Origin of the sequence: Nocardia sp. BMG51109 (genome assembly GCF_000526215.1) — a bacterium.
Taxonomy (GTDB): domain Bacteria; phylum Actinomycetota; class Actinomycetes; order Mycobacteriales; family Mycobacteriaceae; genus Nocardia.
This window is the reverse complement of the sequence record NZ_JAFQ01000004.1, coordinates 1-54,238: the sequence shown is the minus strand read 5'-3', so window position 1 is coordinate 54,238 and position 54,238 is coordinate 1. Positions and strand designations below refer to the sequence as shown.

Sequence of the window (54,238 nt, the reverse complement as noted above, 5' to 3'; positions counted from 1 at the left end):
GTCCTCCGGCTCGAGGAGCTGGATGTCCAGATCGATGCCGATCTTGTCGCTGAGCATAGCCGTGGGCACGGCCGTGGCGACGTCGAAGTCGCTGCGCTTCAGCGTTCCGGAGGCGGCGAAGCCGGCGCGGCGCTTCCCGTCGCCCGGATTCTCCTGCACGCCGCCCCACTCGACGTCGAGGGTGACCGGCCGGGTCACGCCGCCGAGCGTGACCTCGCCGGTGACCTCGAAGTCCTCGGCCACCCGCACCGGCTCGACGACCTTGAAGTGCAGGGTCGGCCGCTTCTCGACATCCAGCAGATCGGCGCTGCGGACGTGCGCGTCGCGGTCCTCGTTGCCGGTGTCGAAGGAGTCGAGGTAGATGGTGGCCTCGATCGTGGCAGAACCCGACTCGTCCACGACGAATCCGGTCTCGAACGAGTTGAACCGGCCGCGGACCTTGGAGATGCCGAGGTGTCGGACGGTGAAGCCGACCGAGGAGTGGGCGGTGTCCAGGGCCCAGGAACCGGTCTTCAATGCGGTCTCTGCGGAAGTTGTCATGCCACCATGATTTCCGGACCGTGGTCCGTTTGTCCACACCGCCGCTATCCTGGGACTGTCAGGGCGCGGATAAGAGTCCCGGGATCGGACAGGATGGTGACGTGGCACGGTCGGAATTCGCGGAGTTCCTCATCGCCCGGCGGTCGCAGCTGCAGCCGGAGGAGGTCGGGCTGCCCGCCGGTCGCCGCCGCCGTACGCCCGGACTGCGCCGCGAGGAGGTCGCCGCGCTGGCGGGGGTGAGCGCCGACTATCTGGCCCGGCTCGAACAGGGCCGCGACACCAATCCGTCCCCGGCGGTGCTGGGCGCGCTGTCCGACGCGCTGCGGCTGAACGAGGTGGAGCGCCACCACTTCGGGAAGCTCGCGCTCGGGATGGAGCACGGCGGGTGCCCGTCGCCCGGCCAGGCCCACGAGCAGGTCTCCGACACCGTGCGGGCGGTACTGGATGCCCTGCATCCCACCCCGGCACTGGTGCTGGGTCGCTGGCTGAACATTCTCGCCTGGAACGCCGCCTGGCTGGACTTCGCCGAGCCGCTGGGCCTGCTCGACGAGGGTGTCGACGGCAATCTGGCGCGCTTCGTCTTCGGCCGCCCGGAGGCGGTACGGCACTGGCACGATTGGCCGGTAGTCGCCGACATGATGGTCTCGGCGCTGCGCGCGGCCCGGTCGGCCTGGCCCGATGAGCCGGGCCTGAACGCGACTATCGCCGCGCTGCAACAGGTCCCGGAATTCGCCTGCCGCTGGCGAGAACATCGCGTCGGCGAATTCCGCACGGGCACGGTACATCTCGACCATCCTCAACGTGGCGAGATCGAGGTGGAGATCGAAACCCTCAGCCCCGGAGCCGATCAGACCGTTCAGGTGTGGCTGGTCGACCGCCGCCGGGTGCGCGCCCCGGGCCTGCGGCTGGTCGATGTGACGGAGTTCGCCGCCGACCGGGAATCGGTGTAGCGGCCCGGCCGCGGCAAGCCGGACCGGCCGCACCCCCTCGAGTGCTTGCCGGTGGGCGAGTCGGCGCGGCGCGCCGTTCGGCGCACACGATGACGCCCCTCCGACACTCGGATTTCTCGCGCGGCAACCACCGAGACAACGATCACGCGATAATCGGCCGTGACGTTTCCCGTGCACCGGTGTCGATCGAGAGAGCGGCGGAGGAGGTGCTGTGTGACCAGGACGGCTACGGCAGCCGAGGCGGCGCTGGACGACGCGACCCTGGCCGGTCGGGCGCGTGACGGCGATGTCCGGGCCTACGAACAGCTCGTACTGCGCTATCAGGGGCCGATGTTCCGGCTGGCCGCGAAGATGCTGGCCGATCGGGCCGAGGCCGAGGACGTCACGCAGGAGGTCTTCCTGACGGCCTGGCGCAGGATGGGGCAGTTGCAGGACGATTCGGCGTTCGCCGGGTGGCTGTACCGGGCGACCACCAACCGCTGCCTGAACGTGATCAGGTCGCGGCAGCTGCCCGCCGACGTCGATCCGGACACCACCGCGTCCCGGACCGACACCCATCCCGAGCACGCGGCGCAGGTCAACGGCCAGTTGGCGGCCCTCACCGCGGCACTGCAACGACTGACGCCCGAACAGCGTGCCTGCTGGCTGCTGCGGGAGGTGCACGGCCGGTCCTACGAGGAGATCGGTGAGATCGTCGGCACCAACACGACAGCGGTCCGCGGGCGGATCGCACGGGCCCGAGCGCAACTGGCGGAGGTGATGAAGCCATGGCGGTGAGGCCGACCACGGACAGCGACTATCTGCTCCCGTGTGGCCGCGGCCTGGAACGGGTGTGGGAGCGGCTGGACGCGATCGATGCCGGACTGGCCGACGACCACGAACGAACCTGCCCGCACTGCGCGGCGGCCCGGGAGAGCCTGCTCACGCTGCGCGGCGCGACGCGGGAACTCATCGACGAGCCGGATCCGCCGCCACCGGATCTGTTCGGCCGCATCATGTCCGCGGTGCGCACCGAGGTGCGCCGCGGCCGGACCCTGGAGCTGCCCACCCCGCATCCGGGGTCGATCGAGGTCAGCGAGCAGGCGGTGGCGGTGGTGCTGCGGTACGCGGCCGACACCGTCGAGGGTGTGCGGGCCCGCGGCTGCCACGTCCGCGCGGCCGGGCCCGGCCCGGACGGCGAGACCGTCATCGAGGTGGAGATGACGATCGCGGTGCGGGTCGGCGGCCGCGGCGTCGAACGGTCGGTGCCGCTGGTGCGCGAGCGGGTGCGGACCGCGGCGTCGGCGCGGATCGGTCTGGTCCTGGACCGGCTCGACATCGTGGTCGTCGACGTCTACGAGGAGGACCGGTGAGTACCCCGGCCACCGAGGTCGTCGTCGCCGACGCGGTGATCGCCGGTGTCGCCGCCCGCGCCGCGGCCGCGGTGTCCGGCGTGCTGCGCCTGGAACCCGGCGTGCTCGGCCTGGTCGGGCAGCTCGCCCGCTCGGGGAAGCAGCTGTGGACCGGGGTGGAATCGGCGCCGTCGGGCGGCGTGCGGATCCGCCGGGCCGGTGCCTGGCTGAAAATCCATGTGGACCTGACGGTTTCGGCCGGCAGCACGGTCGCCGTGGTCGGCCGGTCCGTGCAGGAACAGGTCACCCGCGTGGTGGCCGAACAGACCGGGGTCACCGCGGACGAGGTGTCGGTGACCGTTCTCGATATCGAACCGGAGTGGCCGTGACCTCCGAGGGGGCAGTGATCGATGACATCGTCGACGCGATCGAGGCGGTGGACGGGCTGCGGCCGGCGACACCGCCGGCGCTGCCGAATGCGACCTGGCTGCCATTGCGCGGGAGCCGGTCGGCCGTGGATATCACCCCGTCGGTCGTGGAGATTCGGGTGGTGGCCGTCGCGCTGCCGCTGCCGCCGCTGGTGGACAAGCTCGCCGGCGCGGTCCGGGAATTGCTGGAACCCACGCAGTGGGCGCGGGCGACGGTACGCGTGGTCGTCGCCGATCTCGACGCCGGATCGTTCGGCAACACAACAGTTACCTAGATCACGCCGGGTGACCGTGACGATTCGTCCGGCACCGTGTCGAACTCATGAAGAACCGTTATCCGCTGTACCGCAAGGGAATCGGGAGGCACAATGACGAGCACGGCAACCGAGAAGTCGGGCGAGAACACCAGGGCAGAGACCGGTAGGGCCGCGAACCCCGAGGTCGGGAGGGCGAAGGCCGACGGCGCGGGCCGCTCCGGCGCGCTGGTGACCGATCAGGGCACCACCACCATCGCCGATGCGGTGGTGCAGAAGATCGCCGGCCTGGCCGCGCGTGAGGTGCGCGGCGTGCACGAGCTGGGCGCGGGCGCGGCGCGCGCGTTCGGCGCCTTGCGCGATCGCATTCCCGGCGCGTCCTCCAGTGTGGGACAAGGTGTTTCGGTCGAGGTCGGGGAGCGGCAGGCCGCGGTGGACCTGGATCTCGTCGTCGAATACGGCGTCGCCATCGCCGAATTGGCGCGGGCGGTGCGCCGCAATGTCATCACCGCGATCGAGCAGATGACCGGGCTCGAGGTCGTCGAGGTCAACATCAATGTCAACGACGTCTACATCGAGGGTGACGACGACGAGCCGCAGCCCAGCCGCGACCGGGTGCAGTGATATGAACGCCACCACGATCGGCCTCATCACGGGCCTGGCCCTGGGATTCGCCGCGGCCTTCGGCGGGTTCGGCGCCTTCTTCGTCGTGCTGATCTTCGGCGGGCTGGGCCTGCTGGTCGGGCGGTGGCTCGACGGCGACGTCGATCTCGCCGGTCTGGTGCGCTCGGCGCAGGAACGGAGCCGTCGATGACCACGACCACCGCGGCTCCGCCCGACCTCGACACCCGCGGCGTGACCGTGGTGAGCGAGCGCGCGGTGCGGCGGATCGCGGCCCGCGCCGCCCGCGAGGTGGACGGTGTGGCGCCGGAGGTGGAGGTGTCGGCGCGGGTCACCGGGAACTCGGCCGTGCTGCGCGTGCGGCTACCGGTCCGCTACCCGCGGCCGGTCGCCCGGATCGCCGACGCCTGCCGTGCGCATCTGATCCGGCGCACCGGGGAACTGTCGGGGCTGTCGGTGCCGCGGGTGGATATCGAGGTGTCGGCGCTGCCGACCGGCGCTGCGGACGGACGGGTCCGGTGAAGCGCCGTCCGCGCCGCGTGATCCCGGCCGTCGTGGTGGCGCTCGTGCTGGTCGCGGCGTGTGTGGTCGTCGCCGTCTCGGTGGTTCAGAAGCTCAGCGGCACAAGGGAACTCGTATCCTATGACGATGTGGCCGGTCGGCTGCACGACACCACGTGGGGCAGTGGCTGGGTACTCGGCGGCGGCATCGCGGTGATGGTGATCGGGGTGCTGCTGCTCGCGGTGGCGCTCATGCCCGGCCGTCCGGTCGTGCTGCCGCTGGAGTCGGAGGACGGGGTGCACGCCGGTATCACGCGCCGTAGCCTGCGTGCCGCCGTGCGGGACGCGGCCGATTCGGTGCCCGGTCTGGAATCGGCACGGGTTCGCTTGGGAAGTAAGAAGATTCGTGTCAAGGGGCGAACTCACGAGGCAGCGGCGGAAGCCGCCGGTTCGGTCCGCGCGGCGATCGATGAACGCCTGGATCTGGTGGCTCCCCGGGTGCGCCACACGGTGACCACCCGGGTGCGCCCCACCGACGCGGGAGGAACCCGATGAGCACGGTCAACCGTCCGGCGCGCCTGAACCGGACGCTGCTGGCACTGATCGGCGCGGTGCTGATCGCCGCGGGCGCCTATGCCGTCGTCGCGTGGCTCGGCCGGCTCCGGTGGGCCGATCCGGACGCTCCGCTGGTCCCGGGCACCGCGGCGCCGCCGCGGTGGGTGCTGATCGCGGCTGTCGCCGCCGCGGTGGTGATCGGCCTGGCCGCGCTGCGCTGGCTCGCCGCGCAGGCCACCCGCCTGCCGAGCCGGGTGCAGTGGGAGATCGGGGCGCACGACGCCGCGGGCGTGACCGTTCTGGATTCCCGCACCGCGGCCGATCCGCTGATCAGCGATGTCGAGTCCTATCCGCAGGTGCGCTCGGCCGCGGCCCGGCTCTCGGGCCCGTCCGACGCGCCCGAACTGCATCTGCTGGTGACCGCCGACCCGGACGCCGACCTGACGGCCCTGCGCCGCCGCATTCTCGGACATGCGGTGACCCGGCTGCGGGAGGCGCTGGAGGTGGATGTCATCCCGGTGACGCTGGAGTGGCGACTGGCCGACCGTGGGCGGGCCGCGCGGACACAGTGATTTCCTCCTTTCCGGACTGATCAGGGCGGTCCGGCAGCGGTCGTGCCCGGGGTGCGGCCGGAGACGGGCGCGGTGTGCGATGTCGCCCGACGCTGCGGCTCGTCCCGGCAGGCCCCACAGGAACAGGTCGGCCTTGCGCTGCGGCGTAACCGTGCTCCAGGTGGACGGCCGGGCGCCACCGCAGGCCGAACCGGGATATCGCCGGTGCGCCGCCCGCTGCGTCCGAGCGCAGGTTGTGCGAAATGACTCCGGTGCTCGGCCGTAGGTTCCACCGGTGAGCAGCTCCGGTTCGGCTCGTCCGCTGGAGTCACGTATCTGTCTCCGGCGACTGCCGTCATCTGGCAATCATCTGGACAATAATCGAAATCAACGGAAGCCCTCTTCTTCTTGGCGTCATCTCACTTCTATATATGCAGGTAGATCGGATTGTTCCGGTGATCTGTCCACGGAAAGAGACCGCTCGGCGCGTACTCCGGGCTCTGAGTGGGGGACCGGTTAGTGTTGCGCTATCACCTGGTAAACGATCTGATCCACACCCGAACCGGGAGGTAGCCATGACGAGTACGGTGACCGCGCTCGAACCCGTCGCCGCGCCGCCCGTGCCCGCGGTGGCGATCGACGCCGCGGCTGTGCGGCAGGTGGTGATCGATGCCGCCCGGGAGGTCACCGGGGTGGCACGCGGTGTGGAGGCGCAGGCCAGGCTGTCGCGGGGCGCCGCGGTGTTGTCGGTGCGGGTGCCGATTCGATATCCGATGCCCATTTGGCAGGTCACCACCGTGTGCCGCGAGCATGTGCTGCGGCGGATGCGCGAGCGGGTCGGAATGCCGGTGCGGCGGCTGGACATCGACGTGGCGGACCTGCTGGCGGAGGCGCGGTGAGGCGGCGGCCGTCCCGGGCAGCGCCGGCGGGGCTGGTGGCGCTGGCCGTGCTCGCGGTGTGCGTGGTCGTCGTGTTGTCGTTGGTCCAACGGCTCACCGGCGCAAAGGAACTCGTTTCCTACGACGCCGTGGCGAACCGGCTGTCCGAGATGGACTGGGGAGACGCGCGGGTGACCGGATTCGGTGTCGCGGCGATCCTGGCGGGCCTCGTCCTGCTGGGGCTGGCCGTGCTGCCGGGGCGCCCGGTGGTGGTACCGCTCGCCGCGACCGACGAGATATCCGCCGGCGTGGTTCGCCGCACCTTGCGGGATGCGCTCCGCGCTGCGGCGACGTCCGTGCCCGGCGTGCACTCGGCGCGAATCAGGTTACGCCGCAAGACGGTTCGACTCACGATTCGCGCCGATCGGACGCATTCGGCGGAGCTGACGGAAACCGTCCGCGCGGCAGCCGACAACCGGCTCGCGCGGATCGGCCCGCATCCGTCGCCGCGGGTCTCGACCCGCCTGCGCCACACCGGGAGCGTGCGGTGATGGCAGGTATGCGAGCGGTGGTACCCGGCGAGTGCGCGGTGCTGACCGGCGAGTGTGCGGTGACGCGCGGGGTGCGGGCGATGGTGCCGCCCAGCGAGTGCGCGGTGACAGCCGGCGAGCGTCTGGTGGTGCCCGGAGAGCAAGCAGTACTCGGCAAGCACGCGGTAACGGTCGGCGACTGTCCCGTGGTGCCCGGTGAGCAGGCCGTGCTTAGGGAGCGCGCGGTACTTGGGGAGCGTGCGGTGACGGTCGGCGAGTCTCCCGTGGTGTCCGGCGCGCAAGCGATGCCTGGGCGGTGTGAGGCGGTGCCCGGTGAGCGAGAAGTGTCCGGTGAGCAGGCAGTACCCGGGGAATGTGAGGCGGTGCCCAGGGCGCGAGAGGCGCCCGGTGAGCGAGCGGTGCCGAGGGAGCGTGCGGTGGTGCCCGGAGGGCGTGCGGTGACGGCGCGGAGTGCGCGATGACCGCAGGGGAGTTCGCGCTGATCGCCGAGACCGAAAACCGTTCGGAGGATGGCGATCCTCAACGGCCTGTGTCGACCGTCGATGGGAGGTACGACCGGCCGAGCATTCGCCGCAGGCCGCCCGCCGGGGTGAATCGGACCGTGCTCGGGCTGGTCGGGGTGCTGGTTCTGGCGCTGGGCGGCCTCGCGCTGGCGGCTCATTTCGGACGGGTGAGCTGGCTGAACCCGAGTTCGCCGGTATTGCCGCACCGCAACCAGCCGCCCGCGTGGCAGTTGTGGGCGATCGTGGTGGCGGCGGGGGCGGTGGGGCTCGCTTGCCTGCGCTGGGCCACGGCGCAGCTGACCCGGATGCCGCCCGCGGTCCGATGGCGGGCCCGCACACCGGATTCCGCCGACCGCACCGAGCTGGACGCGGCAACCGTCGCCGGTCCGGTGGAAGCGGATCTGCGCGGCTACGACGGTGTCCGCTCGGCCGCCGCGCGGCTGTCCGGCCCCGGACGGAATCCGCAGCTGCATCTCGTGGTGATCGCCGACCCCGACACCGATCTCGTCGCGCTGCGCGACCGCATCCGCGAGCACGCCGTGCCCCGGCTGTGCCAGGCACTGGAGGTCGACACCATTCCGGTCACCATGGAAGTGCGTCTCGCCGAGCGGTGACGGCCCGTTCAGCCGCTCGGCTGAGGACGCAGTGGCTTGCCGCGTCGGCGGTCTCGGTGCGGATCGGGTGAGGGCCCCGTTCGGTCGCTCGGTTGGGGACGGCAGTGGCTTGCCGCGTCGGCGGTCTCGGTGCGGATCGGGTGACGGGTCCGTTCAGCCGACCGGCCCGAGGACGCGCTCGACGTACGGATTGGTGAAGCGGCCCTTCGGGTCCAAGCGCCGGCGCACCTCCTGGAACCGGTCCCATTCGGGATACCGCTCGCGCAGTGTCCGCGCGGTCTGGAAGTGCCGCTTGCCCCAGTGCGGCCGCCCGTCGTACCGCTCGAAAACCGCTTCGCAGGCACGGAAATACGGTTCGTAGTCCATGCCGTGGTACTGGTGCACGGCGATGTAGCAGGTGTCGCGGCCGCCGGCAGGGGACAGGAACGCGTCGTCCGGCGCCACCCAGCGCACCTCGATCGGCATCGGGGTGTCGAAGCGCCGGGACACCTCCTTGATCTCCCCGATCGCCGCCACCGAATGTTCGCGCGGGATCGCATATTCCATCTCGGTGAACCGAAACAGCCTGGGGGAGGAGAACACTCGGTACGAGCGGTCCACCTGGCGGCGGTAGCTGCCGCCGTAGGCCGCGGCCCGCTGAATCCACGGAATCAGTTGTGGCCGACGGCGGCACAGCCGGGCCAGGCCGTCGAAGGCGTGATTGGACACCAGGATGTCGGCGAACCAGTCGACGGCCCGGCCGCGCGGCCGCTCCGGCAACTCGACCCGATTGTTGCGCTTGGTCATCGCCAGCGAGCTGTGGGCGAACATATAGAACTCGAAATGCTCGCTGCCGTCGATGTATTCGTCCAGATCGGCGAGCACGTCGGCCACCGGCACCGGCCGCTCGACGCCCTCCAGGACGAACGACGGCACCAGTTCGAGCGTCACTGCGGTGACCACGCCGAGCGCGCCGACATTCACCCGGGCGGCGCGCCAGCCGTCCGGATCGGTCGGCTCGTCCAGCTCCACGCGGCTGCCGTCGGCGAGCATCAGCTCCACCGAATGCAGTGTGGCGGAGATGTTCCGGAACGTCGCGCCGGTGCCGTGCGTGGCGGTCGCGGTGGCGCCCGCGATGGTCTGCGCGTCGATGTCGCCCAGGTTCGGGAACGCCAGGCCCAGCGGATGCAGCGCGGTGCTCAGCGCGTTCAGCGTGGCTCCGGCCTCCACCCGGACCAGCCCGGCCGCGCGATCGACGTGCAGGATGCGATTCAGCTTCGACAGGTTCAGCAGGATGCCGTCGGTCAGGACGGCGTCGGTGAAGGAGTGGCCCGAACCGGCCACGCGCACCGTCCGGCCGGTGGATTCGGCATGCCCGAGCAGCTCGGCCACGTCCTCGGGGGAGCCGGGTGCGGCGATCGCGGCCGGCGCACACTGCTGATCCCCAGCCCAGTTCACCCACGAGTTGGTCACACGTCCAACTTTACGATACGGAGTGTGACGCGCGCTACCGATCGCGTGTTTTCGTCGGGTACCGGCTTCGACGGGCTACTTGCGGCGGCAGGCGAACGTGCCGGCCTTGGCCTGGTCCACTTCGTCGTCGGTCAGCGGCGGCACCGGGAGCGGTTGGCGCGGCAGCGCGTCGGCGCGCACGCCGTCCAGGGCGATGGCCAGGTAGCGCCGCCAGACCTGGTCGTTCACCGGCTTGGCGAACGCGGCGATCGACTCGACCATGTTGATGATCGCGAAGAAGTCCGACGACTCGACGCCGGGGCGCAGCACCCCCGCGGAGTGGGCGCGCTCGACCAGTCGCCCGATCGACGGCTTGATCCGGTCGCGCACGGAGGCGAACCGCTCCATCGCGTCGGGCAGCTCGAGCATCACCTCGCTGAATCCGCGGTTCCGTGCGAAATGCTCACAGGCCCACTCGAACAGCGTCACCAGCCCGGCCCAGGGGTCCGGATCGCGATTGGCCCGCTCGGTGGCCTCGGCCATGGCCGCGACCGTCTGCTCGAAGACCTCGAGGATGAGCTCCTGCTTATTGGAGAACCGCCGGTACACCGTGCCCACGCCGACGCCCGCCGCCTCGGCGACGTCGTCCAGGGTCACCTCCAGCCCGCGCTCGGCGAAGAGTCTGCTCGCGGCCTCGACGATCCGCTGCTGATTGCGTGCGGCGTCGGCGCGCAGACGCCGAGGTGGGGAGATGGTGGTGGTGCGATTCACACAGCCATGCTAGCAAGCATCGGGATTAAGCGGAGGCGTTATCTCCGTTATGGTGGTAGCTTTCAGTTAAGCGGAGGAAGTGCCTCCGCATTCACTCACCACCATTCAGTCACCAAGGGGACCTATGACTACCGCGATCGAGCTGGAGAAGGATACGGCGGCGTCGCCGCCGACTGCGGGCCGGCGCGGCTCGCATGCTGTGCGCTGGTGGGTGCTCGCCGTACTCGGCGTGGCCCAGCTGATGGTCGTGCTCGACGCGACCGTCGTGAATATCGCGCTACCGGAAGCGCAGCGCGATCTCGGCTTCTCCAACGGTGACCGGCAATGGGTCGTCACCGGTTATGCGCTGGCCTTCGGCAGCCTGCTGCTGCTCGGCGGACGGCTGAGCGATCTGTTCGGGCGGCGCAACACCTTCATCGTCGGCCTGGTCGGCTTCGCGGTCGCCTCCGCGGTCGGCGGCGCCGCGAGCGGATTCGAGATGCTGGTGGCCGCGCGGGTGGCCCAGGGTGTGTTCGGCGCACTGCTGGCACCGGCCGCGCTGTCGCTGCTGACGGTGACCTTCACCCAACCGGCGGAGCGGGCCAGGGCATTCGGCATCTTCGGCGCCGTCGCGGGCACGGGTGGCGCGCTGGGCCTGCTGCTCGGCGGCGCGCTCACCGAATGGGCGTCGTGGCGCTGGGTGATGTACGTGAACCTGATCTTCGCGGCGGTCGCGCTCGTCGGTGCGGTGCTGTTGCTGGCCAAGCATGTGACCGCCGAGCGGCCGAAGCTGGACCTGCCCGGTACCGCCGTGGTCACCGTCGCGCTGTTCGGCATCGTGTACGGTTTCTCGCACGCCGAATCGCACGGCTGGTCCAACGGTGTCACGCTGCTGTTCCTGCTGGGCGGCGCCGCGCTGCTGGGTGTGTTCGTGTGGCTGGAGACGCGGGTCGCGCGCCCGCTGCTGCCGCTGCGCATCGTGCTCGACCGCACCCGCGGCGCGTCCTACATGACCGTGTTCGTGATGGGCATCGGCATGTTCGCGATCTTCCTGTTCCTCACCTACTACCTGCAGCTGACCCTCGGATACTCGCCCATCAAGACCGGTCTGGCGTTCCTGCCGTTGGTGGTCGGCATGGTGGCCTCGTCGACGACGGTGCCGTCGCTGCTGCTGCCGCGGATCGGGCCGAAGGTCACGGTGACCGCGGGGTTCCTGATCGCCGCGGTCGGGATGGCGTGGCTGACACAGATCGGCCTGGACACCGGGTACGCGACCCACGTCCTGCCGGCGCTGATCCTGATGGGCCTCGGCCTGGGCGGGTCGATGTCGACCGCGTTCCAGGGGTCGACCGCCGGTGTGGACCACGAGGACGCCGGGGTGGCCTCGGCGATGGTCAACACCAGCCAGCAGGTCGGCGGCTCGATCGGCACCGCGCTGCTGAGCACCATCGCCTCGTCGGCGGCCGCGGACTACCTGTCCACCCGGCAGCCGGATCCGGGTTCGGTCGCGCAGTCGATGATCGAGAGCTACACCACCAGCTTCTGGTGGGCGACGGCCCTCTTCGTGGTCGGTGCGGTGCTCGCCGCGGTGATCATGCCCAACACCGCTCCCGCGGCCGCCGAGGGGGAGCCGGTGGTCGTGCACTGAGCGCTGTTATCGCATAACCGCATCGCCACGTTATCGCCACGTTGTGCCCCGGCCGGGTGATCCCGGCCGGGGCACAACGCTGTTGGTTAACAGATGGCAATCGCCTCGGAGACGTTCGCGATGGCAACCGGATCGCCGCACCGGACGGTGCGTTCTGCCGCAAAGACGACACGGTCGTAGAAGTGACATGCCGCGGAGGGCCTGGGGTACCGGCGCGAATCCCGGTCGGGTTCGAGCAGGCGCGGGCGACCGTCGTTCCGGGGCGCCCGCCGTCGCTCGTCGGAAACATCTCCCGGTGGCCGCCCGGGCACCCGTACGCCGATCGCTGCATGATCGCTGGCGGTTAGCATGGCTCGACAGGCATCGGCTCGGGCAGGAGGTTGACCAGGTGGGTTCGCGAGCCGGCGCCCGGGCGGATGCGGGCCTCGGAGGGGTACCCGGACATGTCGAGTGCCCTTCCCTGCGGCGGTGCGAGTCTTTGCCTGCCACAAGCGAATCCGATACGCTGAACAACTCTTGCGGCGAACGTCGTCGAGGGCTCGGTGCGCGTCCGGACAGTGGCGCGCGGAACCGGCGGGTCGGTGCCGAGTCGGCGATGGCGGCCGCGTGGCAGCGGTGTGCTGGGTGGTTTCGCCACCCGTCGACCGGCACCGGCGAGGTTCGTCGACTGCTCGAATCGCCGGGCGCCGGCGTGGCGGCGTTCGCGGATCCGCGGGGGGTGGTGGTTGCGCTGGGTGAGGTCGTGCTCGGGGTGGCGCGACGGGTTGGAGAACGAGACGGCACGACGATTGGGGGCAGGCGATGAGCGAGGCACCGAACGATCCGGACGTCCGGATCGTCACCGAGGCCGACGCGTGGCAGCCCGATCCGCGCTGGCGGTCGGCGGCCCGGCTGACCGTGCTGCTCGGCGAGGACGACCACTGGAAGCATCGACCCCGCTATCACGAGATCGTGCGGCGCGCCCGGGATGCCGGGCTGGCCGGCGCCAGCGTGTGGCGCGGTGTCGAGGGCTACGGCGTCTCCTCGCGCATCCACACCGCCCGGATGCTCGATCTGGCCGAGAACCTGCCCGTCATGGTGATGATCGTGGACGACGCCGACCGGCTGCGCCGCTTCGTCGCCGCCAACTCCGAACTGTTCGAGACCGGGACTGCCGCCCTGTCGCCCGTGCAGGTCTGGGAACCCGGGGCCGGCCGATGACGCAGGTGACGGATGTATGCGAGAAATTTGCCGGCCGCGCGGCGGCTCGGCCGATGTCGGTGCCGTTCGGTACGGTATTCCCCCTGAGCAGGCAGTGGGTTCTGGGCAGGCAGTGGATTCCGAGCAGGCAGTGGGTGCGGCCGTGATCACGATGACGAGCCGGACGGCCCCGATACGGAAAGGAGGCCCGACCGTGGCGCATGATCGAGCCGGACGCCCGGCGCGGGCCACCGATCTGGTCGATCTTCCGCACCTCGTGACGGCCTACTACAGCCGCATCCCCGATCCGAACGATCCCGCGCAGGTCGTGCAGTTCGGTACCTCCGGCCATCGCGGGTCCAGCCTGGACTGCGCGTTCAACGAGGCCCATATCCTGGCCATCACGCAGGCCATCGTGGAGTACCGCGCCACCCGCGGCATCACCGGCCCGGTGTATCTGGCCCGCGATACCCACGCCCTGTCGGAGCCGGCCTGGAGCACGGCGCTCGAGGTGCTGGCCGCCAACGAGGTGACGGCGATCGTCGACGCCCGCGGCCGCTACACGCCCACCCCGGCCCTCAGCCACGCGGTGCTGCGCCACAATCGGGGCGGCGCCCGGCATCAGGCCGACGGCATCGTCGTCACCCCGTCGCACAATCCGCCGCGCGACGGCGGCTTCAAATACAACCCGCCGCACGGCGGCCCGGCCGATACGGTCGCGACGGACGCGATCGCCGACCGCGCCAACGAGCTGCTGCGCGGCGGCCTGGCCGGAGTCAAGCGCACCACTCTGCAGCACGCGTTCGCCACCAGCGTCGAACGGTACGACTACCTCGACCACTACATCGCCGACCTGCCGAGCGTGCTGAACCTGGACGCGGTGCGCGGCGCGGGCATCCGCCTGGGCGCCGACCCGATGGGCGGGGCCAGCGTCGACTACTGGGAGGAGATCGGGCAGCGCTACGACCTCGAACTCGAGGTCGTCAACCCGTTCGTCGATCCCACTTGGCGGTTCATGACCCTGGACAGCGACGGCCAGATCCGGATGGACCCGTCCTCCCGCTACGCGATGGCCTCGCTGGTGGCGATCCGGGACGACTACGACATCTCCACCGGCAACGACGCCGACGCCGACCGGCACGGCGTGGTCACGCCCGATGCGGGACTGATGAATCCGAACCATTTCCTGGCCGTGGCGATCGAATACCTGATCGCCAACCGGATGGGCTGGGACGCGCTGACCAAGATCGGCAAGACGGTGGTGACGTCCTCGATGATCGACCGGGTGGTGAGCGTGCTGGGCCGGCAGACGCACGAGGTGCCGGTCGGATTCAAATGGTTCGTCCCCGGACTGTTCAGCGGCTCGCTGGCCTTCGGCGGCGAGGAGAGCGCGGGCGCGTCCCTGCTGCGGATGGACGGCACGGTGTGGACCACCGACAAGGACGGCATCCTGCTGTCGCTGCTGGCCGCCGAGATCACGGCGGTCACGGGGCAGAGCCCGTCGGCGCGCTATGCCGAACTCGAAAAACGTTACGGCAGTCCGGCTTACGCGCGCATCGACGCCGAGGCGACGGCCGACCAGAAGGCGCGGCTGGCGTCGCTGACCCCCGACGACATCAGCGCCACCGAGGTGGCGGGCGAGGCCATCACCGGCATCCAGACCCGGGCGCGGGGCAATGGCGCGGCGCTCGGCGGCGTCAAGGTCACCACGGAGAACGCCTGGTTCGCCGCGCGGCCGTCCGGCACCGAGGACAAGTACAAGATCTACGCCGAATCGTTCGAGGGGCCCGAGCATCTCGCGCAGGTGCAGGCCGCCGCGGAGGACGTGGTGGGCCGGGCGCTCGGCTGACGCGGTGGGCCGATGTCCGGCCGAGCGGAGCGCCCGGCGCGGTCAGTATTCGTCCCGCTTGCGCGGCCAGTCGTCGAAGGTGTCGCCACGCCCCCGCGGGGCCCGGTCGAGCAGTTGCCAGGTGGCATTGAGCGCGTCGGTGCCGCGGTCGTAGGTCGAGTACGTGTGGTAGACGACGCCGTCCTCGAGGGCGAAACAGCTCAGCGCCATGAGCTCCATGACGTCGAGCATGTTGCCCGGCCGGCGGGGCGAGGCGACCTGCATGAGCTCGTAGAAGTCGTCGTTGAATCCGTTGTCGCCCATCGACACCCACTCGATGTCCCAGCCGAAGCGGCGCTTGTAGGCGTCCAGGGTGGTCAGCGGGGACCGCGACGCCAGGATGAACGTCACGTCGCGGTGGGCCAGGTGCGGCACCGCGCCGACCAGGTTGTCGGTCTCGAAGGTGCACCCGGGGCAGCCCTCCGGTGTCTTCGGGCCGTGCATGAAATGCCGGATGATCAGCTGGGATCGCCCGTCGAACAGTTCGGCCAGCGTCTTGACGCCGGTGCCGGTGTCGAACAGGTACTCCTTGGTGACCGGGACCCACGGCAGTTCCTGCCGCTGCCGCGCTATCTCGTCGCCGCGCCGGGTGAGTTCCTTCTCCCGCGCCCGGAGATCTTCGTACGCTGCCCGCCACTGCTCTCGGGTGCCGACCGTACGGGTAGACATGACATGGTCCTTCCTCGGGATGGTTCGTTCGGAGATTAGGACCCGACGGGCGCCGCGGATTCATCGCAGCGGCCGGTCGTACCGGGAAGGGCCGGTCGATATGACGGGTTGTAGTGAGGCGTGAGCGTAGGGCAGGGCAGGTGAGCGGCAGCAGACCGGGACGACTACCGGTGGAGATCTGGTCGTTGATCGGCGCGGCGTTCATCGTCGCGCTCGGGTTCGGGCTGGTGGCGCCGGTGCTGCCGCAGTACGCGCGCAGCTTCGGGGTCGGGGTCGCGGCGGCCTCGGCGATCGTCAGCGCCTTCGCGCTGATGCGGCTGGTGTTCGCTCCGGTCAGCGGGCGGCTGGTGCAGCGGCTGGGGGAGCGGTCGGTCTACCTGAGTGGATTGCTGATCGTGGCGCTGTCCACCGGGGCCTGCGCTCTGGCACAAGGGTATTGGCAGCTCATCGTGCTGCGGTCGCTCGGCGGGATCGGGTCGACCATGTTCACGGTCTCGTCGCTGGGGCTGGTGATCCGGATGTCGCCGCCCGGTGAGCGCGGCCGGGTGTCGGGGCTGTGGTCGACCGGGTTCCTGGCCGGGTCGCTCGGCGGGCCGCTGGTCGGCGGCGCGCTGGCCGGGCTGGGGCTGCGGATGCCGTTCGTGATCTATGCGGTCGCACTGCTGGTCGCGAGCGCCGTGGTGTTCTGGAGCCTGCGCGGTTCGGAGCTGGCGGCGCCGGAAGCTCCCGGCGAGGTGCGCGTGCTGAGCCTGCGGCAGGCGCTGCGCCGGCCGGTCTACTGGACCGTGCTGTGGTCCAACTTCGCCAACGGGGTCGCGGTGTTCGGGGTGCGGACGGCGCTGGTTCCGCTGCTCGTGGTGGAGGTCCTCGGCGAGTCGGGCGGGGTCGCCGGTGTGGCGCTGACGGCGTTCGCCGCGGGTAACGCCGTGGTGCTGTTTGTCTCGGGGCGGTTGTCGGACCGGTGGGGGCGCAAGCCTTTTCTCATCGCGGGCACGCTGGTGTGCGCGGTCGGCACCGTCGGTCTCGGCCTGTCGTCCACTCTGGGCTGGCTGCTGGTGGCCTCGTTCGTCGCCGGACTCGGGTCGGGCATGTTCACCCCGGCGCAGCAGGCCACCGTGGCCGACATCATCGGGCCGAATCGCCGGGGCGGGACGGTGCTGGCCGGCTTCCAGATGGCCGCCGACCTGGGCACCGTGCTGGGTCCGATCGTGATCGGCGCTCTCGCGCAACGGGTTTCGTTCGGGCTGGGGCTGACGGTCACCGGTGCGCTGCTGGTGACGGCCGCGATCGCATGGACGGCGGTGCCCGAGCCGATGCGGCGGCGGGCCGTGGCCGATCCGGTCGCCGCTGCCGAGACCCGCTGACGTAGATGGGTCATTTCGGTCGTGTCGGCACCCGTTGCGTTCGGGTCGCGGCCGATGCTTTGGCAGAGTGGACGCCGTGAATTCTTCCTCCTCCGGATCGAAGTACACGCCGCGGCCGATGTCCAACCGGACCAGCTATGCCCTGGGCGGTCTCGCGCTGGTCGTCATCGTGGTGATCGTCGTGTTGGTGGTGCGCTGGAACAGCGAACACAGCCTGAAGGTCCGCGACGACGGATACGGCCCCGTACGCGATCCGGGCGTCCACGCCCTGCTGGACTCCGACGGCGCCATCGTGCTGGGCAAACTCGATGCCGCCAAGACGATCGACGCCTACGAGGATCCGCTGTGCCCCGGCTGCGGATCGCTCGAGCACCTGTTCGGCCAGGAGATCGCGCACAAGATCGACGAGGGCAAGCTGGCGGTGCGGTACCGGCTGGTGAACATCCTCGATGCCGAGTCGGGCAGTAAGGACTACTCGACCCGTGCGATCGCCGCCAGCGAATGTGTCGCCGACTACGGTGACGGGCCGGTGTATTCGCGATTCCACACCCGGCTGTTCACCACCGACCAGCCCGAGGAGGACGGCGGCGATCTGAGCAACGACCAGCTGTCCGCCCTCGCGAAGGAGGCCGGCGCGCCCGAGGAGGTGCAGCAGTGCATCACCAAGGGGCAGCGGGTCGATTCGGCACGCAACCACGCCGAGGCGGCGGTGACGGCGTTGCAGTCCGCGGCCGGTGGCCAGGCGGCGACGCCCACGGTCGTCGACGGCACGAAGCAGGTCGACACCAACACGCAGGAATGGGTCGCCGAGGTGGCGGGCTAGCTGTCATCCGTTGCCCGGGCGGGATCCCCATCCGCCCGGGTCGGACCCCGGTCGCCCGCACGGGACTGCGGACGATCTGCGGGCTACTCGGGGTCGTGCGGCCGGGGCTCCTGCTGGGGCTCCTCGCCCAGTAGCGACTCGTAGACGCGGTTGCGGGCGTCGGCGATGGCGTTGACCGTGTCGCGCAGCTGGCGGGCCATGGCGGCGTAACCGCATCCGGCGTCGGCCTTGTCGAGTTCGGCCTCCAGGCGGCGGCGGATCTGCTCCAGTGCCGCAATGCGTTCGCGCTCCACCGCGACATCGATGACGGTGGGAGCCGGAGGACGTTCCGGGTGTTGCATGGCTGGCGATGTCCTCGTGGGTCGGTGTACCGGGTGTACCCGGTGGACGACGGTCATGGCCGGTCCTCGGGCGGGACGGCCGACAGCGGCCGGTGCGCCAGGGCGTGTTCGAGCGGATAGGTGAGATCGATCGTGGCCGGATGCGGTGGCTCGGAAACCGCCGTGGGGGACGGCCAGTCGAGATCGGGTGCCTCGGTGTCGGTGTGCGGGAACAGGTATCGGGCGCCCTCGCGGACGGTGACGTGCCTGTCGCCGGTGGGGCTCGTCCAGTGCAGGCGGTCGCCCTCGCCGCGGTGTACTCGCCACGGCAGTCTTCCGTTGTCCGCCAACGACTTCAGGCGGCGATGGTGCGCGCACAGAGTGATCAGGTTCGCCATCACCGTCGGACCGCCGCGGCCGGGACGGGCGACGTCGAACGGTTCGATGTGGTCGATCTCGCACTCGGCGGCGGGCATCGTGCAGCCCGGAAAGCGGCAGCAGCCGTCGAGCGCGCGGATCTCGCGGTCCAGCCAGGCGGGCGGCTCTCGGCGCAGCGCCTCCTCGGTGATGCTCGGATCGTCGGTCCGTTCCGGGATCACCTGGAACTGTGCCTGTTCGGCGATCCGGCGGGCGAGCCCGGCATCGAGCGGGCCGTAGCCGGCCAGGAATGCCGGATGGTCGCGGCCGGTGAGCAGCGTGCCGGCGGGGATGCCGATCTGGATCAGCGGACGCCGCGGCGAGGCGTCGGCGGCCCGGACCGGGCAGTCGGCGCCGCGCCCGCAGGAGCAGGGCAGCCGGCCCGACCCGTCGGACAGGGCGACCAGGGCATCGGCGCGCCGCTGCGGCATCGTCCGCGGATCCTCCTCGCACACTTGCCGACTCATCTCCCGCAACCGCATGGCGACGGTCTGCGCGCCCGCCGCGGGCAGCAGCCCCTCGAATACCGCCATGCCGTCCTGTACGGCCTTGATGCGGATATCCCGGTCCTGCTCGCGCCGCTCGCGCCGGCGCCGCTCGCCCTCGGGGTCGAGCTTTGCCACCCAGCGCCGCGCCGTCTGCCGCAGCCGCGCCGGTGTCGAGCGGACCGCGGCCTCGATCAACGTCTGCTCCAGATCGGCCAGTATCTCGGGCGGGACCTCGCGGGTGTTGTCGGCGATCACCTGCGTCCGGGCCAGATCGATCCGGCCGGAGGCGAACGCCTCGCGCGTGCGCGGCAGGGCATCCAGCGCCAGCCCGATATCGATCAGCGCCGCCGCCACCTGCTCCGAAATCTGCACCGCCAGGGCTGCTTCCGTGGCCGCGAACTCCCCGCCCCGCGGCCCCACCGTTCCCTCTTCCGCATCCTGCTGCCGCCGATACAGCTCGCGCACCGCCAGCACCTCCGCCGCCTGCGCGAACGCCGCCGCCCCGTGTGCCCGCCGCAGCGCATCGATCAGCCCCTCATCACTCATCGCCTGAAGTTCTCCGCTGTCGAACATGTGTTCGACAGTACTCCTCGAACACCACATCCACCAGTCCGCCTGCCCAGGCGATTTGGTTCCGTGAACAGGGGTGGTGTAACTTCGTGGAGGCCATCGGGGAGCGCCCCGGCGGCACCGAAATGAATATGGGGCTATGGCGCAGCTGGTAGCGCACCACACTGGCAGTGTGGGGGTCAGGGGTTCGAGTCCCCTTAGCTCCACAGAAGCCACAGGTCAGGGCTGGTAATATGTCGGTCCTGACCTGTTTTATTTGGCCGGGCCCCGCAGAAACCCCACGTTTTCGGTTTCGTAAGTCGGCCAGGCTGAAGCCGACGACAGTGGTCGTGCCTTACTGGCAGCGAGACCGGGTGACTCAGAGCGAGTTGTACGAGGAGTTCCGGGACACGGTTGGCGCGGTGCGCGCCGATGCGGAGCGAGTGCGCGAAGATGCCGATATCGCGTATGTGGAGTGGACGACCGTCAATCTCGCACGCTGGGTGGACTCGAGGCTGGGCGGGTTGCGGCGGATCACCGACGGGCCGCTGTACGACCGTGTCAATCCGGCTGTCGAGGCTTCCGACTACCTGTTCATGGTGTGTGAAGCTGTGCACAGCCGAGGATGTCTGCTGGGGGCTGGGGAGAACCTGTACCGCCGGCGTTGGGGGTACTCGCCGTGTGCGGGTGGCGATGTCCGTGTGCGGGTTCGGATCTTCGACGACGACACGATCGTCACTGTCCCAGGGTGCCCTCGTCATGCCGCGGAAGAAATCGTGTACTGGGATATCGAGGTCGAGGACCCGCGTCGTTGGGCTCCGGCGCCATGCACTGCATTGCAGGACTTTGTAATTCGAAACCTGCGGCAACAGGTGCCAGAATGGGCTGGTGGAGCATGATCCGCTGTTCGATCCCCGCATGTACGACCACTACGAGCGGCCACCGGCCGATCCGTGGCTGCTGTATGTCAGCGATCTGGGTGAGCGCGACGCACGCACGGGCAGGCCGCCGCGCGACACGTTCCGGGACCGCCCGCTGGAATCCTTCAGTTATCACTTCGGGCGAAACCTTGATCGGGAAGAATATCAACGAGTCGACATCGCGGATTGCCTTGCCAGAATTCGGGATTCGGGAGATGAGCGGTGCGCGCAGGGGCTGGTCGATCTGCTGTGGCGTGATTACCTTGACGAACCTCCCGACATTCCTGATCTCGATCGCTTCCTCGGTCATCTCCAGCAGCTGATGCGCAAGCACGACATCCGTGACAAAACCACCAGCTACCCCCTGGCGTGCCTGCTCTACAAGTACGATTTCCCATCCGATGCCAAGTTCTGGTTCCAGCGAGCCGGTGCGGCCGGCCATATTGATGCTCTGGTTTTTCTCGGCGAGATGTGGAAGTCGGAGGGGAACGAACGCCAAGCCGCGCGTTGGTATTTGGCAGCGATCAAGGCGGGTGGTCACCCGCGAGCGGTCGGTGGACTCGGCGCTATTCTCGTGCGTGGCAAGCAGTGGGATCGAGCCGAAAAGCTGTACCGGCAGGCCATCGCGCACGGGCATGAGTACGCGCAGCGGATGCTCGACGATTTGCTGCTGCGGCGTCGTGATCCCGAAGCATACGAGCTGGCCAACCTCGCCACCCCTGATCCCGACGCCGAGATCTTGGCGCTCCAGCAGATGCACCGGAGCGCGGAGGACAGATTTCTGCGACGCGCACAGGACGGCGACCCAGAAGCCGCTTACCAGCTCGGTCTGGTCCTGCTGAAATGCGGTGGGAGCCTGGGGGATCCGGACCCGCTGAGAGCTATGGGCTGGTTCAAGGGCGCGATGGAGGCGGGTCATCCGCGCGCCGAATACGCGTATGGCGTCGCGTTGTACCAGTCGGGTTTGCTTCCCGAGTCGGAACCGTATCTGCGGCGCGGGGTGGCGATGAACGACTCCGCCTCGGCTCGCTGCCTGGGTGAATGGTTGCATTCCTGCTATCTGTACGCCGAGGCCGTATACCCGCTGCAGATGGCGGCCGAAGCCGGTGAGTCTGCTGCGGTCGGCTATCTCGCCGATTGCCTGACGCGGCTCGGTCGCACCGAGCAGGCCGAGCACTGGCGGCGAATATCCACGGCGGACACCTGACCACCCGGGATCACGGACCGGGACGGAGGCCGAGCGATGTTTCGCGACGATTCGCAACGCGGACAGGTGCCTTGTCTATTGTCGCAGAGGGAACTTCAACGTCAGGTCGCCGACGATGCAGTCGCGACGAGGTTGAGCCCAGCAGGATGGTGTACGGCGACAGCAAAGATCGACGCAGGGGTGGGCGGGTTGTGGTCGCGATGATTGCGGTTCGGGCCCCTCGGCTGATTTCAGAATTGTTCCAGTAATGCTCCAGAGGGTGTTTCCAGTGTTGTGGCACAAGCTATTTCACGCCGTGAGGGAGTTGTCATGACTGTCGTATCTCGTACCCGTAGTGTTCGTCGTCTTGGCGCGGCATTGGTACTAGCCGATCAGATACTTCTCGAGATCTTCGAGATACCGGGAGCGAACGAACTCGTATCCCGTTGCGGGGTCGTACAGCCGGAATCCGTCGGGTCCCGTCGCGCCCGGTTCCGCGATCTTGCGATCCATCCCGAATCCAGCTCTCGCCGCGCGCTTTTCGATCAGCAAGGCGCGGTCACGATCCGGATCATCCGGCCACATGTAATCGGTGATCGGCATCGACGGTGACCCTTCAATTCCGTTCCGTGTGTGCGGCACCGGGGCCGTGCCGTCGCCACAACTCCGGCAGAGCCCGCGCGCTGGCCTCCAGTGTCATGACCGTGAGATCGGCCGACAGCACCGTCCTGCGATGGCCGGCCGACGGCATGTAGTGCACGCCGAAGTTGTCGGTCGAGTCGCGGGGCATCACCGCGTGGTAGCTATTGCCGTGTATGTCGACCACCAGCCCCGTGATCGCCGAGTCGTCGGTGTCGGTCATGGTCAGCCGATGCTGACCGTTGTCGTGTCTGTCGACGCGGGAGAAGCCGTCGACCATCAATCCCAGGCCCCAGCACCGGACGCCGTTGTTGATCAGCTCCGCGGACTGCTGCACCAGCACGGCTGCCGCGTGCTGCCCCTCGGCCGGTAGCGCGAACGGGTGAATGAGTATCGCTTGCCCCGGGTGATATTCGAACCCGAAGAACATCGGAAACACGCCTGTTGCGTCGTAGCTGTTCATCATGGTGGCGCACGAGTCCTCTCGCGATTCCACCGGAGGGCACGGGATCGTTGTCACCGGGTGTTTGGTCCCTTCAATCGTAAGTCGTTGTTGCCCATAGGTATTCATGCCTCTGGGTGAAGCGGAACCGGCCCGGGTAAGAGCACGGGCACTGCTATATGCGGTGCTCGGGAACCGCTCGGAACCGGGCGATGTGGTAGGTGGGTCGATGTCAGTTGGGTGATGCCGGTGGTAGCGGTCGGGAACGATGGTCGCGGGGCCAGTACGGCACCAGATGCGGCACAAGCGCCGGTGTGGTCCACGCGGCGGCCGATTCGGCGTCGGTCAGAGTGGAGTACGGTCCCCACACACCGGTCGGGCACGGACCGGGGTGGCGGTCGCAGGAACCGCTGATGGTCACCACCGCCCACTGCATGTAGTCGTCGATGCTCAATGGCGCCGGCTCTCGATCGCACGCGGGCGACGGGCGGCGGGGTTGTATTCGTGCCAGAACTCGCGGCGGATCTTGTCCCACAAGCGTTCCCATTCCGGTTGCCGCTCGCGGGCGTCGGCCAGATCGGTGCCCAGCGGGAAGGTCACATCGATCACCGGGTCCTCGCGAGTGTCGTGCACGGTCATCACCTCGATCTCTCTGCTGGTGTCGTGCGTGGAACGCCACAGCGCCTGTAGTCCGTCGATCTCTGTCCAGTGCTCGCCGTCGCCCATACCGGAATCCCTGGCCGCACAACCGGTTACGTGGTCTCGGCCAGCAACGCGACACCACCGGCGGACACGGCATCCGGAGGTACGGGGATACCGCGCTCACGGGCACGGTCCTCGGCAGTCGTGGCAGAGGGCACCAACCGCCCAGCGGCCACCAGCCGGCCGTGGGCGGTGAACTTACGGGGGACAGCGCAGGACCGAGCAGTCGATGTGCACCTGCATGGTCCGGACGGCCTCGTCGACCGACAACCGATGGTCGGGGAACCCGTGTGCGTCCGGATCGGCCAGTGGGACGCGCGCCCAGGTTTCCGGCGGGCACACGGTTTCGAGGTCGCACACCTCGCACACCCGCGCGGGCGAATGATCGACCGTGGTCAGGTCGAATACCACCAGAGCCGCCAGCGTCAGGTTCGTGCCGACCACGAAGTTCAGGGCGTACCCGACCGGATCGGCCACGTCGGCGGGAGGCCGCATGGTGTAGATGTACCGGTATCCCAGTACCGATTCCGCGTGGCGGCGTAGCGCGACCGCGCGACGAGGCCCGTCCAGTCCCGACACGTCGGGACGCAACAGGCCGATCGATGCCGGCCGGGGGTCGACTGTGGGCAGAGTCGCTGATTGCCTTCGCTCTGACAGTTTCCTTATCAGCATGAATTCTCCCTAGGTGACTTTGGCAGGCACCTGTAGTCGGTCCACTTGGTTCGCACCCCGGACCGGTGAGTAGGCAACCGGCCCAGGGGCTTGGACCGAAGGTATGAGTAACCGAGGGACGCTAGAACTGTGCTGGGGACGTTTCGGAAGACACTTCAAACGTCCTGAATGTCCTCTAGCCTTACGGGTATGGCTCAGCAGAGGCTAGAGACGGCCATCCACAGATCAGGGCTTAGCTCTGCGGAGCTAGCCGACAAGGCAGGCGTAGACGTGAAGACAGTGAACCGGTGGCTTGCCGGTCGGGTACCACACCGCCGGACACGAGTGCGGGTAGCTGAGCTACTAGGAGAGACCGAAGAGACGTTGTGGCCTGCCGCACGCCCGGATACTCGAGCGGGGGCACCGGCTACCGCAGAGGTTATAGGCGCTTACGCACACCGTGCCGAGATACCGAACGATCTATGGATTTCATTGGTACACAAGGCAACTCAGCGGATAGACATCATGGGCTACGCTTACCCGTTCGTGCTTGAGCTGTTGCCTGAAGCCTCCGAGATGATAGCGGCCAAATGCCTTGCCGGGTGCGAAGTACGGCTAGGATTCGCCGACCCGGACTGTGATCACGTCATGGAGCGAGACACGCTGGAACAGATGAACGGGACACTACCTGGGCGGATACGCAACGCTTTGTCCATGCTCGGACCGTTGCCGGATACCCCAGGGTGCCGGGTAGGGCTGCACTCGACCCACTTGTACAACTCGGTGTTCAGGTTCGATGACGAGATGATCGTTACCCCGTACTTGTTCCGTGCCCGTGGATACCAGCACACAGCCTTGCACCTACGTCGGTTGTCTCCTCACGGGATATTCGAGTCGTTCTCTGATCAGTTCGAGCAGATATGGCAGACCACGGTGCCTTACGCCACCGAGGGGGGTTCCCGTGGGCTCACGGCGTGACTACTACCGGGACCCGGACGCACCGGAACCCAACTCACTGAAGCCGGGGGCCTCCGCCCTGGTCGTAGACGGCTCCGGCCGTGTTCTCATGCAACGGCGTGGAGATTCAGGCAACTGGTCGTTGCCCGGTGGAATCATGGAAGTAGGGGAAACCCTCTCGGAGTGTGCGATCCGTGAGACTCGGGAAGAAACCGGGCTGGATATCGAAATAGCCGGACTACTCGGTATCTATACTGACCCGGAGCACGTGATCGCATACGAGGACGGGGAGGTTCGGCAAGAGTTCGCGGTGGTCTACTACGGCCGGGTGACCGGTGGGCAAATCACCGTGTCGCACGAGTCGACCTCGGTTAAGTTCCTCAGCCTCGGTGAACTCGAATCGTTGCCGGTACACCCGACTGTGCGGCTGCGGTTGCAGCACCACACCGGATTCCGGGGCACCCCATACCTGGGGTAACCGGGGATGCCCCTCAGGGTTCTTGGCGGCATTCACTAGACCGCCGACAGCAGCCTGTCCGACATTTTCCACTGTCGTAACACCCTGCGGCCGTAGTTGTTCGTACCCGCGATCCGATCCAGCTCCGCGCCGGTCGGTATGCGCCCTTTCGAACGCTCGGTCACGTAGTACACCCACATGCGCTGCTCAGCAGTCGGCCCGGCCGACGGGAGGGACCCGGCCGGGACAGCTGCGAGACGTACGACAGGTTCAGTCGCCCTCGTGGTCTCGTCCGTCTCGTCGGTCTCGTTGGCGGTCTCGGTGTTGTCCGTGGTCTCGATGTGGTGCCGTTTCAGCGCGCGATTGAGCAGTTCAACCGCGAGCAACAGCGCCAGCGGCGGGCACGCTGCCACGGCGACGCTGAACACGCTCAGCACCGGCGCTGCGGCGATGTTTGCGCACAGCGACAGGCAGATTCCGAACACGAACGCCACCCACGCTGTCCACCGGCCGTCCGCGTGCCGACTGTGGCCGGTCTTCCACAGCTCGACTGTCGCCACCATCAGCAACCCGTCCACGATCAACGGCCAAATACCGGCCGTCGCCTCGTCCGCGCCGAAGCGCAGCGCGAACGCCCGGCCGTGCCGGTATGAGGCATATGCAGCGCCGACCGCGACGAGCGCGGTACAGGCGCACTGTAAATACAACGCCCGGTCGCGCCGGGCCGAGGTCGTGATGCTCATTGCAGCGCACCTCCCGCGCGCTGCGTGTCGGGCAGAGGGCAAGAGGCGCAGGCGAATACCTGCGAACCGGTCACCGATCTGTCGACCGGGACGTGTGGAACGCGGACGCGGAGATAGTCGGCCCCGCAGACCACACACGCCAGCCCATCGTCCTGCAACGGGGTCAACCCGGCGATGATCTCTTCGGCCATCAACGATCACCGCCCGACGCCATCCGGCGGGTACCGACAGGCTTGATCCGGATCTCCGGCCCTTCCGCCGTGAGAGAGTTCGGGTTGTGGAGCGTTAGGCCCACTCACGACATGCTGGTCAGGCCCGGTTTTGAACCGGGCCTGATTTATAGTGTTTCGACCCGACCTCGCGGAACCCCACGGTTTTGCGTTCTGGTTTGTATCGGCTTCTTCGAAAGGGAGTCTCGCTGCGCTCGATATGCGGCTACTCGAGATTCACCGTTCGCTGAAGGGGCCGCCGGCCGCGAAGATCCGCTTGGCGAAACGCTCACCGATTCGGCGGTGGGTGGCGGGGTCGGGATGGAGTGCGTCGGGCAGCGGTAGTTCGCCGAAGTCGTTCTCGCCGTAGAGGTCTCGTCCGTCGAGATAGTATAGTCGCCGGTCTTCGGTGGCCCGTTGCTCTACGATGCGGGCCAGTTCCTCCCGGACGACGCCCAACGTGAGCTTCCCGGCGGCACGCTCGGCTGGGTCTCCGGTGGCCCGGAACCGAACCTCGCCGGCGCTGAGCGCGTGGGCGTCGAAGGCGCCCGGGCCCGGAGTGTCCTCGTGGATAGGACAGTAGATGGCCGAGGCGACCAGCAGTGGTGCGTCGGGATGGCCATCGCGGATGGTGTCGAGGAAACCGTGCACCGCGGGCCCGAAGGCGCGCAGGCGCATCAGGTCGGCGTTGACCACGTTGATACCGATTTTGACGCTGATCAGGTCCGCGGGCGTGTCGCGCATCGTGCGAGCGGTGAACGGATCGAGCAACGCGCTGCCGCTCATGCCGAGGTTGATCAGCTCGACGCCGCCCAGCGCGGCCGCCAGTGCGGGCCAGGTTCCGGTGGGGTGCTCGGCGTTGGATCCGTGGCTGATCGAACTGCCGTGGTGCAGCCACACCCGGCGGTCCCGGGCCGATCCCGGTTCGACGGGTGCGTCGGTGCGCAGGGCCACGAGTTCGGTGGTTTCGTTGTGCGGCAACCAGATTTCGATGTTCTTCAGGCCGGCGGGCAAATCCGCGAAGCGGACGGTGCCGGCCGGACCACGGCGGGTCCGGACGGTTCCGGCGGTCATGTCGATGGTCAGTACGTCGCCGCCGGTCACGCTGCACTGGGCCGTCAGTCGGCCGTCGACGACGAGGTCGTATACACCGTCCGGTCGGGGCGGAACACCGACGTAGACCCGCTTGGTACGCACGGCGTCGATCTCGATAGCGGTTGCGCGGCTGCGAAACGCGAGTCGTACCCCGGAGGGCTGAGCCTCTGCCATGGCCAGTTGTCCATCGTCGCACCGAGACCGGGCGTGCGCCGGCAGCCGGTGCGGGAGCACACCGCGCTCGGTGCGTTCCAGTTCGAGTGCGCCGCGCACGATGTCCGCGGTGAGAGGTATTCGGTGGTATTCGGTGTGCATGGTTGCTGTGCCCAACGCCGAGCCGATCGTTGCAGAATTCGCCCCGTTGCCTCACCTCGGCGTCGGTGAAGCCCTCGAGTGTTGCTCGCCCGACGGTAGCAACCATTGCCGGTGCGGATCGGCCCCGGCTCACCACCGCGGTGGCGCGGTGCCCAGAGCAGCGGCCGGTCGGTGCGGCACGTCGCCGCAATGCGGCAATCGTTCCGGCGGCACCGAGGTAGGCGGCGAAGTACTCGTCGAGCAGGGAGGTCGGTGGTGGATACCCACGTCGGCTCTCATCGCGGCCGAGTCGACCTGGTCGACGCAGTAGCCGATCGGACTCGTCGCCATGGCCTCGTCCATCCGGAGCCTTGATGCTTCTCGAAATGCGCCCGGCGCATGCCGGATATGTGCATCACGGGCTTCTGTGGCCGCGGGAGTGTGACCGATACTGGTTCGGGCGGTTGGGAACGATCATGGACGTTCCGCCGCGATGTGCTCGCGGGCCGACCCGACCTGATCATCGGCACCTCCGGTGAGATACGCACCTCGGCCTTCCTCACCCTGGTGGGGCGCGCCCGTCGAGCTGTGCTTGTGGATACCTACAACCGCCGCCGATGCCGCCTCGGGCGGTGGACCTGCGCCTCCGACTGTGGAGCAGCGGCCGGTGTCGAGGCATAGCCCACGGACCATCGCCACTGTCGAAAGGGAGACCATGTACGACATCCGTTCACGTTTCGGTCCGCCGACGGACTGGACGGTGCCGCCGAATCGGCATGCCGCCGGCCTGACCGACAACACGCTGTCCTGGCTTCGCAGAGTCGGTCTCGCCGGAGCGGGCGACGGAACCATACGACGGATCCGGAATTACGACCCGGGTGGGTGCGTCGGCCGGGCCTGTCCGCTGACCGCGGACCGTGAGTTCTTGCAGGCCGCCTCCGATTTCATGGCCTGGGCGTCATCGTTGGATGAGATGTTCGACGAGTCGAGGGAGTCGCTCGACAGGGCGCAGCGGCTCGAACTGGCGGCCCGGATGGCCACCTTTCCCGAGTGGAGCCCACCCGCGAACGCGATGGAACGACCCCACGCCGACGCCTGGCCGGACGTCGGAGCGCGGCTGCTCGACCTCGGCCGGTACGCCGGAGCCGCATGGGCGGAACGCCTGGTGACCGTGATCCGGGAGACGTTCGAGGTCGTGTTGTCGAGCACGCCCGACGGCGATGTGTGGGCGACCCTCGAAGACTACGAGCGGCTGCGGCCGTTGGAAGCCGGCCTGTTGGTGTACGTGCCGTTGGTCGAGATCGCCGAGCACATCTGCCTGCCGGAGCGCGTGGCGGCGGATCCGCGCCACCGCGATCTGCTGGAGGCCACCGGCCTGATCGGCGGGCTCGTCAACGACGCCGCGTCCTTGGCCAGGGAGGATACGGGCACACCGAAATTCAACGCGATTCTGATTCATCGACACCACCGGCACACCAGCCTCGAGGACAGCTTCGAGGCGATCGGCCGGTGGAACGACGCGACGATCGGCCGCTTCCGGCAAGCTTCCCGATCGCTGGCCGACGACTACGGACCACCGGTGCCGCGGTATATCTCCGGCCTGCAACGGTTGCTCGCCGGTATGGCGCAGTGGCACTTCGAGTCGCGTCGGTACAACGCCGGCACTCGGGTCTCGTAGCGATCCGACAGCGCTTCGTTGATGGAAACCCGTGGTGCGGACGCTTATCGGCTGGTAGTCGGCCGGCGTGGTGGGCGTCGGCCGGCCGCGACACCCGTTCGGCGGCGGTGGCGAACGCGACTCGGCATCCGGCCCGGCGGGCGCGGATCGCCGGCCCGATCGCGAGAGGGGAACCCCGCCTTCGGCTCTGGATGGGAGGCCGATCCACATGCGCATTTCTGACATCGTCAGGATATCGGGAGTGAATCATGCCGAACAATCTCGCCGGTGCGCGGCCGCGCCGGGTGGCCCAAATCCTCGCCGACTCCCGTAGTCTGCTCGAACCGGCGCTGAGACGGTGGCTGAGCCACCTGGCGGAGCCTTTTCCGGACATAGCTGCCTATCACTACGGTCTGCCCGCACGAGACGGTTCCCGCCCGCCCGGTTCGAGCGCCCACCACCGGCTCGCAACGTTGACGCTGCTCGCCTCGGCCATCAACGGCGACCCATGGAAACACGCCTGCGACAGCGCCGTAGCCTGCGACCTGGTCGCCGCTATGACGCTCATCCACGACGACATCATCGACGGCGATCACGAACGCCGGGGCCGGCCGACGCTCTGGACTGCCTTCGGGCTTCCGACAGCGATGCTGCTGGGAGACGCGCTGGTGGCGCTGGCGTTCGAGATCCTCGCGTGTCAGTCCCACCGTGGCGCCGCGGAAGCGTCGAGACGCACCGCCGCAATGCTCGGCCGCGCATGTGGTGCCGAAGCCACCGAATTGGCGGAGGTGACGGATGCACCAGTCACGATGGTCGGCTCGCAGTCGGTGCTGGATGGCAAAGCAGCTGGTATCTATCGGCTCGCCGCCGAGATGGGGGCGTTGGTGTGCGGCGCCGACCCGGAGCAGGTTCGCGCCATGAGAGGGTTCGGGCTGTGCGTCGGTCGGGTGGCGCAACTTCTCGACGACCTCGGTGACACGCTGCCGGCCGGACCCAGGGACCACAACACGTGTGCTGATATCCGAAATCGCACCAAATCGCCCATGGTGATGGCTGCTCTCGGCCCTCCCGGCACAACTGCCGGCGAGCTGGCGGCCTTCTACAATGCCCGGGGCCCCGTCGGCGATGCGGAGACCGCGCACATCGCCTCCTTACTGGAGCAATGCGGCGCACGCGAGTGGACGCTCCGAGCAGTCGAGGACCAGACCAGCAGGGCCGCTGGGTATCTGGACCGCGCCCGCGTGGTCGAGCCGGTGCGCGACGAACTGATCGCCCTGACCAACCATCTCCAGCACACAGGTCAATGAGCCACGTCGGCCGGATCGGCGAACTGCCCGGTGCGATCGACGGATCCGAAACCGCGAGCGGCTACGCCCGGCTCCGTGAGCAGCTCGCAGTCGGGGGCAGTTGGCGCTGCATCCCACGCGTGATCCGATATGCTGAACCGCGTGAGCGCGATCGTGTCGGTGGGGTCTTACCACGTCGGCACGTGCGCGCCTGGGTGGGGGACGACCACCGGTGCGGTGCTCACTACAACAGCCACCTGTGCCCGGCGGCGCAGCGTTGGGCCGACACTGTGTACCGAGCATCTCGTTGTAGAAGGACCGACCGATGGCAGACAGCGAATTCGACCGCCTCACCAACGCCGCCAAGGGCCAACACATCCGGCTGGAACCGACCGCCGCGCAGGACTGTGCCAAGCTGTGCGGTGACATGCTCACCAAACTCGACAGCGCGATCGGCGACGCCGCCACGCTCGGCACCTTCAAAGGCGGCTTCGGCGACGGCAGTGTCGTCCCGAACGCGCACGATCTCGCCGAGCGCTACAGCGACCGCGCGGACGGCGGCGATTCCTCGCTGAAGCACGTGCTGACGAAGCATCGCGAGGTCGTCAACGACATGATGGATACCTTCATTGCCGCCGGCCGTGCGTACCTGACGAACGAAAATGCCTCCGCCCAGGCCCTTTCCGACTACGACACGAAGGTCGCGGGCTACCGGCCGAAGTAGTGAGATTCCAGCCGTCCTCACCACAGGGAGGTGACCCATGACTGGCTCACGTGAGCTCGACGCGAAGCTGAACGAATTCAAGCCGAAGGACAGGAACGCCGACAAGAGCACCGTGCTCGGCACCGACAGTGATGTCGGGACCGAGGTCGGCGAGATCCAGTGGAAGACCTTCGGTGAGACGCTGGAAAACCTTGTGAAATACCGCGATTCGATCAACCCCGGTTATGTGCGAGACACGGCGGGCAAGTGGCGCGATCACGGCGAAGCCTTGAAAACGCTCGCCGCCCAGTTCTCGAACGAAGTGAAATCGAAGATCATCGATTCCTGGGATTCGGACGCCGCCGGCACCGCGTCGCAGGCGGTACAGAAATACGCCGATCAGCTGTCGCAGCTCCCCACTGTTATCAGCGCGGTCGCACACAGCCTGGATTTCTCGGCGGAATTCCTCGAGGCCACGAAGAACAGTATTCCCGACCAATACGGCCAGCTGACCAACGGGAAGAACATCGTGACCACCGTCGACAACTACCAGGGCGGCAATGACGCCCACTACCGTGACAGTACGGACGGCGGGTATCTGACCTACGCCTCCGACTACTCCAGACTCAGCGATGAGGTCCACACGCTCGTGAAGCAGCAGCTCACGAAGCGGGCCAACGACGTCATGAACCAGATCTTCGTTCCCGGCGGGAAGTCCGTGGACGCGGCCATGCCGACATTCCCGCCCCCGAAGCCGGTGACGGAGAGCGGGACGATCCCGGGCGACCCGGGTTACCCCGGCAATCCGGGTAACCCAGGCAACCCGAGCAACCCCGGCAGTCCAGGTAGCCCGAGCAGTCCCGGCAGCCCGGGCAGCCCCACCTCGTCGTCGCTGGCACAGCAGGACTATCAGAAACAGCAAGAGGCGTACCAGAAGCAGCAAGAGGAATACCAGAAGCAACAGCAGGAAGAGCAGCAGAAGCAGCAAGAGGCATATCAGAAGCAGCAGCAACAACAACAAGAACAGCAGCAGCAACAACAGCAACAGCAACAGCAACAACAGCAACAACAGCAACAGCAGCAGGCGGCGATGCAGGGTTTGCAGGCCCTGCAGCAGGCCTTGCAGCAGGGCCTGCAGGGCGCCCAGCAGGCCGTGCAGCAGGGTATGCAGGCATTTCAGCAGGACGCACTGAAGAACATGCCCGGCGGACTGCCCGGACTGCCCGGCATGTCCGAGCTGGCCAGCGAGGCCCTGAAGGGCGGGGGCGGCGGCGGAGGCAAAGGCGGCGGCGGTGCGGGTGGCGGTCCCGGCGGCACCAGCCCGCTGTCCAAGGATCAGACACAGCTGGCGCGGCTGTTCCCGCGGGCCAGCGTGGAGGGCGAGGCCGCGGGGGGAATCAAGGCGGGCGTGCCTCAGACACCGGTCGGCGGACCGGGCGGCATGGGCGGCCCGATGGGCGGCGGCGGTGGCGGTGGCGCGCAGGGCCAGCAGGGCAAGGAGCACAAGCCGGCCGACTACCTGCAGTCCGATGAGTACCTCGAGGAGGCCCTGGGCGACGCCCCGGTCGTCGCGAAGCCGGTCGTCGAGAAATGACCGTCTACCGGGGGCGGCTGACGTCGCTCGAGGTCACGGTGCTGTGGGAGATGCTGTCCGACGACGGCCTGCCGTTCCCGCTGACGCACTGGCCGACCCACGAATACGAGGCAGACTACGTCCGCGCGAAAAGGGAGACGGCGGAACGGCTTCTGGGGAATCCGCCGTTCCGTGCGCCGCAGGGGTGGGAATCCGCCGATCTGCTGCAGCTGTGGAAGGCCGCCGTCAATCCCGACATCGTCATCTGGGCAGCGGGCGAGGCGCCCGGCGACGAGACGGACATGTCGGCGGTGACGCGCGTCGTGGGATTGCGGCGCGAAGGCTATGCCGTGGTCCTGGTACAGCAGCCGGGCGCGACTATCGAACGCGGCGGCGACATCGACGTCTACCAGACCGACGTCGTCGGGCTGGCGAAAGCCGTGATCGACCAGCTACCGAAGGTCGGGCCCGGTAAGCAGCGCGAAGTCCCGATCCTCGCGCAGCAGCCGTCGGCCGGAACGGACAGCTACGGCTCCTCTCCGGTGCTCGATTCGATGAACCTACCGCAGCAACGCTCCGACCGCTGGCTCAACGCGAAGACGGCTCGACGCGGCGAGCTGAGGGTCGAGCCGGGCAGCGCGGCACACTGGATCCAAGATCGCCGCGGCTATCTCCTGCGCTGGCGCGACATCGCCGACGACGGCCGCTACGTGATCGAGCCCAAGCCGGATCCGGTCGCAATTCCGGTGGACGACGACGCATTCGAGAAATTCGTCAACCAGCGAGTCGCCGACCTGGTGCGGCGGATCAAGGAGAACCGGCCCGTCGAACGCGACTTCCAGATCCGCTGAACACGATGCTCGACGAGACGACTCGCGACATGCTCGAGTTCCTCCTCGAGACACAGTTCTACGAGAAACGCCTGCCCGGCCTCGGCGCGGTCGTCGAGGTGGGCGGTCGGCGATGGGAGCTTGCGCTCGGCGTCTCGGACGTGACCACCGGCGAACCGTTCCGGATCGGCGACCACTATCGCATCGGAAGTGTCACGAAATCGTTCACCGCGACGGCTGTTCTGCAGCAGATCGACAGGGGCCGACTCGGTTTCGGCGACACACTCGAACCCTTCGTTCCGGGAATCCCGAACGGTGAGCGCATCACGATCAAGCACCTCCTGAACATGACGTCCGGTGTCCCCGACTTTGCCGATGTGCCGGACTGGCTGCCGACGGTCGAGGGCCTGTCGTTCGACACCGCCGACACGGACTGGCCGCAACAGCGCAAGGTCGATGTGATGCGAAGCAGGCCGGCGGCTTTCGAACCGGGTGTCAGGGCCCGCTACTGCGACAGCAACTACATTCTGCTCGGACTCGTGCTCGAGCAGGTGACCGGCAAGCCCGCGGCCGACGTGATCAACGGCGAGGTCGTCGCGGCGGTGCCGGGCCTGGCGTGCACCGAATTCCCCTCGGTCGCAAAGCTTCCCGACCCACATCCGGCGATCTACGCACTCATTCCCGACAGCCGCACGCTACGCGAGCTAGGCGACATGAACCCCCATGTCCTGTGGACGGCCGCTGCAATGACCTCGACGGTCGAGGACCTCCTCATCTGGGTGCGTGAGCTTGCCGACAGCACGCTGCTGTCAGCGGAGCTGCAGCGTGAGCGATTGACACCGCGGCACCTGGCCGGCCGGCGGGCCTTTCATCGGTACGGGCTCGGAGTGCAGCGCCTCGGCGCGCTGGTCGGCCACAGCGGCATGACGCCCGGTTCGTCGTGCGCGGTGTACCGCTATCCCGCCGAGGATGCGTCGGTCGCGGTCGTGACCAACGCGTTGGTGAACGACAACATCATCAGCCAGGAGATCGCCCTCGCGCTCATGCGGGCGCTCTACCCGAGGTTCGTCGACGGCTGAATTCACCCACCCCGCCTCCGTCGGCTGCCATCCCCTCGAGCCGACCCGACCGCGATCGTCGACATCGGGTGCGGGTATCCGGGCTGTATCGTCTCGTCGGCCGATCTCTGGTGGTTCGCCGCCGCGCTCGGCATTTCTGTGCCGACCACAGTCGTGTTCGAGTACCCGACCGCTGCCACCCTGACCGCCGATCTCTGCGACGTATCGGAATGATCAGCGCAGCTGTCGGTGGTCGCGGAGCGGATGTGGGGCGGTTGCTGCATACTCGGGTACTCGGAGCATCGAGCGGGAGTGCGGATCGTGGGCGGGTGAATGTCCGCGGTGCACAACCGAAGTCGGTGCGGGTCAGGAGCAGGTGAGGTGGGTACGGGAGTGCGCGCATGTCGTTGAAATATCTCGCGAGTCTGGCGGTCGACGCCGCGCAGGCGGGGCAGTGGGTGGAGGGGTCGGCCGACGACGGGGAGTTGGCGTATCTGGCGGGTCTGGTCCGCGAGACCGGGGCGAAGACGGTCGGGGAGATCGGTTTCAACGGCGGTTTTTCCAGCCATGCCTTCCTGGCCGCGGGTCCGGAGGTTACGGTCTGCTCCTTCGACCTCGGCGAGCACCACTACGTCAGGCCCGCGAAGGAGCATATCGACGTGGTGTTCCCGGGGCGGCACACGCTGGTGGCCGGCAACTCCACGCGGACCGTCCCCGCCTTCCACCGGCTCCATCCGACACTGAGATTCGATCTCATCTTCATCGATGGTGGCCACACCTACGAGGTCGCGGCGGCCGATCTCGCCAACATGCGGGCCTTCGCGACCGAGGAGACCGTGGTCGTGGTCGACGACATCGCACCCTGGGTGCAGTGGGGGCGCGGCCCGGCCTACGCCTGGGAGGACGCCGTGGCCGACGGCCTCGTGATCCAGGACGCGCTGGTGAAGGACGGTGTCGAGGCCACGACCGTGGAGCCGCCGGCCGAGCGCAGCTGGGTGGTCGGCCGGTACAAACTCTGAGGCCCTCAGCGGGTACGGGTCTGTTCCCGCCGGCCGGTGCTGTCGGGTGGCCGGCCGCCGAGGTATCCGGCGAGGTGGCCGGTCAGGTCGGCGGCGTCGGCGGCCGCTCCGTCGATGTAGGTGGATCGGCGGCGGCGCAGGACCGGTAGGCCGGTGATGTAGAGGCCGGGCCAGTCGACCACGCCGCCGTGGTGGCGGAGCCTGTTGCGGTGGTCGAAGACGGGGAGTTCGAGCCAGGAGTGGTCGGGTTTGATGCCGGTCGCCCAGACGACCGAGCGGATCTCGCCCGATGTCAGGTCGAGCAGCAGCGGGGAATCGGGGACGCGGGTCGGTTCGGGCCGTTCACCGCGGCCGCCCGCATGGTCGTCGATGGCGTCGAGCAGCCGGTCGAGTTTGAGGTCGGCCAGCGCGATCACGTTGCGCAGCGAGCCGGAGAACTGGGCGACGCCGTCGCGGATGCCGGCCAGCTTGCCGACGAGACGAATTCCCCTGTCCTGCACCGTATTCAGGTCGAGGGTGCGCCGGCCGCCGACGAGCTGGAAGGAGGCGAGATTGCGGGCCCGGACAAGGTCGTCGATGCCGTCGGAGCGTTCGTCGAGGATGCCGGTGGCGTCGAGCCACCACAGGATGTCGCGGTCGCGGTATCGGCGGGGCACCCGCACGTGCTCACCGGTGGCGAGGGTGACGGGGCGGCCGGAACGGTGGATCTCCTCGGCGATCTGGATGCCGCTCGCCGCGGCCCCGACGACGAGCACGCCCCCGGCGGGGAGCTGGTCCGGATTGCGGTAGTCGAGCGCGGCGATCGACTCGATGTCCTGGGGAAGGGCGTCGGCGAGCGCGGGGAGCGGGGAGGTCGTGAGGCCCGCGGCGAGCACGACGGTGCGGGCCCGCCACTCGCCCTGATCGGTGGCGACCGTGAACCCGTCGTCGGCGGCTCGGACCGCGGTCACGGTGGTACCGGTCCGGACGGGCGCCGACGACGCCGTGGCGTAGTCGGCGACGAAGCCGGCCACCTCGGCGGCGGTGAGATAGCCGTCGGGGTCGTCGCCGTCGTAGGCGTGCCCGGGCAGCCGGGTCATCCAGTTGGGGGTGAGCAGGCGCAGCGAGTCCCAGCGCTGGGTGCGCCAGGAGTGCGCCACCCGGCCGCGCTCGAGGACCACGTGGTCGATCGAGCGGTCGGCCAGGTGGCGGCTGATCGCCAGGCCGTTGTGCCCGGCCCCGACCACGACGGTGGTCGTGTCCGGCATCAGGACGCGTTGACGTTGACGCTGACGGTGGTCGGGTTGGTCAGCGCGTCGTAGACCGCGGATCGCTTCTGCGACTGCGCGACCAGCGCCTGGATATCGGCCGGGGAGGCGTCGGCGTCGATCGCGTAGTCGACGGTGATGTTGGAGAAGCCGTTGCGGACGTCCGGGTCGGCGCCCAGAATGCCGTGCAGGTCGAAGTCGGCCTTGACGGTGGCCTCGACCGAGCGGAGCTGGATTCCCCGCTGCTGCGCGACCGAGGCCACACCGGCGGTCAGGCAGCTGCCCAGCGCGACCAGGACGTACTCGGCGGGCGTGATGCCGTGGTCCTCGGCCGCGAACTGCGGCGGGTGGTCGGCGTCGAAGGTGAACTTCTTGGTGTGCTTCTGCTCCTCGCCCAGGCCGTAGAAGGTCTCCACCTCGGTGAGGCTGTGCGTGCCGCGGACCCAGCGGACGTTCGAGCGCCATTCGAACTCGGCGATCTCGGGTGTGTCTGCCAGTGCGCTCCGGGCGCCGAGCAGGGCCTTCACATTGACGCCGTTGTCGACGGCGGGGGCGGTTCCGGTCATGGTGGTACCTCCTGGTTGTGCGTGACGGTATTGCGGGAGTCGTTGTCAGCGAACGGTTTTGCGGGCGGTGATCTGGCCGGTGTCGAAGCCGAGGAGATGCAGGCCGCCGTGGAAGCGGGCGTGCTCGATCTTCAGGCAGCGATCCATCACCACCGCAAGCCCTTTCGCCTCGGCATCGCGGGCGGCGTCCTCGTTCCGGATGCCGAGCTGGATCCACAGCACCGGGGGCGGTTCGTCCGGGGAGCCCAGGGCGGCAACATCGTCCACGACGCCGGGAATGTCGGACGCCTTGCGGAACACGTCGACGATGTCGGGAGTTTCGGGCAGGTCGGCCAGCGAGGCGTGGACCGGTCGTCCGAGGATCCGTCGGCCGGCGGCATTGGGGTTGACGAAATAGACGGTGTAGTCGGTGGATTGGGCCAGATAGGTGCCCACGAAGTAACTCGCGCGGGCCGGGTTGGTGGAGAACCCGACGATCGCGATCGACTTCGCGCGCCGCAGGATGCGCAGGCGTTGCTTGGCATTGGGGCCGAACCAGGTGCGGTCGGTGTGCAACAGCCGGGCGCGCGGGGAATCGGCGGGCAGGGCGGCCGTGAGGCCGTTGGCGAGCTGGGTGTCGACGAGCGCGGCACCGCCCGCATCGGTCACCTGGTCCGGCTTCGCGGTGTCGCTCATCGTGCGTCCTCGGATTTCAGTGCCGCATGCAGGGCTTGATCCAGGTCGTAGAGGATGTCGTCGGTGTCCTCGAGTCCCACGCTGATCCGGACCAGCCCCGGTTCGACACCGGCCTGCGCGAGTTGCTGCTCGCTCAGCTGGGCGTGCGTGGTGGAGGCGGGATGGATCACGAGTGTCTTCGTATCGCCGATGTTGGCCAGATGGCTTGCCAGATCGACGGATTCGATGAATGCGCGCCCGACCTCGCGGCCGCCCTTGACGCCGAAGCTGAAGACGCTGCCCGGACCCTGCGGCAGATACTTGGCCGCCCGCTCGTGGTGCGGATGGCCGGGCAGGCCGGCCCAGTCGACGAATTCGACGCGCGGATCGGTCGCCAGCCACTGCGCGACGACATGGGTGTTGTCGACGTGGTTCTGCATGCGCAGCGGCAGCGTCTCGACGCCCTGCGCGAGCTGCCACGCCGACTGCGGCGACAGCGTGGGGCCGATATTGCGGAGCTGTTCGGCGCGCAGCCGGGTGAGGAAGGCGTACTCCCCGAAGTTGCCGTTCCAGGTCAGCCCGCCGTAGTGCGGCACCGGCTCGTCGAACAGCGGGAACCGGGGATTGTGCCAGTCGAACCGGCCCGCCTCGGCGACCACCCCGCCCAGCGTGGTGCCGTGGCCGCCGAGAAACTTTGTGGCCGAATGGATCACGATGTCGGCGCCCCACTCGAGCGGGCGGTTCAGGTAGGGCGTGGGAATGGTCGAATCGATGATCAGGGGAATACCGGCGGCATGGGCGACGTCGGCCAGGCCCTCGATGTCGGCGATCTGCCCGGAGGGGTTGGCGATGGTCTCGGCGAACACCAGCTTCGTGCGGTCGGTGATGGCCTCGGCGTAGGCGGCGGGATCGGCGGAGGTGACGAACGTGGTCTCGATGCCGAACCGGCGCAGCGTGATATCCAGCTGGGTGAGCGTGCCGCCGTAGAGTTGCGCGCTCGCCACGATGTGGTCGCCGGCCCCGGCCAGCGCGGCGAAGGTGATGAATTCCGCGCTCATCCCGGTCGCGGTGGCGACGGCGCCGAGCGCGCCCTCCAGGCTGGCGATTCGCTCCTCGAAACTGGCCACCGTCGGATTCGACAGCCGCGAATACACGTTGCCGTACTTCTGTAGTGCGAAACGCGCGGCCGCGTCGGCGGTGTCGTCGAAGACGAAGGCCGCGGACTGATAGATCGGCAGCGCGCGGGAGCCGCTCACGGCGTCGGGGATGTTGCCCGCATGGATCGCCCGGGTGCGGAAACCGTACTCGCGATCGACCGTTCGCCGCGTATTCGCCGCACCGGGCGACGACACCGGCGTGTTCTCGGGTCCCGGGCTAGGCACGGACGACCGTGCTGCGGAGGGAACTGGCATCGGCGCTCACAATTCTCCCTGGAATGACGGAACTCCCCTGCGCGGCACTACTTTCCCTGCTCGGTTCCGTCAGGGGAAGGGTTTCACGCACAGTGAGTCTTAGGCTGCCCTGCCCGTTCCCCACCCGGGTCGGAACCCTGCATGTGGAACGTCTGTATGGAGATTGTCGCGGAAACCGAGGAGCGCGTTAACGCACTTTCATACATCATGATCGAAATTGATTGCCGCAGCGACCGATACGGCTACCGTGCTGGCGGTGACCGCTGAGACGACCTCGTCGGCCCGGCCGCCGTTGACGGTGCGGTCCGTGGCATGGGACCACCCGGACGCCGTACTGTTGCGCGATGAGATGGCGGCGGAGGTGCGGCCACGGTACGCGGACCTCGCACGGACGGTGCGCGGTGATCCGAATGCCGTCGACCCGGACACGGTGCTGCGTACTTTCGTCGCCTACTCGACGAGACCGGCCGGACATGCCGCGGTCCGCTGGAACGCGGGCGAACTGGAGGTCAAGCGGATGTTCGTCCGGCCGCGGTATCGCGGTTCGGGGGTGGCGGATGCGCTCCTGGCGGCGGTCGAGGACGCGGCGCGGGCACAGGGTGTGGCACGGGTGATCCTGCAGACCGGGCACCTTCAGCCGGACGCGGTTCGCTTCTACCGGCGCAGCGGATACCACCGCATCCCGATCTTCCCGCCGTACGAGGTGCTGCCACTGTCCCACTGCTTCGCCAAGGACCTGGCCCGACCGGAGTAGCCCGACCGGAGTAGGCGGGACGTACTCGAGTGTCGGCGTGCTCGAACCTCGCGGGTGTGCCCGAATCTTGCGGGTGTGCTCGAGTCTCGCGGGTGTTCGGTCGATGCGCTGCGGCTCGAATTCTACTGCTGCACCGGGTGTTCCGTGGGATCGCGGCCGTCGGCATCGCTCCCGCCGTCGACCGGAAGACCCGCCGCCTTCCAGGCCCGGAACCCGCCGGCCAGGTCGGTGGCCCGCCGCAGCCCGAGCTGCCGCACCGTGGCGGCGGCGAGGCTGGAGGCGTAGCCCTCGTTGCACACGATCACCACGGCGGTGTCGCCGGTCAGGCCCGGCAGCCGATGGTCGCCCGCGGGGTCGAGCCGCCACTCCAGCACGATGCGTTCGATCGCCAGCGCGCCCGGAATCGTCCCCTCCGCCTTGCGGTTCGATTCCGGCCGGATATCGACCACCAGTGCGCCGGACGCCTGCGACTCGGCCGCCTGTCGCGGGTCGAGGCGGTCCAGACCGGCTCGGGCGCGCCCGAGCAGCTGCTCGACGTTCAGTACCGGTTCGTCGTTCGTGCTCATATGCCCTCGAAACTCATATGCCCTCGAAATCGTCGAGCGAGTGGTATTCCCGCACGGGCTGCAACGGTGGTGAGTAGGCGTGCACCGAGGCGGCCGGGCGGGTGGTGCTGGGGTTGCGCACCCAGTGTGCCCGTTGCGGGCCGAAGGCGACGGTTTCACCGGCGCGCCACCGTGCGTCGCGGACCGCGTTACCGGGATGGCGATACTGCTCGTCGAGTTGGCCGACGGTCACGGTGAACGCCCCCGACGCGCCGCCGTGGTCGTGCGGTTCGGTGCCCTGGCCCGGTCCCCACGACAGCAGCCACAATTCGACACCCATGGTGAGACCCAGCCGGCTCCACCACCGCTGCCCGGTGCCGAATCGGACGATGTCCAGCAGGGGAGTGGCCAGTTGATCGGCCACCGCCGCGGTCAGCTCGCGCAGCTCGGCCGGTGACCAGAGCGTGCGCTCCGGGTGGATGAGCTCGTGCAGCAGCGGAACGTCCACGTCCGGGTGGATGTCCTTGGCGTGCTTGAGATTCACCGGCAGTGATGACGTGGTCAAAGGGCTCCTCGACGACGTTGACGGACAGGGACGACGGTGACGGACAGGGACGACGTTGACGGACGGGACGACGTTGACGGACAGGAGTGCGGGGCCGGGTGCGTCCCGTCGCACGAATTATCCGGCGGCGGCGCGGATCTGCCACCGGTCACGATCAGCGCGAGCAAAACCCTCCGTCGGCGCGAAACCGGCCCGGCAAGAATTGGATTCAGCGCGATCGAGAATGCAGACGCCGGGGCGAGCGCGGTTTAGCGTCATGTTCCGGCCATCCAGAGCGACCGAGAGACCCGGCTCGACGACGTCGCAGCAACCCCCCGGCTCTCGGGTGTGGGTGCTACCGCCGGGACCGATGGAGGATCGATCGACGTATGAGCACCGTGGCAGCACCCGGCGCCGAGCGGGCATCGGACGCGGCAGGGGAGGACGTCCTGCCGGTAGCACGCACCTGGCATCCGTGGCGCTGGGTGGTGGCGGCGGTGGCGCTCGTGCTGGTGGCGCAGTTCGTGCACGGCCTGGTCACCAATCCGGGCTGGGACTGGCCGACCTTCGGTGCGTACTTCACCGCGGACTCGGTGCTGCGGGCGCTGCGGCTGACGATCGAGCTGACCTGCTGGGGCACCCTGCTCGGCTTCGCGCTCGGCATCGGCCTCGCCATCGGCAGGTTGTCGAACAATCCTGTGCTACAGGTCATTTCGTGGGTCTACATCTGGGCGTTCAGGTCCATCCCGCTGATCGTGCAGCTGCTGTTCTGGTTCAATATCGCCTATCTCTACCGCACGCTGAGCCTCGGCGTCCCGTTCGGCCCGGCCGTGTACACCTTCGACGTGAACGGCGTGATCAGCGGATTCACCGCCGCCGTCATCGGTTTGGCGCTGCATCAGGCGGCGTATTCGGCCGAGATCATCCGGGCGGGGATCATCTCGGTGGATCCGGGGCAGGTGGAGGCGGCCAAATCGCTGGGCCTGCCGTGGCGGCGGCAGTTCTTCACCATCGTCGCCCCGCAGGCCATGCGCGGCATCCTGCCGAATGCGGTGAACGAGATCATCAGCCTGTTCAAGGGCACCTCGATCGTCTCCGTGATGGCGATCGCCGAGCTGTTCTACCAGGTGCAGGTGATCTTCGGCCGCAACGGCCGGGTGGTGCCGCTGCTCATGGTGGCCACCGTCTGGTACATCGTGCTGACCACGGTCCTGACCGTCGTCCAGTACTACATCGAGCGATATTTCGCGAAAGGCAGTGAGCGCGAACTTCCCCCGACGCCGTGGCAGCGCGTGCGCCGGAAGATCGCCGAGATCACGACACAGGAGCGGCGATGACGACAGGGCGGGAAACGGCCGAGTACGCGCTCGAATTACGGGGCGTGCGTAAGTCTTTCGGTCACGACGAGGTGCTGCGCGGCGTCGACCTCGCCGTGCGTCCGGGCGAGGTGACCGCCGTGCTCGGGCCGTCCGGCTCGGGGAAATCCACCCTGCTGCGGGTGATCAACCATCTGGAGAAGGTGGACGCCGGCACCGTGCGGGTGGGCGGCGAGCTCGTCGGCTACCGGCGCAAGGGCGCGAAACTGCACGAGCTGAGCGAGCGGGAGGTCCTGCGGCAGCGGTCGCGGATCGGGTTCGTCTTCCAGGATTTCAATCTGTTCCCGCATCTCACGGTGCTCGCGAATGTCGCCCTCGCACCCGTGGGCGCGCAGGGGCGCGGCCGGAACGAGGTGGAGGGTGAGGCGATCGCCCTGCTGGAACGGGTCGGGCTGGCGGACAAGGCCGAGTCCTATCCGAGGCAGCTGTCCGGCGGTCAGCAGCAGCGGGTGGCGATCGCCCGGGCGCTGGCGCTGCGGCCGCGCGTCGTGCTGTTCGACGAGCCGACCTCGGCGCTGGACCCGGAACTCGTCGGCGAGGTCCTGGACGTGATCCGCACCCTGGCCCACGACGGAGCGACGCTGGTGATCGTCACCCACGAGGTCGGGTTCGCCCGCGAGATCGCCGACACCGTCGTGCTTCTCGACGCCGGGCGGATCGTCGAGCAGGGCCCGCCGATGGAAGTGCTCGACAACCCCGCCCATCCCCGCACGAAAGCCTTTCTGGCCCACGTGCTCTGAGCTTCGTCGAGTACGTACCGATTCCGGATGTAAAGGACACGACCATGTTTCCAGCCCGCCACGGCCGAGGTGTCGCCGCATGGGCCGCAGTACTGACGACCGCGGCACTGCTGGCCGGTGCGTGCGGCAACGGCGAGAACATCGACGAGGTCCGCACGGTGGAGGGACAGACCTTCGACCTGTCTCCGGAACAGTCCGGCAGGGTGCGCGCGGACAAGGTCGATGCCATCGCGGCGCAGGTGCCGCAGGCCATCCGCGACCGCGGCACGCTGGTGGTCACCGGATCCTCCCAGACCGGTCCGCCCTTGCGGTTCTACGCCAGTGACGACCGCACCATCGTCGGCTCGGAGGTCGATTTCGCCTATCTGGTCGCCGACATCCTCGGGCTGAAGCCGGAGGTGACCGCCGCGGACTGGTCGCAGAACTTCGTCCGGATCGATTCGGGCGAGGTGGACGCGTTCATATCCAATGTGACGGTTACCGAGGAACGTAAGGAGAAGTACGACTTCGCCACCTACCGGCTGGACACTATCGCCCTGGAGGTGGCGAAGGACGCCGACTGGGCGATGCCCGACCGGAAGTCGCTGGCGGGCAAGCGAATCGGCGTGGGAGCGGGCACCAACCAGGAACAGCTGCTGGTCGAATGGAACACGCGCAACGTGGCCGAGGGCCTGCCCGCCATCGATATCGCCTACTACCAGCAGCAGACCGACTACTACCTGGCGCTGGCCTCGCGCCGCATCGACGGATTCCTGGGGCCGAACCCGGTGGCCGTCTACCATTCGGCGACCTCCGGCGAAACGAAGATCGCCGCAACGTACTCCGGCGCCGGCGACGCACTCCAGGCCGAGATCGCGGTGCTCACCAAGAAGGACAACGGCCTCAACGGCGCCGTGCACGCGGCCCTGCAGCACGCCCTCGACACCGGTGTCTACCAGAAGGTCCTCGACCGCTGGGGCCTGCGGAGCGAGGCCGTGCAGCAGTCGCGGATCAATCCGGTGGGACTGCCGAGGCGGGCCGGGTGACGCCATGAAATTCCTGCTGCTGACACTGATTACGCATCAACCCGACCCGGTGACGGGCGCCACCGAATCTCCCGCGCAACGGCTGCGCCGGGTGGTCGACAGCGCCCGGCTGGCCGAGGAACTGGGCTACGACGGCTTCGCCGTGGGTGAGCGGCACGAGGATCCGTTCCTGTCCTCCGCGCCGCCGGTGGTGCTCAGCCATATCGCGGCCCTCACCTCGCGTATTGCCCTGTTCACCGGCGTGACCACGCTGAGCCTGCTCGATCCGGTGCGGGCCTTCGAGGACTACTCGACGCTGGACAACCTGTCCGAGGGCAGGCTGGAGCTGATCATCGGTAAGGGCAACGGCGCCGCGCAGGCACGGCTGTTCCACGTGACGGCCGAGGACCAATGGGATCGCAATCGCGAAGGGTACGAGCTGTTCCGGCGGCTGTGGGCGGGCGAGAGCGTGACCTGGTCCGGCCGGTTCCGGCCGCCGCTGTCCGACGCCAAGGCGCTGCCGCGGCCGCTGCAACCGCGACTGCGGATCTGGCACGGCAGTGCCACCAGCCGGGACTCCGTGGAATTGGCCGCGCGGCAGGGTGATCCGGTGTTCTCGGCGAATGTGACCTACCCGGTGGAGCCCTATGCGGAGCTGGTCGCGCACTATCGCGAGCGCTGGGCGGCCCACGGGCACGATCCGGCCGAGGCCCTGGTCGGCGCGGGCACCGCCGGACTCTACGTGGCGCGGGAGTCGCAGGATGCGCTCGCGGCCTACCGCCCGATCTTCGAGGCGCGCCGGGCGGTGTCCCGGAAGTTCGGCACGCCGGCGGTTTTCGAGACGCTGGAAGATTTCGTGGAGCGCAGCTCGGCGCTGGTGGGCAGCCCGCAGCAGGTGCTGGACAAGGTCGGGCTCTACCACGAGGCGCTGGGGCACGAGGTGATCCATATGAGTGCCGACAGCGATGGTCTCACCGAGAAGCAGCATCGCGAAAGCCTCGAGCTGTTCCAGTCCGAGGTGGCGCCGGAGCTGCGCCGCCGCATTCCGAGCAGGCCGATCGGCGCGAACCGCCATACCTCCGATGTCTTGGGAGATCATCGATGAAAGCCCTTGCGGCCCTGATCACTACGCTCGCGGCGACGGTAGCGCTGGCGGGCTGTGGTGTCGACTCCGGTGCCGGTGGCGACGCGGGCCCGCCGCGGCCCGGCGGCACCGTGCACTACGGCCTGTCGCTGGCGCCGACCTGCTCGGATCCGGCCCAGTCCAGTACCAACCAGACCCTGTACGTCACCCGGCAGATCGTCGACTCGCTGACCGACCAGGATCCCGCGACCGGCGAGATCCGGCCCTGGCTGGCCGACCGCTGGGAGGTGAGTCCGGACGCCCGGACGTTCACCTTCCACCTGCATCCGGGAGTCACCTTCAGCGACGGCACCGCCCTCACCGCGACATCGGTGCAGAAGAACTTCGACGCCGTCGTGAACACTCTCACCGGGGCGAAGGCCCCTTTGGCGGCAAGCTATCTGGCCGGGTACACCGGGACCACGGTGCCCGATCCGCTCACCGCCGAGGTGCGGTTCGCCGAGCCCAACGCGCAGTTCCTGCAGGCATCGTCGACGCCGCAGTTGGGCATACTGTCGGAGGCCACCACCGCGAAGCCGGCCGAGCAACGCTGCCTCGGTGACGACATCGGCAGCGGGCCGTTCGTGTACACCGACTACCGGCAGGGCAGTTCTGCGACGCTGGCCAAGCGCGCCGGATACGACTGGGGCTCGGCGGTGTTCGGCCATCGGGGTGAGGCGTACCTGGACGGCATCGAGTTCCGCGTGGTGCCGGAGTCGGGGGTGCGGACCGGCAGCCTCTCGTCCGGGCAGCTCGACGCGATCAGCGACGCACTGCCACAGGATGTTCCGCTGATCGAGGGATCGGGCGGGACCGCATGGCAGCGCCCATGATGTCGCGCTTCTGCGGGTTCAGCCCGACGGCCGAATCCGGACGTCGCTTCGTTGCGGTGTCTCGAGTGCTCATAATCACCAGTCTTCTCGGGTGGGGGGTGATCGGGGGTCCCAGCTTCCTACTTTCGAGTAAGTCTATCTTACTCCAGAGTAAGAAATGCGTCGAGCGGCAGCATACACAGGGCGATCTCCGCCACAGCGCCACGCGAGCACGGCCGGTGCTGATACGACCCGCAGGGTCTCTGCCGATAGTGTCGGACGATGGGTCAGTTTCATTTCGATCCCGATACCTACGACGAGCTGATGGCCGCCGAGGTTCCGGCGTACGTGCGGTTACAGGCGGCCGTCTGTGATGCGACGATCGGGGTCGGCCGAGTCGGGCGGATCCTCGATCTGGGGACGGGTACAGGGGTGACGGCGCGCGGCGTGCTGCAGGCGCATCCGGGGGCGACATTGGTCGGTGTGGACGCCAGCGCCCCGATGCTCGACCATGCCCGCTCGGTGCTGCCGGCGGATACCGAGCTACGCGTGAGCCGACTACAGGACCCGTTGCCCGGAGGGCCGTTCGAACTCGTCGTCTCGGCGCTGGCGGTGCACCACCTGGACGGCGCGGGCAAGGCCGACCTGTTCGGCCGGGTGGCCCGGGAACTCACGCCGGGGGGCCGGTTCGTCTTGGGAGACTTGGTCGTTCCCGACGACGCTGCCGACACGGTGACGCCGATCGACGGCGACTACGACACTCCCAGCAGCGCCGCCGACCAGGTGAGCTGGTTGTGCGAGGCGGGGTTCTCCGTCGAAATCGTGTGGGAAAACAAGGATCTCGCCGTGCTCGTCGGTGATCTCACGAACTGAACGGGTCGATGGGGCGCCCTCGAGTTGCTTCGGCCGCCGCACACCCATGCCGCCTCGCCGCGTGAGCTCCCGACGGTGCCGGCACGACCGCGTCGGGCATGCCGGGTATGGAGAATTCCGGCTCGGTCTTCGAAGACGGCTCGCGGCAACCGGTTTCAGCGACTCAGCTTCGCCACAACCTCGTCGTGCAGCAATCCATTCGTGGCGACTGCGCTACCGCCGTGTGGCCCCGGACTGCCGTCGAGCGCCGTGAACCTCCCGCCCGCCTCGCGCACCAGAACGTCCAGCGGCGCCAGGTCCCAGAGCGACACCTCCGGTTCGGTGGCGATGTCGACCGCACCCTCGGCGAGCAGGCAGTAGCCGAAGAAGTCGCCGTACCCCCTGGTGCGCCACACCTCATCGGTGAGGTCGATGAGCCGGTCGCGCAGGCCGAGATCGCGCCAGCCGGACAGGCTGGAGATGGCCAAGCTCGCGGCCCCGATCTCGCGGACCGCCGAGACCGCGATCGGCTTCGGCGGTTCCGGCTCGAACCGGGTCCACGCGCCGGAACCCGTTGCGGCCCACCAGCGCCGGGCCAAGGCCGGGGCGCTCACCGCACCGACCACCGGCACCCCGTCCTCGAGCAGCGCGATGAGCGACGCCCAGACCGGAACCCCGCGCACGAAGTTCTTGGTGCCGTCGATCGGGTCGAGCACCCACTGCCGCCCGGTGAACTCGACCTCGCCGCCGAACTCCTCGCCCAGCACCGCATCGCCCGGCCGCTCGCGTTCGAGTTCCGCGCGCAGCGCCCGCTCCACCGCCAGATCCGCGTCCGAGACGGGCGTCAGATCCGGCTTGCTGTCGACCTTCAGATCCAGCGCCCCGAACCGGGCGCGGGTGATCGCGTCGGCCGCGTCGGCCAGGCGCAGGGCGAGTTCGAGGTCCGCGGAGTCGGTCACGCCGCAACGGTAACCGGTGCGCGCCGCACCGCCGCCCCCTACCCGACCTGCCAGACGGCGGGCCAGTCCCTGCCCCGGAAGGAGGCGTCGATACCGCCGTCGCAGAACACCACCGAGCCGACGAAGAACGTGGCCTTGTCGGACACCAGGAACGCCGCCAGATTCGCGATCTCCTCCGGTCGCCCGGCGCGGCCGATCGGCGTGGCGGCGAGGTAGCCCTTCATCCCCTCGCGGATCAGCTCGTTCTCCGTGCCCTCCTGCGTCATCGGGGTGTCGATATAGCCCGGGCGATGGCGTTGAGCCGGATGCCCTCCTTGATGTACTCGGCCGACTTGGTGCGCGCGTACCAGGCCAGGGCCGCCTTGGTGGCCGGGTAGGTGTGCAGCGCGGCCAGATCGCCGAGCGATTCGGCCAGGCCGCGGGCGCGCTCCTCGTCGCCGGCCAGGCACGCGTCGGCCAGCTCCACCGGCCAATTCGGTTGGGTGGTGGTGGAATTCGACGACACCAGCACGACCGAGGCGGCGTCGGCCGCGCGCAGCAGCGGGCGCAGGTCCTCCAACAGCTCGATCGCCCCGAAGTAGTTGACCGACACCAGCAGCCCGGCGGCGCGGCCGGCCGTGGGCGCGACACCGGCGAACGGCAGGAAACCGTCCAGCCGCCCCTCGGCGAGCCGGGTGATCGCGGTGACGGCGTGCGCCCGGCCCGCGGCGGTGCCCAGGTCGGCGGTTACCTCGGCATCGTGCAGGTCCACGCCGATCACTCGATGTCCGTCCTGCTCGAGCTGCGCGGCCACGGCCGCACCGATCCCCGATGCGCTCCCGGTCACTGCGATGGTGTTCATTCGGCCTCCTCGTCGACGGCGAACTGTCATCTCATCACGCGAAACCGCAACCGGCGACGGCGCGTTCGTCGGCGGTTGTCGTGCCCGACGGAGCGGTCACCGGCCGCCGAGCGCGTTGCCGAATCCGATCCGGCCGGTAATCGTGACGGCCGTGTACCGCTCCTGTGGGGTGCGGCGTGCACGGATGCCGGCCACTCCTCAGTCGGCTACCCGGGCCGCGGCCAATGCGCTTGCCCACCAGTGCAACTGGTCGAGCATCGCGGCGGCGGCCTCCTCCGGTTCGGCCGGTTCGGCGAGCTTGCCGTCGGCGTCGAACAGCAGGTAGTAGCGGGGGAAGGACACGTATTCGCGGACCGTGTGCGCGTTCAGTTCGTTGAACACCTCACGGAGGTGGTCGATCGCGAACAGACCGCCGCTCATGCCGCTGTAGCCGACGAAACCGATCGTCTTGCGGTCCCACTGAGTGAAATGCCAGTCGATGGCGGACTTCAGCGACGCCGGGTAGCTGCGATTGATGTCGGGGGTCACGACGACGATCGCGTCGGCCTGCTCGAGACCGCGGGTGAGGGCGGACATGCCCGCCGGTCGCGTCGGATTCGGCTCGATCCTCGGCGAGGTGGCCGGCAGCGCGAGCGGCAGGTCCGCCTCGGCGAGGTCGATCACGTCGACGTCGAATTCGCCGTGCTTGCGGGCCTGTTCGGCGAACCAGTTCGCCACCACCGGACCGAACCGTCCGTTCCGGACGCTGGCGATGAGCACGGCGAGACGCGGGGTGCTGGTCATTCATGGCTCCTTCGGATGCGGTTTGTCGTATCGCTTGCTACGACTCTTCCGATCGCCGCGCCGGTCAGGGAGCCCGCGGCGAGAGTGGTAGTGGCAGGGACACCCTCCCCGGCCTCCGCGCTGCTAGCGTCGAGCGAGGGGGGAGCGTGGCGAGCGAAACCGAGTAGTACTCCGCGGAACCTGCCGCGCACCCGGACGACGAGCGAGGTGCGGTAGGTTGCGGACATCCTGCGGAGGGCCCCGGGCCGTGAGCGACGGCGCCCGGCCATGAGCGACAACGAGTTCGGCCTGTTCCTGCGCACCCGCGAGAGGCCGTCACCCCGGCCGCCGTCGGGCTGCCGGCCGGCACGCGCCGCCGCACGCCGGGGCTGCGCCGCGCCGAATTGGCCATCCTCGCCGGCGTCAGCGTCGAGTACCTGATCCGGTTGGAACAGGGGCGCGACCGGCACCCGTCCACCGCGGTGGTGTCGGCGCTCGCCGATGCCCTGCGGATGCCGCCCAGCGAGCGTGTGCATCTGTACCGGTTGGTCAAGGGGGCCGACCCGAGCTTCAACTGCCTGGGCGGCGCCGCCCCGAACCGGGAGGTGCGCCCGGCCGTACGAGCCGTGCTGGACCAGCTCGCGCCGGCGCCCGCGGCCGTGATCAACCGCCTCGGCGAGGTGCTGGCCTGCACCGACGGATACGTGCGGGTGGCTGGGTCCGATCGGGCTGCTCGACGGCGGGTTGCCGGCCAGCATTCCGCGCTACCTGTTCACCGATCGCGGTGCCCGCGACGCGTACCCGGACTGGGAACACTGGGCCGACAAGACCGTCGCGAATCTCAAGGAGGGCCCGTATCGGTCGGATTCGCAACGTCGCGGAGCTGATCGACGAGCTGACCGTCACCGTCGGTGCGGAGTTCACCGGCCGCCTGGAGCGGATTCCGGCTTCGCCGACGCCAACGGCATCGCGCGCATGGAACCATCCGGACGGCGGGATCGTTGGCGTTTCGCCTACGGAGGCGGCTGGACCTGTCCGCCGACGACGACCAGCACATTTCTCGTCGGTCTCCCGGCCGACGCCGGGACCGCTGCCGCGCTGGACGGTCCTGATCGGCCGCCGTCCGGGAGGCTTGCGGGCCGTATCGGGCCTGACCGGTGCTCGCGCGCCCGGCCGACGATATCCACCCTGGCCTCGGCGTAATTTCGGCGGCGCAGAGCGAGACCGGTAGATTGGACCCATCGTGCATCCTGACGTCTCCGCTGATCTCGCCGAACTCGACAACACGCTGAAGACCGTCGAGTCGTACTCGATATCGACGAGCTGCGCCGCCGGATCGACGAGCTCGAACAGCAGGCCGCCGATCCGGAGCTGTGGAACGACCAGGAACACGCAACAGCGGGTCACCAGCGAGCTGTCGCACTCGCAGAGCGAGGCTGCGCCGCGCCACCGAGCTGCGCCAAGCGCCTGGAGGATCTTCCGGTGGCTCTACGAGCTGGCCGAGGGGCGAGGAGGGCGAGGCCCACACCGCTGCGCTGGCCGAGGCCGACGCGAACGTTCCGCCCTGCACGCCGACGTGGAGGCGATGGAGGTGCGTACCCCTGCTTGTCGGGCGAGTACGACAAGCGCGAGGCGCTGGTCAACATCCGTTCCGGCGCGGGTGGCGTGGAACGCCGCCGACTGGGCCCAGATGCTGATGCGCGCATGTACGTCCGCTGGGGCCGAGCGGCACAAGTACCCGGTGGAGGCTGTACGACACCTCCTATGCCGAGGAGGCGGGCATCAAGAGCGCCACCTTTCGCGGTCAAGGTGCCCTACGCCTACGGCACCCTGTCGGTCGAGATGGGCACGCACCGGCTGGTGCGGATCAGCCCGTTCGACAACCAGGGCCGCCGCCAGACGTCCTTCGCCGAGGTCGAGGTGCTGCCGGTGGTGGAGAGACCACCGACCACATCGACGTGCCGGAGTCCGATATCCGCGTCGATGTCTACCGCTCGTCGGGCCCCGGCGGGCAGAGCGTCAACACCACCGACTCCGCCGTCCGCATCACGCACGTCCCCACGGGCATCGTGGTCACCTGCCAGAACGAGAAATCGCAGCTGCAGAACAAGATCTCGGCGATGCGGGTGCTGCAGGCGAAGCTGCTGGAGCGCAAGCGGCTGGAGGAGCGCGCGCAGATGGACGCGCTCAAGACCAACGAGGGCGCCTCGTGGGGCAACCAGATGCGCTCGTACGTGCTGCACCCGTACCAGATGGTGAAGGATCTGCGCACCAACTACGAGGTGAACAACCCGAGCGCCGTACTGGACGGCGATAATCGACAGCCTTCATCGAGGAAGGAATCCCGCTGGCGGATGCGGCAGGGCGCCGAACAGTAATAGCGGGAATTCGTCCGCCGTTGCGTATCACGGCGCAATCACGACGTATCGGGCAGTGCACGCGCCGTAGTAGCCTGTCCTGACGTGCATTTTGGTGGTAGGGCTCGGGGCATCGCGTTCGGGGTATTCGGTTTCCACGCCGGGAGGGCCGCCCGATGACCGACCGAACTTGCCGCCGCCACCGGTACCCAGCTCACCACCTGGCTGCGCGGCAAGCGGCTGGGAGATCGTGCTGCTCATCGTGGGCGCGGTGCTGCTCAGCCGGCTCGCGACGTTCGTCCCGGGACCGGGTCACGCGCCGCATCGATGCCGGGTTCCGCAGCAAGCGGACTCCCTGGTGGCGCTCGGAGGCGCCAAGCATCGGCACGCCTGGGCGCAGGTGCTCACCCTGGTGCTGCTGTCGATCGCCTACTTCATGGTGGCCCTGGCCGTCGTGCAGCGCTTTCGGATTTCCCGCTCGGCGGCCTGGTCGCGCCCGCCGCCGGTGATCGGTGCCGCCGTCGGTTTCGGCGCGCAGCGCATCGTGGCAGGATCTGCTGGCCGGGTTCTTCCTGATCACCGAGCGGCAGTACGGGTTCGGTGATGTGGTGGAGCATCGCCGTCACCGGGCAGACGACCGCCGCGCGAGGGCACGATCGAGGACGTCACGCTGCGCATCACACCCTGCGTAACGTGGACGGCGGAGGTGATCACGGTGGCCCAACGGCCAGATCGTGGAAAGTCCACCAACCTGGTCGAAGGATTGGGCGCGGGCCGCGATCGATGTGCCGGTGCCCGCCACCGCCGACATCACCAAGGTCCAACGAGATCCTGCACGCCGTGGGCGCCAGGGGCGTTCCAGGATCACAAGCTGAAATCGCTGCTGGGCCTGGACGAGCCGACGGTGATGGGGTCTGGAGGATCTGACCGTCGACCAGATGAATATCAGAATGGTTGCCCGAACCTTGCCCGGTTAAACAATTCGAGGTGGGGCGTGAACTACGCGTACGGGTGGCCGCGGCACTGCGCCGGGAGGGTATGAGTGAAACCGCGTAAGTCCACGGCGATCCTGCTCGCCGTGTGGGTGGCCACGTTCGTGTTGTACGTGTTCGTCAAGCCGGGTACTGCCGAGCACGCCGGCTTCGCACCGCTGTCGAATACCATTTCGCAGACGGCCGTGACGACGTCGCCGGGCAGGTGACCTGAATGTGACAGGGGGCATTTCCCGGGCGTGCCGCGTCTGACTGCCGCGTTTGCGGAGGGTACGCCCTTCCCCTCCGGATACGTCGCAAACGCGACGGCGAATGGCTGTTTCTCCGCTGGCTACACTGGCTGCTCGTGATCACCCTGCGGAACGTCACCAAGTCCTTCCCGACCTCGACACGGCCGGCGCTGGACAATGTCTCCGTCGAGATCGGCAAGGGCGAGTTCGTCTTCATCATCGGGCCGTCCGGTTCGGGGAAGTCG

Annotated in this window: 65 protein-coding genes, 1 tRNA gene, 3 pseudogenes and 1 riboswitch (1 of these 70 cut by a window edge); of the genes and pseudogenes, 46 read left to right on the top strand and 23 right to left on the bottom strand. The window is 68.4% G+C overall.

Features of this window, described 5'->3' with window-relative positions; translation table 11 throughout:
- Positions 1–540, bottom strand: partial view of a YceI family protein gene (locus D892_RS0101615; protein ID WP_024799576.1) — the 5' portion only. It extends 3 nt beyond the left edge of the window; only the first 540 of its 543 coding nucleotides appear in the window; its start codon is at positions 538–540; its stop codon lies off the left edge, out of view.
- A 101-nt stretch (positions 541–641) separates the two neighbouring features.
- Here D892_RS0101615 and D892_RS0101610 point away from each other — a divergent pair, with 101 nt between their 5' ends.
- From D892_RS0101610 to D892_RS0101550, 14 genes are all read left to right on the top strand, one after another.
- A complete protein-coding gene (locus tag D892_RS0101610) occupies positions 642–1,490 on the top strand; it encodes a helix-turn-helix domain-containing protein (protein WP_024799575.1) in 849 nt (282 codons plus the stop codon).
- A gap of 213 nt (positions 1,491–1,703) precedes the next feature.
- A complete protein-coding gene (locus tag D892_RS0101605; RefSeq protein ID WP_024799574.1) occupies positions 1,704–2,267 on the top strand; it encodes an RNA polymerase sigma factor in 564 nt (187 codons plus the stop codon).
- On the top strand, positions 2,258–2,842 hold the full coding sequence (locus D892_RS0101600; protein WP_024799573.1) for a hypothetical protein: 585 nt from the start codon (positions 2,258–2,260) through the stop codon (positions 2,840–2,842). The genes D892_RS0101605 and D892_RS0101600 overlap by 10 nt, the downstream gene beginning before the upstream one ends.
- Positions 2,839–3,210, top strand: coding sequence for an Asp23/Gls24 family envelope stress response protein (locus tag D892_RS0101595; RefSeq protein ID WP_024799572.1), 372 nt, complete (start codon positions 2,839–2,841; stop codon positions 3,208–3,210). Before D892_RS0101600 ends, D892_RS0101595 begins: the two co-directional genes overlap by 4 nt.
- On the top strand, positions 3,207–3,524 hold the full coding sequence (locus D892_RS0101590; RefSeq protein ID WP_024799571.1) for a hypothetical protein: 318 nt from the start codon (positions 3,207–3,209) through the stop codon (positions 3,522–3,524). The genes D892_RS0101595 and D892_RS0101590 overlap by 4 nt, the downstream gene beginning before the upstream one ends.
- 93 nt (positions 3,525–3,617) lie before the next feature.
- The gene (locus tag D892_RS0101585) at positions 3,618–4,127 is read left to right on the top strand and encodes an Asp23/Gls24 family envelope stress response protein (protein WP_024799570.1); all 510 of its coding nucleotides are present in this window, start codon (positions 3,618–3,620) and stop codon (positions 4,125–4,127) included.
- 1 nt (position 4,128) lies between these two features.
- Positions 4,129–4,317 (top strand): hypothetical protein, encoded by a 189-nt coding sequence (locus D892_RS0101580; RefSeq protein WP_024799569.1) that lies wholly within the window; start codon positions 4,129–4,131, stop codon positions 4,315–4,317.
- Complete coding sequence (locus D892_RS0101575) at positions 4,314–4,646, top strand: hypothetical protein (protein WP_024799568.1); 333 nt, start codon at positions 4,314–4,316, stop codon at positions 4,644–4,646. Before D892_RS0101580 ends, D892_RS0101575 begins: the two co-directional genes overlap by 4 nt.
- Complete coding sequence (locus D892_RS0101570; protein ID WP_024799567.1) at positions 4,643–5,179, top strand: DUF6286 domain-containing protein; 537 nt, start codon at positions 4,643–4,645, stop codon at positions 5,177–5,179. The genes D892_RS0101575 and D892_RS0101570 overlap by 4 nt, the downstream gene beginning before the upstream one ends.
- Entirely contained in the window at positions 5,176–5,751 is a 576-nt protein-coding gene (locus D892_RS0101565; protein WP_024799566.1) for a hypothetical protein, read from the top strand. The genes D892_RS0101570 and D892_RS0101565 overlap by 4 nt, the downstream gene beginning before the upstream one ends.
- Positions 5,752–6,305: 554 nt before the next feature.
- Positions 6,306–6,629, top strand: a complete 324-nt coding sequence (locus tag D892_RS0101560) for a hypothetical protein (RefSeq protein WP_024799565.1) — start codon at positions 6,306–6,308, stop codon at positions 6,627–6,629.
- Positions 6,626–7,159, top strand: a complete 534-nt coding sequence (locus D892_RS0101555; RefSeq protein ID WP_024799564.1) for a DUF6286 domain-containing protein — start codon at positions 6,626–6,628, stop codon at positions 7,157–7,159. The genes D892_RS0101560 and D892_RS0101555 overlap by 4 nt, the downstream gene beginning before the upstream one ends.
- Entirely contained in the window at positions 7,159–7,620 is a 462-nt protein-coding gene (locus D892_RS46265; RefSeq protein ID WP_156959328.1) for a hypothetical protein, read from the top strand. The genes D892_RS0101555 and D892_RS46265 overlap by 1 nt, the downstream gene beginning before the upstream one ends.
- Positions 7,617–8,276, top strand: coding sequence for an alkaline shock response membrane anchor protein AmaP (locus D892_RS0101550; protein WP_232235951.1), 660 nt, complete (start codon positions 7,617–7,619; stop codon positions 8,274–8,276). The genes D892_RS46265 and D892_RS0101550 overlap by 4 nt, the downstream gene beginning before the upstream one ends.
- A 153-nt stretch (positions 8,277–8,429) precedes the next feature.
- Here the strand turns inward: D892_RS0101550 and D892_RS0101545 are convergent, their stop codons facing one another.
- Together D892_RS0101545 and D892_RS0101540 are read right to left on the bottom strand one after the other, a co-directional pair.
- Positions 8,430–9,728, bottom strand: coding sequence for a D-arabinono-1,4-lactone oxidase (locus tag D892_RS0101545; RefSeq protein WP_024799562.1), 1,299 nt, complete (start codon positions 9,726–9,728; stop codon positions 8,430–8,432).
- Positions 9,729–9,803: 75 nt separating this feature from the next.
- Positions 9,804–10,478: a TetR/AcrR family transcriptional regulator gene (locus tag D892_RS0101540; RefSeq protein WP_024799561.1), complete on the bottom strand. Its 675-nt coding sequence runs from the start codon at positions 10,476–10,478 to the stop codon at positions 9,804–9,806.
- A gap of 124 nt (positions 10,479–10,602) precedes the next feature.
- On the opposite strand from D892_RS0101540, the gene D892_RS0101535 reads away from it, so the two are divergent.
- From D892_RS0101535 to pgm, 3 genes are all read left to right on the top strand, one after another.
- Positions 10,603–12,105, top strand: coding sequence for an MFS transporter (locus D892_RS0101535; RefSeq protein ID WP_024799560.1), 1,503 nt, complete (start codon positions 10,603–10,605; stop codon positions 12,103–12,105).
- A gap of 801 nt (positions 12,106–12,906) precedes the next feature.
- Positions 12,907–13,305: a DUF190 domain-containing protein gene (locus tag D892_RS40125; protein WP_024799559.1), complete on the top strand. Its 399-nt coding sequence runs from the start codon at positions 12,907–12,909 to the stop codon at positions 13,303–13,305.
- Between the two features lie 193 nt (positions 13,306–13,498).
- Positions 13,499–15,133, top strand: coding sequence for a phosphoglucomutase (alpha-D-glucose-1,6-bisphosphate-dependent) (gene pgm, locus D892_RS0101525; RefSeq protein WP_024799558.1), 1,635 nt, complete (start codon positions 13,499–13,501; stop codon positions 15,131–15,133).
- 42 nt (positions 15,134–15,175) lie between these two features.
- On the opposite strand, the gene D892_RS0101520 is transcribed toward pgm, so the two are convergent.
- The gene (locus D892_RS0101520) at positions 15,176–15,841 is read right to left on the bottom strand and encodes a DUF899 domain-containing protein (protein ID WP_024799557.1); all 666 of its coding nucleotides are present in this window, start codon (positions 15,839–15,841) and stop codon (positions 15,176–15,178) included.
- Positions 15,842–15,981: 140 nt separating this feature from the next.
- Here D892_RS0101520 and D892_RS0101515 point away from each other — a divergent pair, with 140 nt between their 5' ends.
- Positions 15,982–17,205, top strand: a complete 1,224-nt coding sequence (locus D892_RS0101515) for an MFS transporter (RefSeq protein WP_024799556.1) — start codon at positions 15,982–15,984, stop codon at positions 17,203–17,205.
- 118 nt (positions 17,206–17,323) lie between these two features.
- Positions 17,324–18,028: a thioredoxin domain-containing protein gene (locus D892_RS0101510; protein ID WP_051498949.1), complete on the top strand. Its 705-nt coding sequence runs from the start codon at positions 17,324–17,326 to the stop codon at positions 18,026–18,028.
- Positions 18,029–18,111: 83 nt separating this feature from the next.
- Here the strand turns inward: D892_RS0101510 and D892_RS0101505 are convergent, their stop codons facing one another.
- Positions 18,112–18,369: a hypothetical protein gene (locus D892_RS0101505; protein ID WP_024799554.1), complete on the bottom strand. Its 258-nt coding sequence runs from the start codon at positions 18,367–18,369 to the stop codon at positions 18,112–18,114.
- Between the two features lie 53 nt (positions 18,370–18,422).
- A complete protein-coding gene (locus tag D892_RS40120) occupies positions 18,423–19,826 on the bottom strand; it encodes an HNH endonuclease signature motif containing protein (protein ID WP_024799553.1) in 1,404 nt (467 codons plus the stop codon).
- 130 nt (positions 19,827–19,956) lie between these two features.
- Between D892_RS40120 and D892_RS0101495 the strand changes: the two genes are divergently transcribed.
- The 3 genes from D892_RS0101495 (at position 19,957) to D892_RS0101485 (ending at position 21,929) form a co-directional block, all read left to right on the top strand.
- Positions 19,957–20,029 (top strand) — tRNA-Ala (locus D892_RS0101495).
- 27 nt (positions 20,030–20,056) lie between these two features.
- Positions 20,057–20,701, top strand: a complete 645-nt coding sequence (locus D892_RS0101490; RefSeq protein WP_156959327.1) for a hypothetical protein — start codon at positions 20,057–20,059, stop codon at positions 20,699–20,701.
- Complete coding sequence (locus tag D892_RS0101485) at positions 20,691–21,929, top strand: tetratricopeptide repeat protein (protein ID WP_024799551.1); 1,239 nt, start codon at positions 20,691–20,693, stop codon at positions 21,927–21,929. Before D892_RS0101490 ends, D892_RS0101485 begins: the two co-directional genes overlap by 11 nt.
- 363 nt (positions 21,930–22,292) lie before the next feature.
- On the opposite strand, the gene D892_RS0101480 is transcribed toward D892_RS0101485, so the two are convergent.
- The 4 genes from D892_RS0101480 to D892_RS0101460 all read right to left on the bottom strand — a co-directional run bounded on the left by D892_RS0101480 (position 22,293) and on the right by D892_RS0101460 (position 24,270).
- Complete coding sequence (locus tag D892_RS0101480; RefSeq protein WP_024799550.1) at positions 22,293–22,511, bottom strand: hypothetical protein; 219 nt, start codon at positions 22,509–22,511, stop codon at positions 22,293–22,295.
- Between the two features lie 13 nt (positions 22,512–22,524).
- Positions 22,525–23,043: a hypothetical protein gene (locus tag D892_RS0101475; RefSeq protein ID WP_024799549.1), complete on the bottom strand. Its 519-nt coding sequence runs from the start codon at positions 23,041–23,043 to the stop codon at positions 22,525–22,527.
- Positions 23,044–23,439: 396 nt separating this feature from the next.
- Complete coding sequence (locus D892_RS0101465; RefSeq protein WP_024799547.1) at positions 23,440–23,715, bottom strand: hypothetical protein; 276 nt, start codon at positions 23,713–23,715, stop codon at positions 23,440–23,442.
- Positions 23,716–23,889: 174 nt separating this feature from the next.
- Positions 23,890–24,270: a hypothetical protein gene (locus D892_RS0101460; protein ID WP_024799546.1), complete on the bottom strand. Its 381-nt coding sequence runs from the start codon at positions 24,268–24,270 to the stop codon at positions 23,890–23,892.
- Between the two features lie 261 nt (positions 24,271–24,531).
- On the opposite strand from D892_RS0101460, the gene D892_RS49480 reads away from it, so the two are divergent.
- Positions 24,532–25,320, top strand: coding sequence for a helix-turn-helix domain-containing protein (locus D892_RS49480; protein WP_369801724.1), 789 nt, complete (start codon positions 24,532–24,534; stop codon positions 25,318–25,320).
- Positions 25,304–25,777, top strand: a complete 474-nt coding sequence (locus tag D892_RS0101450) for an NUDIX domain-containing protein (protein ID WP_024799544.1) — start codon at positions 25,304–25,306, stop codon at positions 25,775–25,777. Before D892_RS49480 ends, D892_RS0101450 begins: the two co-directional genes overlap by 17 nt.
- A gap of 35 nt (positions 25,778–25,812) precedes the next feature.
- Here D892_RS0101450 and D892_RS0101445 read toward each other — a convergent pair whose 3' ends face one another.
- From D892_RS0101445 to D892_RS0101435, 3 genes are all read right to left on the bottom strand, one after another.
- Positions 25,813–26,499, bottom strand: a complete 687-nt coding sequence (locus D892_RS0101445) for a DUF2637 domain-containing protein (RefSeq protein ID WP_024799543.1) — start codon at positions 26,497–26,499, stop codon at positions 25,813–25,815.
- Complete coding sequence (locus tag D892_RS0101440; protein ID WP_024799542.1) at positions 26,496–26,690, bottom strand: hypothetical protein; 195 nt, start codon at positions 26,688–26,690, stop codon at positions 26,496–26,498. The genes D892_RS0101445 and D892_RS0101440 overlap by 4 nt, the downstream gene beginning before the upstream one ends.
- 255 nt (positions 26,691–26,945) lie before the next feature.
- A complete protein-coding gene (locus tag D892_RS0101435) occupies positions 26,946–28,118 on the bottom strand; it encodes a GDSL-type esterase/lipase family protein (RefSeq protein WP_024799541.1) in 1,173 nt (390 codons plus the stop codon).
- A gap of 694 nt (positions 28,119–28,812) precedes the next feature.
- Between D892_RS0101435 and D892_RS0101430 the strand changes: the two genes are divergently transcribed.
- The 7 genes from D892_RS0101430 (at position 28,813) to D892_RS0101400 (ending at position 36,223) form a co-directional block, all read left to right on the top strand.
- On the top strand, positions 28,813–29,775 hold the full coding sequence (locus D892_RS0101430; RefSeq protein WP_024799540.1) for a hypothetical protein: 963 nt from the start codon (positions 28,813–28,815) through the stop codon (positions 29,773–29,775).
- Positions 29,776–30,023: 248 nt separating this feature from the next.
- Positions 30,024–31,061 carry a polyprenyl synthetase family protein gene (locus tag D892_RS0101425; RefSeq protein ID WP_024799539.1) on the top strand — a complete coding sequence of 346 codons (1,038 nt, stop codon included), beginning with the start codon at positions 30,024–30,026 and terminating at the stop codon, positions 31,059–31,061.
- 304 nt (positions 31,062–31,365) lie between these two features.
- Positions 31,366–31,764 carry a hypothetical protein gene (locus tag D892_RS0101420; RefSeq protein ID WP_024799538.1) on the top strand — a complete coding sequence of 133 codons (399 nt, stop codon included), beginning with the start codon at positions 31,366–31,368 and terminating at the stop codon, positions 31,762–31,764.
- 37 nt (positions 31,765–31,801) lie between these two features.
- The gene (locus D892_RS46260; protein ID WP_024799537.1) at positions 31,802–33,337 is read left to right on the top strand and encodes a WXG100 family type VII secretion target; all 1,536 of its coding nucleotides are present in this window, start codon (positions 31,802–31,804) and stop codon (positions 33,335–33,337) included.
- Positions 33,334–34,167, top strand: a complete 834-nt coding sequence (locus tag D892_RS0101410) for an ESX secretion-associated protein EspG (protein WP_024799536.1) — start codon at positions 33,334–33,336, stop codon at positions 34,165–34,167. The genes D892_RS46260 and D892_RS0101410 overlap by 4 nt, the downstream gene beginning before the upstream one ends.
- A 5-nt stretch (positions 34,168–34,172) precedes the next feature.
- A complete protein-coding gene (locus D892_RS40115) occupies positions 34,173–35,225 on the top strand; it encodes a serine hydrolase (RefSeq protein WP_024799535.1) in 1,053 nt (350 codons plus the stop codon).
- A gap of 380 nt (positions 35,226–35,605) precedes the next feature.
- Positions 35,606–36,223: a class I SAM-dependent methyltransferase gene (locus tag D892_RS0101400; protein WP_024799534.1), complete on the top strand. Its 618-nt coding sequence runs from the start codon at positions 35,606–35,608 to the stop codon at positions 36,221–36,223.
- Positions 36,224–36,228: 5 nt separating this feature from the next.
- Here the strand turns inward: D892_RS0101400 and D892_RS0101395 are convergent, their stop codons facing one another.
- From D892_RS0101395 to D892_RS0101380, 4 genes are read right to left on the bottom strand one after another with little or no spacing between them, the layout of a single operon-like run.
- The gene (locus D892_RS0101395) at positions 36,229–37,470 is read right to left on the bottom strand and encodes an NAD(P)-binding domain-containing protein (protein ID WP_024799533.1); all 1,242 of its coding nucleotides are present in this window, start codon (positions 37,468–37,470) and stop codon (positions 36,229–36,231) included.
- Positions 37,470–38,036, bottom strand: a complete 567-nt coding sequence (locus tag D892_RS0101390) for an OsmC family protein (RefSeq protein WP_024799532.1) — start codon at positions 38,034–38,036, stop codon at positions 37,470–37,472. Before D892_RS0101390 ends, D892_RS0101395 begins: the two co-directional genes overlap by 1 nt.
- Before the next feature lie 45 nt (positions 38,037–38,081).
- A complete protein-coding gene (locus D892_RS0101385; protein WP_024799531.1) occupies positions 38,082–38,711 on the bottom strand; it encodes a CoA-binding protein in 630 nt (209 codons plus the stop codon).
- Entirely contained in the window at positions 38,708–40,042 is a 1,335-nt protein-coding gene (locus tag D892_RS0101380) for an O-acetylhomoserine aminocarboxypropyltransferase/cysteine synthase family protein (RefSeq protein WP_024799530.1), read from the bottom strand. The genes D892_RS0101385 and D892_RS0101380 overlap by 4 nt, the downstream gene beginning before the upstream one ends.
- Before the next feature lie 316 nt (positions 40,043–40,358).
- Between D892_RS0101380 and D892_RS0101375 the strand changes: the two genes are divergently transcribed.
- Positions 40,359–40,856, top strand: a complete 498-nt coding sequence (locus D892_RS0101375; RefSeq protein WP_369801723.1) for a GNAT family N-acetyltransferase — start codon at positions 40,359–40,361, stop codon at positions 40,854–40,856.
- Positions 40,857–40,978: 122 nt separating this feature from the next.
- Here D892_RS0101375 and D892_RS0101370 read toward each other — a convergent pair whose 3' ends face one another.
- Together D892_RS0101370 and D892_RS0101365 are read right to left on the bottom strand one after the other, a co-directional pair.
- Positions 40,979–41,422, bottom strand: coding sequence for a rhodanese-like domain-containing protein (locus tag D892_RS0101370; protein WP_051498948.1), 444 nt, complete (start codon positions 41,420–41,422; stop codon positions 40,979–40,981).
- A 13-nt stretch (positions 41,423–41,435) separates the two neighbouring features.
- Positions 41,436–41,966, bottom strand: a complete 531-nt coding sequence (locus D892_RS0101365; RefSeq protein WP_024799527.1) for a cysteine dioxygenase family protein — start codon at positions 41,964–41,966, stop codon at positions 41,436–41,438.
- Between the two features lie 262 nt (positions 41,967–42,228).
- Positions 42,229–42,322: riboswitch (SAM riboswitch) on the top strand.
- A 12-nt stretch (positions 42,323–42,334) separates the two neighbouring features.
- On the opposite strand from D892_RS0101365, the gene D892_RS0101360 reads away from it, so the two are divergent.
- The 6 genes and pseudogenes from D892_RS0101360 to D892_RS0101335 all read left to right on the top strand — a co-directional run bounded on the left by D892_RS0101360 (position 42,335) and on the right by D892_RS0101335 (position 47,873).
- Positions 42,335–43,282, top strand: coding sequence for an amino acid ABC transporter permease (locus tag D892_RS0101360; RefSeq protein ID WP_024799526.1), 948 nt, complete (start codon positions 42,335–42,337; stop codon positions 43,280–43,282).
- The gene (locus tag D892_RS0101355; RefSeq protein WP_024799525.1) at positions 43,279–44,061 is read left to right on the top strand and encodes an amino acid ABC transporter ATP-binding protein; all 783 of its coding nucleotides are present in this window, start codon (positions 43,279–43,281) and stop codon (positions 44,059–44,061) included. The genes D892_RS0101360 and D892_RS0101355 overlap by 4 nt, the downstream gene beginning before the upstream one ends.
- A gap of 44 nt (positions 44,062–44,105) precedes the next feature.
- On the top strand, positions 44,106–45,086 hold the full coding sequence (locus D892_RS0101350; RefSeq protein WP_024799317.1) for an ABC transporter substrate-binding protein: 981 nt from the start codon (positions 44,106–44,108) through the stop codon (positions 45,084–45,086).
- Between the two features lie 4 nt (positions 45,087–45,090).
- Positions 45,091–46,170: an LLM class flavin-dependent oxidoreductase gene (locus D892_RS0101345; RefSeq protein WP_024799318.1), complete on the top strand. Its 1,080-nt coding sequence runs from the start codon at positions 45,091–45,093 to the stop codon at positions 46,168–46,170.
- Positions 46,167–47,000: pseudogene (locus tag D892_RS0101340) on the top strand (ABC transporter substrate-binding protein); the annotation flags it as partial. The gene D892_RS0101345 and the pseudogene D892_RS0101340, both read left to right, overlap by 4 nt.
- A gap of 282 nt (positions 47,001–47,282) precedes the next feature.
- Entirely contained in the window at positions 47,283–47,873 is a 591-nt protein-coding gene (locus D892_RS0101335; protein ID WP_024799523.1) for a trans-aconitate 2-methyltransferase, read from the top strand.
- Between the two features lie 155 nt (positions 47,874–48,028).
- Here D892_RS0101335 and hisN read toward each other — a convergent pair whose 3' ends face one another.
- The 4 genes from hisN to D892_RS0101315 all read right to left on the bottom strand — a co-directional run bounded on the left by hisN (position 48,029) and on the right by D892_RS0101315 (position 50,435).
- Entirely contained in the window at positions 48,029–48,811 is a 783-nt protein-coding gene (gene hisN / locus D892_RS0101330) for a histidinol-phosphatase (RefSeq protein ID WP_024799522.1), read from the bottom strand.
- 38 nt (positions 48,812–48,849) lie between these two features.
- Positions 48,850–49,077, bottom strand: coding sequence for an SDR family oxidoreductase (locus D892_RS48240; protein ID WP_232235950.1), 228 nt, complete (start codon positions 49,075–49,077; stop codon positions 48,850–48,852).
- A complete protein-coding gene (locus D892_RS40110) occupies positions 49,074–49,652 on the bottom strand; it encodes an SDR family NAD(P)-dependent oxidoreductase (protein ID WP_232235949.1) in 579 nt (192 codons plus the stop codon). The genes D892_RS48240 and D892_RS40110 overlap by 4 nt, the downstream gene beginning before the upstream one ends.
- 198 nt (positions 49,653–49,850) lie before the next feature.
- Positions 49,851–50,435: an NADPH-dependent FMN reductase gene (locus D892_RS0101315; RefSeq protein WP_024799521.1), complete on the bottom strand. Its 585-nt coding sequence runs from the start codon at positions 50,433–50,435 to the stop codon at positions 49,851–49,853.
- Positions 50,436–50,818: 383 nt separating this feature from the next.
- On the opposite strand from D892_RS0101315, the gene D892_RS48235 reads away from it, so the two are divergent.
- The 8 genes and pseudogenes from D892_RS48235 to D892_RS44390 all read left to right on the top strand — a co-directional run.
- Positions 50,819–51,301: a helix-turn-helix domain-containing protein gene (locus D892_RS48235; RefSeq protein ID WP_063629935.1), complete on the top strand. Its 483-nt coding sequence runs from the start codon at positions 50,819–50,821 to the stop codon at positions 51,299–51,301.
- The gene (locus D892_RS49475; protein WP_369801803.1) at positions 51,183–51,617 is read left to right on the top strand and encodes a hypothetical protein; all 435 of its coding nucleotides are present in this window, start codon (positions 51,183–51,185) and stop codon (positions 51,615–51,617) included. Before D892_RS48235 ends, D892_RS49475 begins: the two co-directional genes overlap by 119 nt.
- A gap of 279 nt (positions 51,618–51,896) precedes the next feature.
- Positions 51,897–52,271: pseudogene (locus D892_RS49470) on the top strand (PCRF domain-containing protein); the annotation flags it as partial.
- Positions 52,272–52,372: 101 nt separating this feature from the next.
- Positions 52,373–52,792 (top strand): peptide chain release factor-like protein, encoded by a 420-nt coding sequence (locus D892_RS49465; RefSeq protein ID WP_369801722.1) that lies wholly within the window; start codon positions 52,373–52,375, stop codon positions 52,790–52,792.
- 229 nt (positions 52,793–53,021) lie between these two features.
- Positions 53,022–53,375: a hypothetical protein gene (locus D892_RS48230; protein ID WP_024799519.1), complete on the top strand. Its 354-nt coding sequence runs from the start codon at positions 53,022–53,024 to the stop codon at positions 53,373–53,375.
- Positions 53,326–53,463, top strand: coding sequence for a hypothetical protein (locus D892_RS49460; protein ID WP_369801802.1), 138 nt, complete (start codon positions 53,326–53,328; stop codon positions 53,461–53,463). Before D892_RS48230 ends, D892_RS49460 begins: the two co-directional genes overlap by 50 nt.
- Positions 53,464–53,813: 350 nt before the next feature.
- Positions 53,814–53,972, top strand: a complete 159-nt coding sequence (locus D892_RS46255; protein ID WP_156959325.1) for a hypothetical protein — start codon at positions 53,814–53,816, stop codon at positions 53,970–53,972.
- A gap of 137 nt (positions 53,973–54,109) precedes the next feature.
- Positions 54,110–54,238: pseudogene (locus D892_RS44390) on the top strand (ATP-binding cassette domain-containing protein); the annotation flags it as partial.

Bases quoted from the DNA above. Each gene is read 5' to 3' on its own strand.
- D892_RS0101535 (WP_024799560.1), top strand. From the start codon at position 10,603: ATGACTACCGCGATCGAGCTGGAGAAGGATACGGCGGCGTCGCCGCCG.
- D892_RS0101345 (WP_024799318.1), top strand. From the start codon at position 45,091: ATGAAATTCCTGCTGCTGACACTGATTACGCATCAACCCGACCCGGTG.
- D892_RS0101355 (WP_024799525.1), top strand. From the start codon at position 43,279: ATGACGACAGGGCGGGAAACGGCCGAGTACGCGCTCGAATTACGGGGC.
- D892_RS0101410 (WP_024799536.1), top strand. From the start codon at position 33,334: ATGACCGTCTACCGGGGGCGGCTGACGTCGCTCGAGGTCACGGTGCTG.
- D892_RS0101510 (WP_051498949.1), top strand. From the start codon at position 17,324: ATGTCCAACCGGACCAGCTATGCCCTGGGCGGTCTCGCGCTGGTCGTC.
- D892_RS0101505 (WP_024799554.1), bottom strand. From the start codon at position 18,369: ATGCAACACCCGGAACGTCCTCCGGCTCCCACCGTCATCGATGTCGCG.
- D892_RS0101445 (WP_024799543.1), bottom strand. From the start codon at position 26,499: ATGAGCATCACGACCTCGGCCCGGCGCGACCGGGCGTTGTATTTACAG.
- D892_RS0101575 (WP_024799568.1), top strand. From the start codon at position 4,314: ATGACCACGACCACCGCGGCTCCGCCCGACCTCGACACCCGCGGCGTG.
- D892_RS40110 (WP_232235949.1), bottom strand. From the start codon at position 49,652: ATGAACACCATCGCAGTGACCGGGAGCGCATCGGGGATCGGTGCGGCC.
- D892_RS0101480 (WP_024799550.1), bottom strand. From the start codon at position 22,511: ATGCCGATCACCGATTACATGTGGCCGGATGATCCGGATCGTGACCGC.
- D892_RS49480 (WP_369801724.1), top strand. From the start codon at position 24,532: ATGTCCTCTAGCCTTACGGGTATGGCTCAGCAGAGGCTAGAGACGGCC.
- D892_RS46265 (WP_156959328.1), top strand. From the start codon at position 7,159: ATGGCAGGTATGCGAGCGGTGGTACCCGGCGAGTGCGCGGTGCTGACC.
- D892_RS0101390 (WP_024799532.1), bottom strand. From the start codon at position 38,036: ATGACCGGAACCGCCCCCGCCGTCGACAACGGCGTCAATGTGAAGGCC.
- D892_RS0101600 (WP_024799573.1), top strand. From the start codon at position 2,258: ATGGCGGTGAGGCCGACCACGGACAGCGACTATCTGCTCCCGTGTGGC.
- D892_RS0101585 (WP_024799570.1), top strand. From the start codon at position 3,618: ATGACGAGCACGGCAACCGAGAAGTCGGGCGAGAACACCAGGGCAGAG.
- D892_RS0101385 (WP_024799531.1), bottom strand. From the start codon at position 38,711: ATGAGCGACACCGCGAAGCCGGACCAGGTGACCGATGCGGGCGGTGCC.
- D892_RS0101435 (WP_024799541.1), bottom strand. From the start codon at position 28,118: ATGCACACCGAATACCACCGAATACCTCTCACCGCGGACATCGTGCGC.
- D892_RS0101430 (WP_024799540.1), top strand. From the start codon at position 28,813: ATGTACGACATCCGTTCACGTTTCGGTCCGCCGACGGACTGGACGGTG.
- D892_RS0101400 (WP_024799534.1), top strand. From the start codon at position 35,606: ATGTCGTTGAAATATCTCGCGAGTCTGGCGGTCGACGCCGCGCAGGCG.
- D892_RS0101580 (WP_024799569.1), top strand. From the start codon at position 4,129: ATGAACGCCACCACGATCGGCCTCATCACGGGCCTGGCCCTGGGATTC.
- D892_RS0101395 (WP_024799533.1), bottom strand. From the start codon at position 37,470: ATGCCGGACACGACCACCGTCGTGGTCGGGGCCGGGCACAACGGCCTG.
- D892_RS0101360 (WP_024799526.1), top strand. From the start codon at position 42,335: ATGAGCACCGTGGCAGCACCCGGCGCCGAGCGGGCATCGGACGCGGCA.
- D892_RS0101315 (WP_024799521.1), bottom strand. From the start codon at position 50,435: ATGACCAGCACCCCGCGTCTCGCCGTGCTCATCGCCAGCGTCCGGAAC.
- D892_RS40120 (WP_024799553.1), bottom strand. From the start codon at position 19,826: ATGTTCGACAGCGGAGAACTTCAGGCGATGAGTGATGAGGGGCTGATC.
- D892_RS0101520 (WP_024799557.1), bottom strand. From the start codon at position 15,841: ATGTCTACCCGTACGGTCGGCACCCGAGAGCAGTGGCGGGCAGCGTAC.
- D892_RS0101560 (WP_024799565.1), top strand. From the start codon at position 6,306: ATGACGAGTACGGTGACCGCGCTCGAACCCGTCGCCGCGCCGCCCGTG.
- D892_RS0101425 (WP_024799539.1), top strand. From the start codon at position 30,024: ATGCCGAACAATCTCGCCGGTGCGCGGCCGCGCCGGGTGGCCCAAATC.
- D892_RS0101370 (WP_051498948.1), bottom strand. From the start codon at position 41,422: ATGAGCACGAACGACGAACCGGTACTGAACGTCGAGCAGCTGCTCGGG.
- D892_RS0101465 (WP_024799547.1), bottom strand. From the start codon at position 23,715: ATGGGCGACGGCGAGCACTGGACAGAGATCGACGGACTACAGGCGCTG.
- D892_RS0101335 (WP_024799523.1), top strand. From the start codon at position 47,283: ATGGGTCAGTTTCATTTCGATCCCGATACCTACGACGAGCTGATGGCC.
- D892_RS40115 (WP_024799535.1), top strand. From the start codon at position 34,173: ATGCTCGACGAGACGACTCGCGACATGCTCGAGTTCCTCCTCGAGACA.
- D892_RS40125 (WP_024799559.1), top strand. From the start codon at position 12,907: ATGAGCGAGGCACCGAACGATCCGGACGTCCGGATCGTCACCGAGGCC.
- D892_RS46260 (WP_024799537.1), top strand. From the start codon at position 31,802: ATGACTGGCTCACGTGAGCTCGACGCGAAGCTGAACGAATTCAAGCCG.
- D892_RS0101350 (WP_024799317.1), top strand. From the start codon at position 44,106: ATGTTTCCAGCCCGCCACGGCCGAGGTGTCGCCGCATGGGCCGCAGTA.
- D892_RS48240 (WP_232235950.1), bottom strand. From the start codon at position 49,077: ATGACGCAGGAGGGCACGGAGAACGAGCTGATCCGCGAGGGGATGAAG.
- D892_RS0101550 (WP_232235951.1), top strand. From the start codon at position 7,617: ATGACCGCAGGGGAGTTCGCGCTGATCGCCGAGACCGAAAACCGTTCG.
- D892_RS0101565 (WP_024799566.1), top strand. From the start codon at position 5,176: ATGAGCACGGTCAACCGTCCGGCGCGCCTGAACCGGACGCTGCTGGCA.
- D892_RS0101440 (WP_024799542.1), bottom strand. From the start codon at position 26,690: ATGGCCGAAGAGATCATCGCCGGGTTGACCCCGTTGCAGGACGATGGG.
- D892_RS0101420 (WP_024799538.1), top strand. From the start codon at position 31,366: ATGGCAGACAGCGAATTCGACCGCCTCACCAACGCCGCCAAGGGCCAA.
- D892_RS0101490 (WP_156959327.1), top strand. From the start codon at position 20,057: ATGTCGGTCCTGACCTGTTTTATTTGGCCGGGCCCCGCAGAAACCCCA.